The organism is Nonomuraea diastatica, from assembly GCF_004349015.1.
Taxonomy (GTDB): Bacteria; Actinomycetota; Actinomycetes; order Streptosporangiales; family Streptosporangiaceae; genus Nonomuraea; species Nonomuraea diastatica.
This window is the reverse complement of sequence record NZ_SMKP01000047.1, coordinates 1-57,586: the sequence shown is the minus strand read 5'-3', so window position 1 is coordinate 57,586 and position 57,586 is coordinate 1. Positions and strand designations below refer to the sequence as shown.

At 69.7% G+C, this 57,586-nt stretch carries 43 protein-coding genes and 1 pseudogene; 19 read left to right on the top strand and 25 right to left on the bottom strand.

All coding sequences use genetic code 11. The annotated features are described in order from the left end of the window. The 3 genes from E1294_RS18490 to E1294_RS18480 all read right to left on the bottom strand — a co-directional run. The coding region (locus E1294_RS18490) for an ATP-grasp domain-containing protein (protein ID WP_132509755.1) at positions 1-1,090 on the bottom strand (1,090 nt) is incomplete at its 3' end. Next, positions 1,087-2,313, bottom strand: a complete 1,227-nt coding sequence (locus E1294_RS18485; protein WP_220447808.1) for a cytochrome P450 — start codon at positions 2,311-2,313, stop codon at positions 1,087-1,089. The genes E1294_RS18490 and E1294_RS18485, both read right to left, overlap by 4 nt. Positions 2,314-2,315: 2 nt before the next feature. Continuing rightward, positions 2,316-4,055: a non-ribosomal peptide synthetase gene (locus E1294_RS18480; protein WP_132509753.1), complete on the bottom strand. Its 1,740-nt coding sequence runs from the start codon at positions 4,053-4,055 to the stop codon at positions 2,316-2,318. A gap of 150 nt (positions 4,056-4,205) precedes the next feature. Between E1294_RS18480 and E1294_RS18475 the strand changes: the two genes are divergently transcribed. The 13 genes from E1294_RS18475 (at position 4,206) to pdxR (ending at position 29,892) form a co-directional block, all read left to right on the top strand. Beyond that, complete coding sequence (locus E1294_RS18475) at positions 4,206-6,104, top strand: hypothetical protein (protein ID WP_132509752.1); 1,899 nt, start codon at positions 4,206-4,208, stop codon at positions 6,102-6,104. Positions 6,105-6,845: 741 nt separating this feature from the next. Then, positions 6,846-8,114, top strand: a complete 1,269-nt coding sequence (locus E1294_RS18470; protein ID WP_165977353.1) for a helix-turn-helix transcriptional regulator — start codon at positions 6,846-6,848, stop codon at positions 8,112-8,114. Then, complete coding sequence (locus E1294_RS18465) at positions 8,107-9,600, top strand: alpha/beta fold hydrolase (protein ID WP_132509750.1); 1,494 nt, start codon at positions 8,107-8,109, stop codon at positions 9,598-9,600. The genes E1294_RS18470 and E1294_RS18465 overlap by 8 nt, the downstream gene beginning before the upstream one ends. Positions 9,601-9,611: 11 nt before the next feature. Next, complete coding sequence (locus E1294_RS18460; RefSeq protein WP_132509749.1) at positions 9,612-18,935, top strand: non-ribosomal peptide synthetase/type I polyketide synthase; 9,324 nt, start codon at positions 9,612-9,614, stop codon at positions 18,933-18,935. A 290-nt stretch (positions 18,936-19,225) separates the two neighbouring features. Continuing rightward, positions 19,226-19,684, top strand: coding sequence for a hypothetical protein (locus E1294_RS18455; protein ID WP_132509748.1), 459 nt, complete (start codon positions 19,226-19,228; stop codon positions 19,682-19,684). Next, positions 19,674-20,588 carry a hypothetical protein gene (locus E1294_RS18450; RefSeq protein ID WP_132509747.1) on the top strand — a complete coding sequence of 305 codons (915 nt, stop codon included), beginning with the start codon at positions 19,674-19,676 and terminating at the stop codon, positions 20,586-20,588. The genes E1294_RS18455 and E1294_RS18450 overlap by 11 nt, the downstream gene beginning before the upstream one ends. Positions 20,589-20,599: 11 nt before the next feature. Beyond that, on the top strand, positions 20,600-21,640 hold the full coding sequence (locus E1294_RS18445) for an amino acid--tRNA ligase-related protein (protein WP_220447806.1): 1,041 nt from the start codon (positions 20,600-20,602) through the stop codon (positions 21,638-21,640). A gap of 49 nt (positions 21,641-21,689) precedes the next feature. Further along, a complete protein-coding gene (locus E1294_RS18440; RefSeq protein WP_132509746.1) occupies positions 21,690-22,556 on the top strand; it encodes a class I SAM-dependent methyltransferase in 867 nt (288 codons plus the stop codon). An 85-nt stretch (positions 22,557-22,641) separates the two neighbouring features. Further along, complete coding sequence (locus E1294_RS18435; protein ID WP_132509745.1) at positions 22,642-23,931, top strand: ATP-grasp domain-containing protein; 1,290 nt, start codon at positions 22,642-22,644, stop codon at positions 23,929-23,931. Then, positions 23,932-24,975: a phenylalanine--tRNA ligase subunit alpha gene (gene pheS, locus E1294_RS18430; protein WP_132509744.1), complete on the top strand. Its 1,044-nt coding sequence runs from the start codon at positions 23,932-23,934 to the stop codon at positions 24,973-24,975. Further along, positions 24,972-27,062 (top strand): phenylalanine--tRNA ligase subunit beta, encoded by a 2,091-nt coding sequence (locus tag E1294_RS18425; RefSeq protein WP_132509743.1) that lies wholly within the window; start codon positions 24,972-24,974, stop codon positions 27,060-27,062. The genes pheS and E1294_RS18425 overlap by 4 nt, the downstream gene beginning before the upstream one ends. After that, a complete protein-coding gene (locus tag E1294_RS18420; protein ID WP_132509742.1) occupies positions 27,059-28,336 on the top strand; it encodes an alanine--tRNA ligase-related protein in 1,278 nt (425 codons plus the stop codon). The genes E1294_RS18425 and E1294_RS18420 overlap by 4 nt, the downstream gene beginning before the upstream one ends. A 95-nt stretch (positions 28,337-28,431) precedes the next feature. Continuing rightward, positions 28,432-29,892 (top strand): MocR-like pyridoxine biosynthesis transcription factor PdxR, encoded by a 1,461-nt coding sequence (gene pdxR / locus E1294_RS18415; RefSeq protein WP_132509741.1) that lies wholly within the window; start codon positions 28,432-28,434, stop codon positions 29,890-29,892. A 29-nt stretch (positions 29,893-29,921) separates the two neighbouring features. Here the strand turns inward: pdxR and E1294_RS18410 are convergent, their stop codons facing one another. After that, positions 29,922-31,277, bottom strand: coding sequence for an FAD-binding oxidoreductase (locus E1294_RS18410; RefSeq protein WP_132509740.1), 1,356 nt, complete (start codon positions 31,275-31,277; stop codon positions 29,922-29,924). Between the two features lie 242 nt (positions 31,278-31,519). On the opposite strand from E1294_RS18410, the gene E1294_RS18405 reads away from it, so the two are divergent. Continuing rightward, on the top strand, positions 31,520-32,770 hold the full coding sequence (locus tag E1294_RS18405; RefSeq protein ID WP_132509739.1) for a GNAT family N-acetyltransferase: 1,251 nt from the start codon (positions 31,520-31,522) through the stop codon (positions 32,768-32,770). Positions 32,771-32,823: 53 nt separating this feature from the next. On the opposite strand, the gene E1294_RS18400 is transcribed toward E1294_RS18405, so the two are convergent. The 15 genes from E1294_RS18400 to E1294_RS18330 all read right to left on the bottom strand — a co-directional run bounded on the left by E1294_RS18400 (position 32,824) and on the right by E1294_RS18330 (position 47,037). Then, positions 32,824-33,507, bottom strand: coding sequence for a 4'-phosphopantetheinyl transferase family protein (locus E1294_RS18400; RefSeq protein ID WP_132509738.1), 684 nt, complete (start codon positions 33,505-33,507; stop codon positions 32,824-32,826). Positions 33,508-33,559: 52 nt separating this feature from the next. Next, a complete protein-coding gene (locus E1294_RS18395) occupies positions 33,560-34,714 on the bottom strand; it encodes an acyl-CoA dehydrogenase family protein (RefSeq protein WP_132509737.1) in 1,155 nt (384 codons plus the stop codon). Further along, positions 34,711-35,325, bottom strand: coding sequence for a hypothetical protein (locus tag E1294_RS18390; RefSeq protein ID WP_132509736.1), 615 nt, complete (start codon positions 35,323-35,325; stop codon positions 34,711-34,713). Before E1294_RS18390 ends, E1294_RS18395 begins: the two co-directional genes overlap by 4 nt. Beyond that, complete coding sequence (locus tag E1294_RS18385) at positions 35,322-36,125, bottom strand: hypothetical protein (protein WP_132509735.1); 804 nt, start codon at positions 36,123-36,125, stop codon at positions 35,322-35,324. Before E1294_RS18385 ends, E1294_RS18390 begins: the two co-directional genes overlap by 4 nt. A 1-nt stretch (position 36,126) precedes the next feature. Beyond that, positions 36,127-36,390: an acyl carrier protein gene (locus E1294_RS18380; protein ID WP_132509734.1), complete on the bottom strand. Its 264-nt coding sequence runs from the start codon at positions 36,388-36,390 to the stop codon at positions 36,127-36,129. Further along, positions 36,387-37,661: a type III PLP-dependent enzyme gene (locus E1294_RS18375; RefSeq protein ID WP_132509733.1), complete on the bottom strand. Its 1,275-nt coding sequence runs from the start codon at positions 37,659-37,661 to the stop codon at positions 36,387-36,389. The genes E1294_RS18380 and E1294_RS18375 overlap by 4 nt, the downstream gene beginning before the upstream one ends. Beyond that, the gene (locus E1294_RS18370; RefSeq protein WP_132509732.1) at positions 37,658-38,989 is read right to left on the bottom strand and encodes a preATP grasp domain-containing protein; all 1,332 of its coding nucleotides are present in this window, start codon (positions 38,987-38,989) and stop codon (positions 37,658-37,660) included. Before E1294_RS18370 ends, E1294_RS18375 begins: the two co-directional genes overlap by 4 nt. An 11-nt stretch (positions 38,990-39,000) precedes the next feature. Next, the gene (locus E1294_RS18365) at positions 39,001-39,933 is read right to left on the bottom strand and encodes a 3-oxoacyl-[acyl-carrier-protein] synthase III C-terminal domain-containing protein (RefSeq protein WP_132509731.1); all 933 of its coding nucleotides are present in this window, start codon (positions 39,931-39,933) and stop codon (positions 39,001-39,003) included. Continuing rightward, entirely contained in the window at positions 39,930-40,169 is a 240-nt protein-coding gene (locus E1294_RS18360) for an acyl carrier protein (protein ID WP_246083093.1), read from the bottom strand. Before E1294_RS18360 ends, E1294_RS18365 begins: the two co-directional genes overlap by 4 nt. A 76-nt stretch (positions 40,170-40,245) precedes the next feature. Continuing rightward, positions 40,246-42,003 carry a fatty acyl-AMP ligase gene (locus tag E1294_RS18355; RefSeq protein WP_132509729.1) on the bottom strand — a complete coding sequence of 586 codons (1,758 nt, stop codon included), beginning with the start codon at positions 42,001-42,003 and terminating at the stop codon, positions 40,246-40,248. Positions 42,004-42,100: 97 nt separating this feature from the next. Then, complete coding sequence (locus tag E1294_RS18350; RefSeq protein ID WP_132509728.1) at positions 42,101-42,625, bottom strand: hypothetical protein; 525 nt, start codon at positions 42,623-42,625, stop codon at positions 42,101-42,103. Next, entirely contained in the window at positions 42,618-43,580 is a 963-nt protein-coding gene (locus E1294_RS18345; RefSeq protein WP_132509727.1) for a hypothetical protein, read from the bottom strand. The genes E1294_RS18350 and E1294_RS18345 overlap by 8 nt, the downstream gene beginning before the upstream one ends. A gap of 86 nt (positions 43,581-43,666) precedes the next feature. After that, the gene (locus tag E1294_RS18340) at positions 43,667-44,734 is read right to left on the bottom strand and encodes a polysaccharide deacetylase family protein (RefSeq protein WP_132509726.1); all 1,068 of its coding nucleotides are present in this window, start codon (positions 44,732-44,734) and stop codon (positions 43,667-43,669) included. 3 nt (positions 44,735-44,737) lie between these two features. After that, positions 44,738-45,727 (bottom strand): Gfo/Idh/MocA family protein, encoded by a 990-nt coding sequence (locus E1294_RS18335; protein WP_132509725.1) that lies wholly within the window; start codon positions 45,725-45,727, stop codon positions 44,738-44,740. Next, entirely contained in the window at positions 45,724-47,037 is a 1,314-nt protein-coding gene (locus E1294_RS18330) for an aspartate aminotransferase family protein (protein WP_132509724.1), read from the bottom strand. Before E1294_RS18330 ends, E1294_RS18335 begins: the two co-directional genes overlap by 4 nt. A gap of 134 nt (positions 47,038-47,171) precedes the next feature. On the opposite strand from E1294_RS18330, the gene E1294_RS18325 reads away from it, so the two are divergent. Together E1294_RS18325 and E1294_RS18320 are read left to right on the top strand one after the other, a co-directional pair. Further along, a complete protein-coding gene (locus E1294_RS18325) occupies positions 47,172-48,038 on the top strand; it encodes an inositol monophosphatase family protein (protein WP_132509723.1) in 867 nt (288 codons plus the stop codon). Next, positions 48,019-48,639 carry a response regulator transcription factor gene (locus tag E1294_RS18320; protein ID WP_165977352.1) on the top strand — a complete coding sequence of 207 codons (621 nt, stop codon included), beginning with the start codon at positions 48,019-48,021 and terminating at the stop codon, positions 48,637-48,639. The genes E1294_RS18325 and E1294_RS18320 overlap by 20 nt, the downstream gene beginning before the upstream one ends. Here the strand turns inward: E1294_RS18320 and mftF are convergent. Genes mftF through E1294_RS18295 form a run of 5 tightly spaced genes read right to left on the bottom strand, consistent with a single transcriptional unit; the run spans position 48,611 to position 54,275 of the window. Beyond that, complete coding sequence (mftF, locus tag E1294_RS18315; protein WP_132509721.1) at positions 48,611-49,987, bottom strand: mycofactocin biosynthesis glycosyltransferase MftF; 1,377 nt, start codon at positions 49,985-49,987, stop codon at positions 48,611-48,613. The genes E1294_RS18320 and mftF overlap by 29 nt on opposite strands. Next, positions 49,984-51,339, bottom strand: coding sequence for a condensation domain-containing protein (locus E1294_RS18310; RefSeq protein ID WP_132509720.1), 1,356 nt, complete (start codon positions 51,337-51,339; stop codon positions 49,984-49,986). Before E1294_RS18310 ends, mftF begins: the two co-directional genes overlap by 4 nt. Further along, complete coding sequence (locus tag E1294_RS18305; protein WP_132509719.1) at positions 51,336-51,905, bottom strand: hypothetical protein; 570 nt, start codon at positions 51,903-51,905, stop codon at positions 51,336-51,338. The genes E1294_RS18310 and E1294_RS18305 overlap by 4 nt, the downstream gene beginning before the upstream one ends. Then, a complete protein-coding gene (locus E1294_RS18300) occupies positions 51,892-52,938 on the bottom strand; it encodes a hypothetical protein (RefSeq protein ID WP_132509718.1) in 1,047 nt (348 codons plus the stop codon). The genes E1294_RS18305 and E1294_RS18300 overlap by 14 nt, the downstream gene beginning before the upstream one ends. Further along, positions 52,935-54,275: an MATE family efflux transporter gene (locus tag E1294_RS18295; RefSeq protein ID WP_132509717.1), complete on the bottom strand. Its 1,341-nt coding sequence runs from the start codon at positions 54,273-54,275 to the stop codon at positions 52,935-52,937. Before E1294_RS18295 ends, E1294_RS18300 begins: the two co-directional genes overlap by 4 nt. Before the next feature lie 140 nt (positions 54,276-54,415). On the opposite strand from E1294_RS18295, the gene E1294_RS18290 reads away from it, so the two are divergent. From E1294_RS18290 to E1294_RS18280, 3 genes are all read left to right on the top strand, one after another. After that, positions 54,416-55,576, top strand: a complete 1,161-nt coding sequence (locus tag E1294_RS18290; protein WP_132509716.1) for a Gfo/Idh/MocA family protein — start codon at positions 54,416-54,418, stop codon at positions 55,574-55,576. Continuing rightward, positions 55,573-56,508, top strand: a complete 936-nt coding sequence (locus tag E1294_RS18285) for a Gfo/Idh/MocA family protein (RefSeq protein ID WP_132509715.1) — start codon at positions 55,573-55,575, stop codon at positions 56,506-56,508. Before E1294_RS18290 ends, E1294_RS18285 begins: the two co-directional genes overlap by 4 nt. Before the next feature lie 523 nt (positions 56,509-57,031). Further along, entirely contained in the window at positions 57,032-57,325 is a 294-nt protein-coding gene (locus E1294_RS18280; protein WP_165977351.1) for a helix-turn-helix domain-containing protein, read from the top strand. A gap of 134 nt (positions 57,326-57,459) precedes the next feature. Here E1294_RS18280 and E1294_RS55875 read toward each other — a convergent pair. Further along, a pseudogene (locus E1294_RS55875) lies at positions 57,460-57,586 on the bottom strand (inositol-3-phosphate synthase); the annotation flags it as partial.

Genomic DNA, 57,586 nt, shown 5'->3' with positions numbered 1-57,586 from the left:
GCACTCCCCCGTCCACCGCCCAGACCTCCGGATGGGTGCGGAACCATGAGGGCGTGTGCGCCGCCCGTACGGTGACGGGTCTGAGGGGTGGCAACACCCGGTACGCGAGAACGCACCGGTCGAAGACCGGTTCCCTCGGCTTGACGTCCTGGCCCAGGGCGACCTCCAGCGCCAGCCTGAAGGGGTCGAGATCGCTGCCCCTGCGCAGCAGCCGCCCTGTGGTTCCCCCCATCCGCCCGTTGACCTCGATCACCCGCGGCCCTTCCGGGGTGAATTTGACCTCGACGTGGGAGATGCCGGTGGTGATGCCGACCGCGTGGATGGCGGTTTCCGCCGCCTCCAGCACCTGCTCGCGGTAGTCGTCCGGGAGGCTGTCCGGGATCACGAATCCGGTCTCCCTGCAGGGCGCTGTCAGCGGAAGTCTTTCAACGATCGCGAAGTGCCAGCAGCGGCCGTGGCTGACGGCGGTCTCGACCGAGCAGTAGTCGCCGAGCCACGGCGAGGAGGGGTTCCGTCCAGGGGACAACATCTCCTCCACGACCCAGGCTTCTGCCTGCGACGAGGGGTCGATCCCGCGGACGTCCGCCCAGGAGGTGCAGGGATAGACGTCTACGCTGGCCGTGCCGCGAGCGGGCTTGACGATGGCGGGGAGACCGATCTCCCGTACGGCGCCCTCGAAGCTCTCCGGGCCGGGCACGGTCACCTGCCGGAGCGGAGCCGCACCGCTGCCGTTCAGCAGAGACCGTTGGCGCACCTTGTCGGTGAGTGCGTCGACGACCTCCGGCGAGTGGAAGGGCAGGCCGAGACGTTGAGCCAGGCCGGCCGTCTCGGCCAGCACGAACTCGCTGAACGTCGTGATCCCCCGCACCCGGCCGGCGAGCCGGGCGGCGATGCCCTCTTCTGACGACGCGGCGAGGTCGTACGTTTCCGCCATCTCCTCCATGAACGCCAGTACGGACCGGGTGTGCTCCTGACGGCCGTCGGCGACGAAGACCACCTCGCACAGTCCGTCGGCGGCGTCCATGATCTCGGCAGGGCTGGCGGAGCCGAGGGCATAGACGACCAGGACGGTGGGGAGCTCCAGTGTCATGCCGGCTCCACCGCCGTGAACTCGATCGGCATGCCGGTGATGCCCAGGATGAAGTTCGAGCGCAGGCGGGTGATCTCGCCGGCCACCCGGAAGCCGAGATCGCCGGAGAACAACCGCTTGAACAGGACGCTGAGCTCGATCTGGGCCACCATCGCACCGATGCACCGGTGGATTCCCTGTCCATAGGACAGGTGGCGGTTCGGTGTGCGCTGGATGTCGAACCGGTCCGCGGCGGGAAACTGCTTCTCGTCGCGGTTGGCCGAGGCGTTCCACAGCGTCACGTGATCGCCTCGGGAGAAGTCCTTCCCCCTGACGGTGACGTCCTGGGTGACCACGCGCTGGACGTACGCGTTGGTGGAGCTCCAGCGCAACATCTCGTTGATCGCGCTGTCCATGAGCCCCTGGTCGGCGCGCAGGAGCGCCTGCTGAGCGGGATTCTCGATGAACGCGAGCAGTCCTGTGCAGGCGGTGTACGAGGAGGTCTCATCACCGCCTACGGCGACGTTCAGGCAGTTGTAGAGAATGTCCTCCTCCGGCCAGGGCCTGCCGTTGATCTCCGAGCCGAGCAGGATGCTCACCAGGTCGTCCCCCGGTTTCGCGCGGCGCTCGCGGACGAGATCGGCGAAGATGTCGAAGATCTCGCCCTGGATCTCGCCCAGCCTGAGCCGGTCGTCGTCGGTGGTGTCCACCAGGAGCGGGTCCTGGAACCCGATCATCTTCCTGGTCAGGCCGATGAGTTCGTGTGCCTGGGCGTAGGAGACGCCCGTTATCGTCATCAGCGCGGCCGCGGGAAGCTCCGTCGCGATCTGCGTGGCGAAGTCGCAGCCGCCGTCGGCCCGCGCGCGCTCCAAGGCCGCGTCGACCAGTTCGGCGACCTTCGCCCCGATCAGGTGCACGGTCTGTTGCGCGAACGCGCGATGAATCTGCTGGCGCAACATACGGTGTCTGGGCGGATCCGAGGCCACCAGCATGCGGCCGGCGGCCGTGTCGGCCTCGTTGCGGAACGAGCCGCCGAGCATCGCGCCGCCCTGGGAGCTGAAAACAGCGTGGTCGTTGTAGGCGGCGGCCACGTCATCGTAGGTGGTCAGAGCCCAGAAACCGGCGCCGGCACCGGTCTGGTGCCAGTGCACGGGGTCGTTCGCCCGTAGCCAGGCGAACATGTCGTGGTGCCTGCCGCTGACGAACTGGTCGGGGTCCAGCAGGTCGATGGTGAGCGCGTCCATGCTCAGCCCTTCCGTTCGAGGTCGGCGGCGGCCTCATCGATCAGCTTGGCCAGATCCCTCAGCACGGTGTTGTCGAGAATGTCCCGAAATCCGATGGATACGCCCATGTCCTGCTGGAGCGTGCGCCGGACCCGGAAGGCGAGCAGGGAGTTGCCGCCGATCTCGAAGAAGTCGTCGTTGGCTCCGATGTGCTCGACGGACAGCAGGCGCTCCCACAGATCCGTCAGATAACGTTCCGTTCCGTCCGCGGGCGGCACGTAGCTGCGCCAACGGGACTGGTGGTCACGGAGATGCTGCTCCAGCGCCTGCCTGTCGCGCTTGCCGTGATCGTTGGAGGGGATCTCCTGCAGCGGCAGGATAGCGCTCGGGACCATGTAGTCCGGCAGCACTCCGGCCAGGCTCTCGCGTAGGTCCTTCGGCGGCAGGGCGTCGTCCACCACCACAAAGGCCACCAGCCGGACGCCGTCCCCGTCGCCGGCCGGCAGCACGACCACGTCCCTGACCTGGGGATGCCGTCCGATGACGCGCTCCACCTCTCCTGGCTCGACCCGGTAGCCGCGCACCTTCACCTGATCGTCGGCACGGCCGACGAATTCGAGCAGGCCATCCGCGCGTTCGCGGACCAGGTCACCGGTCGCGTACATGCGCCCGCCATCGCCGGCGAACGGGTCGGGCGGGAACCGCTCGTCGGTGAGCTCGGGCTGGTCGAGATAGCCACGGCCGACCCCGGGACCTGCCACGTGGAGCTCACCCATTTCGCCCTGGGGAACCGGCCTTCCGACGGCGTCGAGAACGTAAGTGGTGACCCCATCCAGGGCCCGCCCGATAGGGACGGTGTCCTCGTCCGGGCCCACGTGCTCCACCCGGTACGCCGTGCAGGCGGTCGTCGCCTCCGATGGGCCGTAGAGGTTGACGAACTCCCCGGAGAATTCCCCTGCCAGCAGGTCACGGCAGGTCGAGGGAAGCAGGACGTCTCCTCCCGTGTGCAGGATCCGCAACGGGGAGAAGGCGTTCCTGTCCATTCGCACGATGTGGTTCAGCGCCATCGTCGGCGCCAGCATGACGCTGATCCGCCGCCTGCGCAGCTCACGCTGCAGATCCGAGTTGAGCAGCTCGGTGATCGACGGCACCACCACGATCTCGGCCCCATAGGCGAAGCTGCACCATGTCTCGAAGCTGAAGGCGTCGAAGGAGACATTGGAGATCTGAGCGGTACGGTCGGTGGGCAGCAACGTGGGCAGCCCCTGGTTCCTGGCGAAGGCGACCAGGTTGCGGTGTTCCAGCACGATCGCCTTGGGCTCACCCGAAGAGCCGGAGGTGAACAATATGCAGGCCGCCGCCTCAGGAGGCACCACGCGGCCCGCAGCGGGGACATCCTCGGACGCGCCGCCGCTCTCCCACTCGAGCACGGCCTCGCCGAAGTGCTCCAGCGAACGCCGCCCGCCGGGCTTGACAAGGATCAGCTTCGCACCGCTCCGGCGAATCATGAGATCACGGCGCGCCTCCGGATATCTGAGGTCGACGGCGACATACGCGGCTCCGGCCTTGAGCACGCCGAGGATGGCGACGAAGGTGTCGACCGAGCGCGGCAGGCAGATCGCCACCCGGTCCTCGGCCGTCACGCCGAGCCGCCCGAGCCGCGCGGCCAGCGTGCTGGAGCGGCGGTCCAGTTCCGAATAGCTCAAAACCTGATCGTCATCGCTGACCGCCGGTTTCCCTGGATACGCAGCGACCGTCTCCATGAATAGTTCTACAAGATTACACAAAGCGGCACCCCTTTACTCGGCGACCAGATTTCAGATTTTCATAGAGAATGCCTTGACTGGATCCGCGAAAACAACGCAAACTGCCTGTCAGGCAAATGTTCATGGAGAGAGGTCGGAATGGTGTCTGTGCAGCGCACGAAAATCTACTCTGACATCGAGCTGTTCCGGCGTGCGGCCGAGGAATGGTCTCGTGAGCGGCAATTCCCGCTGCTGGCGGGGCCCGAAACAGCACGTGCCGCGCACTGGCTGACCAGGAATGGCGACGTCGCCGATCTGCCCGCCGTCTCCCCTGAGCCACGTCCCGGTGTCGTCGTCTCGTGCGGGGACGGCGCCGTCGCCGCGATCGCGGGGCTTCTGGCCCGGGCGACCGACCGCTCCCACGAGCACGTCGCGCCGTCCGAGGTGCCCGGCCTGCTGGCGCACCGAACCGGCGAGCTCGTCGCGCTGGTCGGCCTGCCGGACGACATCGAGGCGATCGGCGACTGGCCGGGCCAATGGGCGCCGGCTCTTGGCGTGGTCACCGCTCGAGGTCTTCCCGCGCTGGCCGCGCTCGTCTACCGGTCGCTCATCCTGCCCGATCTGCCGACAGCTCCTGACCGGCGGCTGGTCCATCCGTCCATGCCGGGCTCTCAGGACGCCGATGTCATCAGCTACGGCGAGAAGGACCTGCTCACCGAACGTCCCTCGCGCGTGCTCGCCCTGCGTAGCCACGGCAGGGAATGTTGTGTGCACCTGCCGGACGGGATCATCTGTGGCCGCTCGGACTCGCTCGATACGTACCACGAGGCGCAGCCCGGCCGCCGTCTGCCCTCGTGCATGCTCGGTACCGGCTGCTTCCGCCTCGACCTCGATCCCGAGGACCGGATTCCGGCCCGCAGCCTCACCGCCAGCGTGGTCTATGTGCACGCCTGCGACCCCGTCGCGCCGGGGGTGAACGCGATGCCGCACTCCGTCAACGTGGCGTTGGGTTTTCTCGATGGCACCGCGGTGGCCGTGGTCGGCGCCGTCGGCAGGCAACGAGCCGATCCGGACGCCGAGAAGGTGCTGGTGGACGCGCTGAACGCGGGACTGCGGCTCGGTGAGGCGGTGACCCTGCTCAACGAGCACGGCCAGGGAGCCGGCGGCGAGATGAGCGTCACCGGCCTGCTGGGGGACCCGGCCATCATCGTGCCCGACGCCGCCGTCTCCGATGTCGTCCACCAGGACGCCGGCCGAGCCATGCCCGCCGCCATCGCCGTCGATCCCGCCCACATCGATGAGGCGCGTTACCTGACCGGCAGTGTGCTGCGCCCCCTCGATGTCCTTCGCTGGGCCGACGTACCCGCGGACCGGGCCGAGCTCGCCCGGATCGACGATGCCGCGCTGCTGGTCGCGCAGGCCTGCCTGCAGGCCGGGCATCCGGCCGCCGGCCAGGTGCCCACCCTGCTCAAGGAACTGGCCGACGACCTGGTGTCGGTGCAACACCGCATGCTCGACGGGCTCGCCGGCAATGCCTACGGCACCTGGTGGCAGTTCGGAGGGCCGGCACGGACCGTCTACCGGCAGGACTCCGCCCATGCCGAACGTTGCCCTCACTGCGGGCGTCCGTCCGGCCGGAGGGTCGTCTACCGCCACCACGTCAAAGAGGCGCTGGAGCTGCGGCTGGGGCTGTGCCGGCGCTGCGGGCCGTGGCAATGGCGAATCGGCCGGGAAGAGGCCGTCCGTCATCGGACGGCCATCGACCGGATCGCCTACGTGGGCGAGCCGGGCACGGTCACGATGACACTGGAGAATCCGTTCGAGCGGACCGTCCGCGGAGCGGCGGCGTTCTGCTTCGTCAACGGAGCCTACGAAAGGCACCAGAAGCCCGCGTGCTGGCCGCTCGCCCTCGGCCCCGGCGAGCGACGAGAGGTCACCGCAGCCGTGACCGTCCAGCGTGCGGTGAACCCGGACCTGCATGAGGCGGTCTTCATGACGCTGCTGGACGGCACGCTCACCGTCCTGCCGATCTTCTTCGATGTACGACCCGTGACGAGCGTGCAATGACCCAGGCATCGATGGCCCTCCGCGGAAATGGCTCCCGGACTCGGGCGCGGCCAAGTATTCGCGAGCGGTGAAGCCGCCTGAAGAAAAAGCAGCTCTGCTCGTTGAGATTCTGCAGCCGAGAGCCACCCGAAACCAGATTCCCTGTGGGCCTGCCGGGGCCATGGCGCCGACTCGCCATTCCGCGGCAGGCATCTCACCATCTGGACAATGGCGGGTCACGTCTCCGGGGACGGTCACACCCGAGCCGCCGTCGCTTGCGGCACATGACCATACATTCGCGCTCGGCGGTGAATGTCCGGTAGATGTCCGGCTGCTGTCCTGCTGTTCTCCGTCTGCGCGTGGAAAACTGGGGGTCCACTCAGACCGGCCGGCGACTCCGTTATGCACTCGATCGGGAAAGGCGGATCCATGCGACCTTTGATCAAGGGCCTCCTTCTGGTCGCTACGGCGGGTGTGATGCCGGCAACCTCAGCCGGGTCAAGCAGGTGTGCTGCCGGGCCATCCGCCACGGCACGACCTCCATGTCCTGCATCGCAGCCGTCATCGCCTGCCTGATGCCGTGGCTTTTGATCACTTGTCCTGATCCGGCCCGGCCGGTTGAGGCCAGCTCGGTCCCACGCCGACCCCGCCGACGGGATGGCATGCTCCATCGTGGGCGAGCCGAGCACGAGGACGAAGAGACCGGGGCTGCGTCTTTTCCTTGATGGACGTCCGCGACGTCCCCTCCATCGCGGCGCACAAATGAATGATCGCGCGTTTCATAACTGCACTTTTGTATCGCTCGACCTGCAGGCCAGACTTCCTGACTTGGATTGTCTGCTCGGCACGCCGACGCAAGGGGCGCAACGGTGCGGCGTTTCCGGCCAAGACGGAACTCGCCCCGCCGTCGTCACCGCCGTGGCGTCAGCGATCGTCGAGCAGCGCGGGGGAGGCAATAGCATGAGTCACACGTCTCACATCGCCACGACGGACGACCTGGCGCGCCGGCTCTATCGGATGGCGCGCATCCAGGCGGGCTGGTCGCCCATCGAGTTCGCCGGCGAAGCAGCGGTTTCCGGTCAGGAAATCGAAGAATCACTGGAACGGCTGGAAGAACTCGGGCTGTTGCGTCCGTGCCGGCAATCCCCGTCGGGTTACCGGGCGGTGGATCCACGCCGGGCGCTGGATCGGCTCTTTCACATGGAGTTGGCGCAGATCGATCACTATCGGCGACACGTGTCGAGCACGCATAACGCCATCAGAATGCTCACCGAGGACTTCTCCGGCTTCGACGAGGACCGCCGCCAGGCCGTCAGGGTCGAGGCCATCCGCGACCCGGCGGAGGTGGACGCGTTCCTGCACGACGCGATCGCGCTGCTCCACGGTCACGAATACCTCATGTATCAGGGAGCCACGCCGTCCGTCGAAATCGTCGATGAGATGTTGCTCCGCGACTGTCACGCTCTGGGCCGTGGCATTCAGCTCAAGGCGCTGCACGTACGCCATATCGCCGAAGTGGACTACGTCCGCGACTACCTCCTCGACGTCAGGCACCGAGGCGCGGAAGTCCGCCTGACCGACTGGGTTCCCCTGCACCTGATGGTCCTCGACGACGCACTCGCCCTGATCCCGATCGATCCGCAAGATCCCCTGACCGGTTTCCTCGCGGTCTTCAGCAGGGAGGTCGTCCGTTCCTACCGAGCGATCTTCGATTTCTCGTGGCTCGCAGCGACGCCACTCGACGTGACACACGCCGCCGATGAGACGGTGGGCGTCGGAAAGCTCCAGCTCACCCCGCAGGAGCTCGCCATCGCGCGGATGCTCGCCACAGGCACCACGAACCACGCGATCGCCCGTCATCTGGGAGTTTCCGCTCGGACACTGAGCAGGTTGATCACCGCCTTGCTCGAGCGCCTGCAGGTTCAGACACGTTTCCAGGCCGGCATGAAGATCGCCCAGCTGGATCTGCTGACGACGAACGGGATTCCCCCCGCCGAGGGTGCTGCCGGACGGCGATCTCCCGGTGAGTAGCGTGCAGATGTCCTCGACCATGCCCGTGTTGTTCTGCGTCCCTCACGCGGGCGGCACGGCCAGTTCCTTCGCCGCCTGGCGTGACCTGCTCCACGACTGCGCCGAGGTCCGTCCCATCGAACTCGCCGGCAAGGGCGCCAGGACCCGCGAGCGGCCCTACGCCAGCCTGCACGACGCGGCGACGGACGTGGCCGACATCGTCCAGGAAGGGGCAGCCGGCCGTCCGTGGGCGATCATCGGGCACAGCTTGGGCGCGCTGATCGCTTACGAGGCCGTACGCGTGCTGGCGGACCGCGGCCAACCACCCGCCCAGCGCCTTGTCGTCTCCGGGTGTCCCGCGCCCCGGCATCGACCGGGCGCGCGCTCGAACGACGAGGCGCAGGACGAGGAGGAGGTCACGCGGCTTCTTCAGCGGCTCGACGGCATACCGTCGGAGATCTCCGACGATCCCGAAGCGGTGTCGTACTTCGCCGGCCTCGTCCGGCACGACGGCCGGCTCCTCTCCGAGTACACGCACGTGCCGCCGGCCGCCCCCTTGCCGTGTCCCGTCACCGTGCTGGTGAGCACGGAGGATCCGATCACCAGCGGCAAGGACCCCGCCGATTGGGAGCTGGCGGCGGCCAGGCCGGTACGCATCCGCCAGGTGGCCGAGCCGGGCCACTTCTTCCCGGTGAGCAATCCACGGCAATGCGCGCGGGTGGTGCGCGACGAGTTCGGCTGGCCGCCGGCGCCCGGCGACACGGGCTCCGGGCTGTACCTGGACCTGTTGAAGAGGACGCTGACGAACGTCATCTACGAGGATCCGCCCGTCCCCAGTGAGTGGAGCCATGGCCGCGCCTACGACCGGGTCAACCGGGTCGCCGGACTGGACTGGCCGAGCCGGGCCCACACGATGGTGGGGATGCGCCGCCTGGACAACGTCCAGGCGTGCATCGAACGGGTGCTGCGCGACGAGGTTCCTGGGGATCTCATCGAGACGGGCGTCTGGCGTGGCGGTACCACCATCTTCATGCGAGCGGTGCTGGCGGCCTGGGGGGTCCGGGACCGGATGGTCTGGGTGGCGGACTCCTTCCAGGGCATGCCCGAGCCGAAACCGGGCTCGCATCGGGAGGATGCGCGCTTAAACACACACACGTTCAACGACTTCATCGGCGTGCCGCTGGACACCGTGAAGCGGAACTTCACGGCGTACGGGCTGCTCGATGAGCAGGTCAGGTTTCTGCCGGGGTGGTTCAATGACACGCTCCCCGCCGCACCCGTGGAGCGGCTGGCGGTGTTACGGCTGGACGCCGATCTGTACGACTCCACGATGGACGCGCTCACCCACCTCTACCCGAAGCTCTCCCCCGGCGGCTTCGTCATCATCGACGACTACTTCCTCGCGGTGTGCAGGGACGCGGTGTACGACTTCCGCCGACGGCACGGCATCGACGACGAGATCAGGGATATCGACGGCTACGGCGCGTTCTGGCGTCGTGGGTACTAGGAGAACGTTTCATGCCGAACCGTGCCGAAGTCCACGGCCCCCCGCACGACGCCGGCCGGCACACGGCCTCATTGGCGAACGCCCTGCTGCGCGCAGCCGCACAGGCGCCGGACCACGGCGTCGTGATCGCCGAGCCCGGCGACAGGCCCCGCACCGTGATGACATATCCAGACTTGCTGCTATCAGCACGGTCTGTCCTGGCCGGACTGCGGCGCGCGGGATGCGCCCCCGGCGAGACCGTCATCCTGTACGGACTCGATCTGCCCAGCTATTTCCCCTCCTTGTGGGCCTGCCTGCTCGGTGGGCTGGTGCCGCTCCCCCTGGACGTCGGCGCCGACGTCACCTCGCGCCTGCGTTCGGCCGACCGCCTGACCGGTGTGAGCGACCTCCTCGGTGGCCCGCGCATTCTGAGCCGCGCGCAGGCCATCACCGGTCTCGCCGGTGCGCGATCCCTGCGGCTCCTGGACCTCGATGACTGCCGCGGCCCGGCGGATGACGAGCCGGAGCCCCCGCGCGTCGCGGAGGAGAACGAGGTCGCCCTGCTCATGCTCTCGTCGGGAAGCACGGGGGTGCCCAAGCTCATCCCGCTGACCCACGGAGGGCTGAACGACTTCGCGGCGGGCAACCGGCGGATGCTGGGGTGGGAACGCCAAGAGAGCACGCTCAACTGGCTTCCGCTCGACCTCAGCGCCAGCCTGCTGCTGTATCACCTGCTCCCGGTGTTCTTGCAGATGACGAACGTGCACGTCCGGCCGCAACACGTGCTTGCCCGGCCGGCGGACTGGCTCGACCTCGTCGTACGGCACCGGGCGCACCACACGTGGGCGCCTGCGTTCGGCTTCCAGCTCATGCTCGCGGAGCTCGCGGACGGCGACCGGCGAACGGACTGGGACCTTTCCCATGTGCGCTCGCTCGTGTGCGGCGGCGAGCAGATCACGACTCGCCTGGCCGACGGTGTCGTCGAAGCGCTGGCGCCGTACGGTGTCGCCCCGGACTGCTTCATCCCGGCCTGGGGCATGACCGAGACCTGCACCGGCATCACCTTCGGCCGCTACGGTCAGCCCGGCAGCGTGCACCGTCTGCGGCCTCCCGTCCTGAGCGGCCCGATCCTGCCGGCCGGTCCCGGCGTCCCCGACGAAGAGTGCGTCACCTTCGTCGCGCTCGGCCGGCCCGCGCCAGGCGCCGGTCTCCGCGTGGTCGACGACCGGAACCAGGTGCTCATGGAGGGCGAGGTAGGGCACCTGCAGGTGCGGTCCGCGCGCGTGACGCCCGGCTACCTGCACAACGACGACGCGAACGCCATGGCGTTCGGGGGCGACGGCCATGGTCCTGATCGCTGGCTGCGCACCGGCGACCTGGCCTTCATCGTGGACGACCAGGTCGTCATGGTCGGCCGGCGGCACGACGTCATCGTGCTCAACGGCGAGAAACACTCATGCCTGCGCATCGAGGAGATCGTCGCATCGGTGGCAGGGGTCCTGGAAGGCGCGGTGGCCGCCTGCGCCGTACGCGACGAGGACATCGGCAGCGAACGGCTCGCCGTCTTCTTCGCACCCGTCCCGGGAGACGGGCCCCCGGAGGAGATCGCCGAGGAGGTGGGACGGACCCTCATGCGCCGGCTGGGCCAGATGCCCCGGCATGTCGTTCCCCTCGCGCTCGCCGACTTCCCCAGAACGCCCGGGGGCAAGCTCCGTCGTTCCGAGCTGATCACCCGCCTGCCCACGGATCGGAACGCGCACGCGCCACGGCCACGGCCCGGCCCTTCGACAGACCTGCATCGCCTGCTGCGCGAGGAGATCAGCCGGGCGGGTGGCCAGGTGGACGCTCATGGCGCCGACGACCACCGGCCGTTCTACGCGTTCGGGCTGACCTCCGTCTCCGTCGTACGGCTGCACTCGCGTCTGTGCCGGACGCTCGGCGACCGCTTCCCCGTCCACGTGCTCTTCGAGCATCCCTCGATCGCTGAGCTGGCCGCGCACCTCGGCGGGGAGATCGGCAGGGAGATCGGCAGGGAGAACCGCCTGCCCGGCCATGACCCGCGGCCCGGCCGCGCCGGGCCCGAGACGCCGATCGCCGTCATCGGGGTCGGCCTGCGTTTCCCCGGCGCGACCACTCCCGACGAGTTCTGGGAGAACCTGCGCGCCGGCCGGGACTGCACGACGGGGTTCGGCGATCGCCCCAGGCCGGACGCCTCCCCGGTCGTGGCCGTCGGCGGGGTCCTGGACGACGTCGAGTCCTTCGACCCCGGCTTCTTCGGCATGAGCCCGCAGGAGGCGGCTCTCACGCATCCCGCGCACCGGCTGTTCCTCGAATGCAGCTACCGGGCGTTGGAGTCCGCGGGATACGCCGATCGGCGCGACGGGATCCGCGTCGCGGTCCTCGCCGGTCAGGGCATGACGCTGCTCGACTATCAGTCTCCCGCCCACGGCGGGGACGTCGACCTCGCGGATGCCATGGGAGCCGCGATCGGCCGGCAGGGCGACTTCCTCGCTTCGAGAGTCTCCTACCGGCTGGGACTGTCCGGACCCGCGATCGGCGTGCAGACGGCGTGCTCCACGTCTCTGGTGGCGGTGCATCTCGCGGTCCAGGCCCTGCGCGAGGGCGAGGCGGATCTGGCGCTGGCCGGCGCCGCCGCGATCCACCTGCCCCAGGACGCCGGATATGTCCACCATCCCGAGTCGGTGTTGTCCCCATCCGGCGTCTGCCGGCCGTTCGACGCCGCGGCGGACGGCACCGTGCCCGGCAACGGGGTCGGCGTCGTCCTGCTCAAGCCTCTCGACGCGGCGCTCGCGGACGGGGATGCGATCCTCGCGGTCATCAGCGGCACGGCCGTCAACAACGACGGAGCGCGCAAGGCCGGCTTCACCGCGCCCAGCGTTCAGGGCCAGGTGGACGTGATCCGTACGGCGCTGCGCCGAGCTCGTTCGCGTGCCGAGGACCTCAGCTACGTGGAGGCGCACGGGACCGGTACCCCCGTGGGAGATCCCATCGAGTTCAGCGCACTGCGCCAGGCGTTACGCCCGGATCCCCGGGCGGGGCGGCCATGCGTGGTCGGCTCGGTGAAATCGAGCGTCGGACACCTCGATACCTGCTCCGGCATCGCCGGGCTGATCAAGGTGGTGCTGATGTTGCGGCATCGGCGGCTGGTGCCGACCAGGAACTTGCGACATCCGAATCCGGCGCTTGGCCTGGGCGCTCTCGTTCTGGCGGACGCGGAGTGCGATTCCCCTTGGACCCGGGAGGATGGCGCGCCGCTCCGCGCGGGGGTCAACTCGCTCGGAGTGGGGGGCACCAACGCCTTCGTGGTCGTGGAGGAACCGCCCGCCCGGCAGGCACCCGGCCTCCCGCTGACCGAGCCCCGCCCCTATCCTGTGCCGTTGTCGGGACGCACGGGAAACAGTGTGCGTCAACTGGCGACCGAACTCGCCGGCTGGCTGGCCGAGCATCCCGACACTCCCGTGGCCGACGTGCTGGCCTCGCTGGCCGCTCGTCCCGGCTTCGGCGTCCGGGCGGCCGTCACCGGCTGCTCCGCCACCGAACTGGCGCGGAACCTGCGGGAGAGCGCCGCCGCCGGGATCCGCCCTGAGCCGCGCGATGGATCTCTCGCGTTCGTCTTCTCCGGGCAGGGCGGCGCCCGGTACGGCATGGCGTCCGGCCTCTACGCGACGCTCCCCGAGTTCCAGGCGCTCCTGCGCGAATGCGATCAGGCGTACCAGGAGTGCGCCGGCGGCGGACTGCTGGACGCGCTCCTCGACGACGGCGCGACCAGCCCTCTTCCCCACGCCCTGGCTCAGCCCGCGCTGTTCGCCTTCCAGGCGGCTCTGGCCGGCCAGTGGCGCGCGTGGGGGGTGGAGCCCGCGTACGTGTGCGGTCACAGCCTCGGCGAGATCTCCGCGCTCCACGCGGCCGGCGCCCTCACAGCGGCCCAAGGCGTGCGACTGACCGCGCGGCGCGGCGAGCTCATCGGATCGCAGGTGAGCGCGGGCGGCATGATCGCCGTACGCGGCGACGGCGCAGAGGTCGAACGTGCCGCCCGGGCCGCCGGGCTTGAGATCGGCGCACGCAACGGCGGACGGGACTTCGTGCTCTCGGGGCCGCCGGAGAGACTCCGGCACGCCGGGTCACTGCTGACGGAGGCGGGACTTGACTGGCGGCTCCTGGAGACGGACCGCGCCTTCCACTCCTCCATGCTCGACCCGATGGTGCCCGCGTGGGAGCGGGTCGTCGCCCAAACCGTGTTCGCGCCCCTCGGCACACCGCTCGTCTCGACTGTTGACGGGGCGATCCTGCCCGCCGGCACGCACCTGCCTCCCGGACATCTCGCGCAGCAGGTCAGGCAGGCCGTACGTTTCGACCGCGCCGTCTCGTCCCTGAACGCCTCGGGCTGCGGGATCTTCCTGGAGATCGGCCCCAGAGACGAGTTAAGCGCGCTGGGACGGAGAAACCTGGCTCACTGCGCCTGGATCCCGTCCCTGGAGCGCGGTGCGCCCCCGCTCGGCGGCCTGGCGTCGGCCGCGGCCGAGCTGTACCGCTCGGGCTGTGCCCTGGACTGGGCCCGGTTCGCCCCGGAGGGGAAGCGGATCGCCCTGCCCCCTCATCCGTTCGAGCGCCAGAACATTCGATATCCCGGTTCGCAGGAGACGGTGACGATGCAGAACGACGTTCTCGACGGCATCCGATCGATGACGGCGCACCGGCTCGGCCTCTCGCCCGACGAGGTGGACGCCGACAGGACGTTCGTGGCGCTGGGCGGCGACTCGTTGTCCCTCGTCTCGTTGACCGGTCAGGTCGAGCGAAGATTCGGCGTGCGCGTCGCCCTGCGGGCCCTGTTCGAGGAGGCTGACACGCCGCGCAAACTCGCCCACATGGTGGCCCGTGAAACCCGTGGCACGGATCCCACGCCGTCCTCGCTCGTCCGGGAACGGCCTCGACCCGCGCACGCCCCCGCTCCGCCCGGCGACGGCGACTCCCGCACGTCCGGCGCCGGCGACCTCTACACGGAGCAGCTCAGGCTGGCCGAGAAGATGGTCGACACGGTCACCGGTCTCATGGCACGCCAACTCGACACGCTGGCGGCCGCGCCCGCACCACCGCCACCCGCACCACCGCCACCCGCACCACCGCCACCGGCACCTTCACCGCAGGAGCGCCCGCCGGTCAGCGTCTCCGAAACCTGGCCGTGTGACTTCAGCCTCTACTTCTTCGGCGACTATCCGGACCAGGACTCCGCGGCCAAGTACAGCCATATTCTCGCCGCCGCCGAATTCGCCGATCAGAACGGACTGCACACCATCTGGATCCCGGAGCGTCATTTCCACTCCTTCGGCGGCCTGTTCCCCAGCCCCTCAGTGCTGGCCGCGGCGCTCGCGGCGCGCACGACGCGGGTTCGGCTGCACGCGGGCTCTGTGGTCCTGCCCCTCCACAACCCCATCAGCGTCGCCGAAGAGTGGTCGATGGTCGACAACCTGTCGCAGGGCCGCGCGGGGTTGTGCGTGGCCTCCGGCTGGCACGCCAACGACTTCGCACTGGCGCCGGAGAACTTCGGCGACCATCGTGACCTGATGTACGAACAGCTCGGCACCGTACGCAGGTTGTGGGCGGGAGAGCCGATCCCGGTCACCTCGGGCACGGGTGAGGCCATCGAGATCACGCTGTTTCCTCGCCCTGTCCAGCCCCGGCCGCCCCTGTTCGCCGCCGTGGTGGGCAACCCCGCCAGCTACCGCCGCGCGGCCGAGAACGACCTTGGCATCGTCACCAATCTGATGGCGCAGAGTGTCGGGCAGCTCGCCGCCAACGTCGCTCTGTACCGGCGCACGCGGCGCGAGAGGGGTCTCGATCCCGACGCAGGACGGGTGGTCGTCCTCATGCACACCTATCTCGGGGACGAACTCGACCGGGTCCGGGACGAGGCGGCGGGCCCCTTCAAGGCGTACCTCCGTAGCTCGTTGCACCTGTTGGGGGACCTCGCACGGAGCATCGGGATCGACGGCGACGTCTCAACGGTGAGCGAGGACGACCTGACCTTTCTGCTCGACGAGGCGTATCGCCGCTACTGTGCCGACCGGGCACTGGTCGGCACAGTGGACACGTGCCGGCCCATCGTGGACACGGTCATCGCGGCGGGCGCCGACGAGATCGCCTGCTTCGTGGACTTCGGCCTGTCGGGCGACCAGATGTCGGCGGGGCTGGAGCTGCTGCCGCGGCTGCGCGCCTCAGTGCCGCGGAAGGCCCGGCCAAGCCCCGTGCGGGACAGGTCGGCCCCCGCCTCTCCGACCCAGCGCCGGTTGTGGACCGTCGAACGGATGTATCCGGACCGCCGTGACTACTGGGAGTCCAAGGGTGTGCTCCTTCAGGGAAAGCTGGACGTCGCGGCATTTCAGGGAGCGCTGGACCGGGCCGTCGCCCGCCATCCGCAGCTGAACTCCGTCTTCCGCGAGGCCGACGGCGAGATCAGGCAGGTCTTTCATGCGCCCGCGGCACTCCGGTGCCCGCTCATCGACATGGCGGGCCGCCCGGCGGACGAGGCGTTCGCCGATCTGGCGGGCGAAGTGCGGGCCGCGGCGCCGGACCTCAGCACCGGACCGCTGCTCCTCGCCCGTCTGGCTCATCTCGGCGAGGACCGCCACCTGCTCTTCCTGTCGGCTCACCACATCATCTTCGACTCCTTCTCCACCGGTGTTCTCATCCGAGATCTGGCGGCCTTCTATCGGGCGTGGCCCTCACCGCCGGCTGATCTGCCCCGGCTCCATGAGCAGCCGGATCCGGGCCCCGCACCGCTCGACGCGGAGGCGAGCCTCGCCTTCTGGCGCGAGGAGCTGGCCGGGTGCGAGCGGCTTTCCCTCCCGGCCGACCACGCCGCGCCGGCTCGGTCACGAGGATTTTGCACCACCTGGGAGTTCTCGGATGGGCTGGGAGGGCGCGTCGCCGAGTACGCCGTCGCAGGGGGAGCCACACCGTTCATGGTGTTGCTGAGCGCGCTCGGCGCGGTGCTCGGCCGGATGAGCGGCCAAGCCGATTTCATGCTGGGCACCGCCGTCACCCAACGTCCCGCAGGCACCGAGAACTCTGTCGGCATGTACGTCAACACGGTGGTCCTGCGCATGGACCTGACCGCCGATCCCCGCTTCGACCAGCTCGTACGACGTGTGCGCGAGCACACCGCGAACGCCTACGAACATCAGGACGTGCCCTTCGACGACCTGGTGGCCGCGCTCAATCCCGAGCGGGTGGCAGGCGTCAACCCGCTCTTCGGCGTCATGGTCGAGTACGAGAACGCGACCGGCGTCGACTTCGACCCACCACGTGTGAACGCCGAGGTCCTGGACCTCCCCACGGATCGTGCGCCCTTCGATCTGACCTTCTACCTGACCGGTCATGGCGAAGACCTGCGCTGTGCGGTGGAGTATGACGCCGGCCTGTTCCAGGAGGCCACGGTGCTTCGTATCCTCGACTACACGGAGCAGTTGCTCACACGCGCGCTGGCCGGCCCCCCGGCACGGTTGTCCGAGTTGACCGCGGTGACGGGGTCGGATCGTTCCCTCCTGTCCGCCCGCCATGCTCCCGTCCGGTCCGAACCACCCGCGTGCCTGCATCAACTCGTCGAGGAGCAGGCGCGGCGCACCCCCGGCGCGCCGGCGATCGCGGGCGACGAGGAGGAGATCACTTACCGGGACCTGGACCAGGCTGCCAACGCCATGGCGCATGACCTGGCGGGGCGCGGCATCGGCCGCGGCGACAGGGTGGCCGTGTGCGTGGCGCCGGGTGCGCGACTCGTGATCGCGCTGCTCGCCGTCCTCAAATCCGGCGCCGCGTACGTGCCGCTGGACGTCTCGCTCCCCGCGTCACGGATCGAGCTCTGCCTCGCGGACAGCCGTGCCGTGCTGCTCATCGTGGACGAGGGCACCGCGGTGACGCATGCCGACCTTGCCGGCGATCACCAGCTGTACGTCGCCGGCGTGGCCGACGATGTTCCGATCACCACGGATCCTCCCTCAGCCCTCTGCCGTCCTGAGGACATCGCCTACTGCATCTACACCTCTGGGTCGACCGGGCGGCCCAAGGCGGTTCTGGTCCCGCATCGCGGCCCCGTCAACCTGGTGCGCTGGCAGCTCCGCCACCATCAGCCGCTGCGCACGCTGCAGTGGACCTCGCCGGGATTCGACGTCAGCGTGCAGGAGATCTTCGCGACTCTCGCCTCAGGCGGCACCCTGGTCGTCGTGTCCGAAGGCACACGGCGAGACGCCGAGGCGCTGGGCGCGGCGATGAACCGGCATGGCGTGCAGCGGCTGCATCTGCCGGTCACCCCGCTGAAATACCTGGCGGAATGCGGGCTGGGCGTCCCCACGCTGCGCGAGATCTGGGTCGCGGGCGAGCCCCTCACCATCACGGCCGAGCTGAGGAGGTTCCTGCGGGCGCATCCAGGAGTGCGGCTCCTCAACCAGTACGGCCCGACGGAGGCGTCCGTGATCGTCACGAGTCACGAGGTCACCGATCTCGATGATCCGCGCATCCCGATCGGCGTGCCCATCGACAACGTGGCGCTGCACGTCCTGGACCCCGACGGGCAGGCGGTGCCCTTCGGGACGATCGGCGAGCTCTACATAGGCGGCCTGGCCGTGGCGTCGGGCTATCTCAACGATGCGGACGCCACGGCCGCGTGCTTCCTGTCGCGACCCGGCGCACCGGAGGAACTGCTCTACCGTACGGGTGACTTCGTCCGCTGGCGGGCCGACGGGAGCCTGGAGTTCCACGGCAGAAGGGACGAGCAGGTCAAGATCCGTGGCCACCGGGTCGAGCCCGCCGAGACACGATGGGCGCTCGGGCAGCTCGCCGAAGTGCGCGACAGCGCCGTTGTGGTGCGGACGGACGCCGGAGGCGAGGCGCAGCTGGTGACGTACGTCGTGCTCGAGCCGGGCGCCATGGACGGACCGGCTTGGAGCACGCCTCTGCGGGACCGCCTGCGCGCCATGCTGCCGTCGTATCTGGTGCCCGACAGGTGGATCCGCGTGAACGAGCTCCCCGTGAACGCCAACGGCAAGGTCGTCCTCCCCCGCCTCCCCGAGCCCGAGGCAGGCGGGGACGGGGACGGAGGGCTGCCGGCCACCCCCATGCAGAGGACGCTCCACGCGATGTGGTGTGAGGAACTCCAGGTCTCGTCGATACCGGTGACCAGTTCATTCTTCGATGCCGGCGGAAACTCGCTGAAAGCGCTGCGCGTCATCACCCTCCTGCGCGAGCGGTTCGGCTATCAGTATCCCCTGGCCGACTTTATGGCCGCGCCTGATATCCGTACGGTCGCCGACCGGCTGGATCGGGAAGCGCGAGGCACGGCCTGACGGACGGACGCCCGCCACGCGTCTCACTATCTGGAACAATGCGCCTCCTGACGGATCAGCGACATGGCCACAATGCTTGAGCCGCGGGGGTGGCTACACCGAGACGCGCCACCCCAGAATTACAACCACGACATCATGACAATTCATGTGGCAGGCGGTGAAAGTTGGGGGAACGGGCCAGGAAATCAACCGGTTGGTGGCTCCTCGTCACCGCCACCGCCGCCTACTTGGGGATCCAGCTCTCGCAGACCATAAGGAACCGGAACGCGTGGCCTTTCTGCTCGTACAACATGTTCAACTACTACATCCCCGATCGAGCCACGCAGCTCCGGGTCGTCCTCATGACGGACAAGGGCCGGGTGATCGGCCCCGCCGACCCCTGGCCATTGCTCCCGCTGGAATTCTTCCGAGTGATCTCGTTTATCATCCGGGTCTTCATCAGCTCGCCCGACAAGGTGGTGCGGGATCGGTTCTGCGAGGCTGCGATAAAGGGTTTGAACGAAAGACCGTGGCGCGATTGGGACGAGGTCAGGGCTTCGTTCACGGCGCCGCCTGGAGAACGTTTCGCAGGTATGGAGCTGTATATGGTCGAGGTCGATTTCAGGATGTGCGATCCGGGTGACAGGGCCCACGTGCTGAAAGCGGACCTGATCCACCGGTACGACCCGGGCGGATGGTTCGGCGACGCACCGGAACGGTCCTTCTGGCGAACCGTGGACGGTGCCGGGGAGGAGCGAGATGAATCGTGACGGTCATCCGCGTGGCGGTCCGGCGCGCACCGCGCTCGGCGCGGTCTCCCGCCGGCTCGCCGACATCTGGCTGAACCAGCCCGGGGCCCGCGCTCGCCTGGCGCTGACGAGATACACCACCGGCGCCGCGATCATGCGTCATGTGGCGCACATGCCTCCGGGCAAAGTGCTGCAGGAACAACTCGCCATCCTGGAGGCGGCCGGGCAGCCCCGCGGCTCCCGCCGCTGGGAGCGCACGACCTACGAAGCCCTCCGTGTTCTCACGTTGGCGTCGGCCGCGGCCTGGACCTTGGGCAACGACCATCCGGCGGTCAGGGTCACGGCCAACCTGAGTTTCCTCGCTCTCCAGCGACGACTCGTCGCCGTGCACAAGGACCTGTACAGCTACACCTCGCATCTCAACGTTTTCCTGCTCCTGTTGTCCATCGTCGACTCGCGGGGCACGGCCGCCACCTCGTCCAGGCAGGAAGAGCTCGCCTCGGCGGCGCTGGCCGCCATGCAGCTCTACTACGCGACGATGTATCTGCAGTCGGGGCTGTCCAAGGTCCTGGTCACCGGCCCGAAGTGGATGGACGGACGCACACTCCGCGGCGCCATGGCCGAGCTCGGCACGCCGTTCGGCAAGTCGCTGAGCCGGCGCGACCTGCGCCTTCTGGCGGCGGCCAGCGCCGCGTCCGTCGCCTTCGAGCTGGGATTCCTTCCGGCCATGCTGCTGGGCTGGCCCTACCGGCATCTGCTGGGGTTGTCGTCTGTCGCCTTCCACGGCTCGGTGAAGGCGACCATGAACATCTCGTTCTGGCACCTGTCCTGTTTCGCGATTCCGCTGTTCGTGTTGTCGCCGGACATCGAGCGCCGCGTCAGGCAGACGGCGCGGCTTGTTCGCCGCCATCTGACACATTGCTGAGGAGAACTGTCTTGACCGATCTCGTCACCGAAACGACGTCCACGGTAAGCCCGCCGCGCTCCTGGGCCGACGCCCGCACCCATTACGAGGTGGCGCTCAAACACCCCTGGTACCGCGCGATGGTCGAGCTCAACGACGTTTTCCACACCAGCACCGTGGACTTCTGGCGGGCCCGCGGCGTCAAGTCGGTCTATCTTCCGATCACCACCGGTTCCATCTCCAGTCCGATGGGACGAGGCAGCGACTCGACTCCGGTGCGGGTCACCGTGGAGGGCGTGGAGACGTATCTGGCCGACTCCATGCAGTTCCTGCTGGAGTACGGCTGCCGTCTGTGGGACGGCGGCTGCTACTACGTGATGCCGTCCTTCCGCGGCGAAGCCGCCGACGCCCGCCACCTTTGCCAGTTCTTCCACAGCGAGGCGGAGATCGTCGGTGACCTCGGTGACGTGATGAACGTCGTGCAGGACTATCTGCGCCACCTCGCCGCCGACTTCCTGGAGCGTTCCGGCGATCTCATCGCGAGCGTCGCGGGAGGCACCGGCCACCTGACCGAGTTGTCCCAGGAAGACGTCTTCCGGCAGATGACCTTTCAGGAGGCCGCCACGGCGCTGGGCCACGACCCGGCCTTCGTGCAGGAGATCCAACCAGGGATTCGCACGCTCACCAACGCCGGCGAACGCGAGCTGATGAGCCGTTTCGGGCAGTTCACCTGGGTCACGCACTATGACCACCTGGCGGTCCCGTTCTACCAGGCCTTCGAGTCCGGCGATGAGACCGTGGCCCGCAACGGCGACCTGCTCTTCGGCATCGGCGAGTCGGTGGGATGCGGCGAGCGGCACGCGCACACCTCATCCCTGCGCCGGGCCCTCGAACTGCATGAGGTTCGGGAAGACGACTACGACTGGTATCTGCGGATGCGGGAGATGGTCCCGCTGCGCACGTCCGGGTTCGGCATGGGCGTCGAGAGATTCATGCTCTGGGTCCTGCGACGTGACGATATCCGCGACATCCCCCTGCTGCTCCGGTTCAACGGCCAGCAGATCGATCCCTGACACCCACAACGGCATCGCCCGCGCCCGCCAGCCTCGTCAAGGAGCCAGCATGACGCTCAGCCACACCACTGAAGTGATCGAGTATTTCCGTCGCAAGGCGGACGGATACGACCGTGTCGACGAACAAGTTTACTGGCGCCTTTCCGATGAGCTGCTTTGGGAGGCAATGTCACGTTATGTCATCCCGCACATTCCGGATAAAGCAGTCTTGCTCGACGCCGGCGGCGGCACCGGCCGCTGGACCGACCGGATGTTGCGCCATCGCCCCGACATGAGCGCGCTGCTCTTCGATTTGTCCGAGCACATGACCCGGCACGCCGAGGCGAAGGCTGAACGAGGCGGATACGGCGAGCGCCTTTCCATCGTGAACGGTGACCTGGCCGATCTGGTGGAAAAGGCCGGTGACCGGAAATTCGACATCGCGATCAGCTTCCACAATGTGCTGGGATTCGTGCGCGACGTCCGCTCGGTGCTCCAGCAGATCGCCGCGGTGCTGAACCCCGGCGGGCAGTTGGTGCTGGTGCTGCCCAACCGCTATCACGCGGTGTTCTTCAACTTGCTCACCGGTTCGGTGAGCGAGGCGGAAAGCGCCGCTTTCGACCGGCGGGGACGGTTCACCTCGGACATGCCTGCCATGCATCTTTTCACGCCGGCCGAGCTGGTCGGCGCGCTCAACGAGTCGGGCCTGCCCGTCGCCATCAGCACGGGATTTCCCGTCGCGGTCTACCCCGGCTTCCAGGAAACGCAGATTGCCGGAACGAGCGGGCTGGTCAGCGACGTGTTCGCCGATCAATCTGCTTACGACCGCATCAAAGCGATCGAGTTCAGACTGCTCGGCGAGCCCGGTCTGGCAGAGCGGGGCAATAACCTCTTCGTAGTGGCTCGCAAGCCGCCGGAGTCGCCGGCACGCTCATGAATGCGAACTTGGCGAGCCGCCCGGCCAGGTAGGGTAGCCTATTGCAGGTCGCGACCGGCGGTTCGTCGCCATCACCACCCCTGCCATGCCCGTGACGACGGAGGACGACGTGCAGATTCTCTTCTGCAAATGGGAGGAGGTCTCCCTGCGGGCGTTGTTGAACCGCGGAGCACGGGTGCACCTCGTTCTCGATGCTTTCGATCTCGACCATGCGCGGCCCGATCCCGAATTACTCGGCAAGATGGCCGCGGTTTGGCGAGTGAGTCATGATGACTCCATCGACGAGTTGAGCGCGGTGGCCGCCGATCTCCTCGTCTCCGGAGTCCATATCGACCGCATCGCCAGCTTCACCGAGTTCAGTCAATTCGGCGCCGGCCTGCTGGCGGAATTGCTGGGACTGGACGACACGTCACCACGGCTCGCGCTCAATGCCCGCGACAAGCGGATGATGAAGATCAAGGCCAAGGCGGCGGGTTGGCGGCACGCCCGGTTCATCGACGTATCCCGGCACGATCAGCGGCCCGATCCCGCAACGCTGGCCGAGACGGTCGGATTTCCGATGGTCGCCAAACCCGTGAACGGGATGGGCTCGTTGTCCACCACCCTCGTTCGTGACGCCGGCCGGCTCGAAGCCCTTCTGAAGCAGCCCTCGTTCGCCCCCGAACTGCACTCACACCAGTTGGTGCTGGAGGAACACATCTCCGGCTCCGAATACCACGTGGATGCCGTGTGGCGACGGGGAAAGCCGTGGCAGCTCCACATCAGCCGCTATCTCAGGCCCCGCATCGAGGCCGTCGACCCGGGCCACGACAACGGTTCGCTGATCGTGCCGCGTGATGACGATCCAGAGCTCTACGCCTATGTGGAAGAGCGCCATGTCGCGCTCAACGCCGAACTGGGCTTCGACACCGGCGTCACACATCTGGAGCTGTTCAGGACCGGCGCCGGTGAGATCTATTTCTCTGAGATCGCCACGCGTCTCGCGGGAGCCAACGTTCCCGAGGCGATCGGCGCGTACTGCGGGGTCAACCTGCGCGAGGCGTGGGTGCACGAACTGTGCGGCGGTTCGCCGGAGTCGCTGGAGTACACCGACCCTCCCTTCCGATATGTCGGCTGGATCAACCTTGCACCGGCATGTGACGGCGTCATCTCTGACATGCCGTCGAAAGAGGATCTCGCCGCCGACCCCAACATCCTCGAATGGACATTCCTCCACAAAGTGGGCGATCGGGTCGAACTGGCGCACCCATCGGTGTGGTGCCTGCTCCTGGTGATCGGCGCCGACACGATAGAGGATTTTCACGCAGCAGTGGCCAGGATCGAGCGAGAGCACCCGCTCTCGGTGGCCGGCATCGACACCAACGGCGGTTCCTAGATGACCCAAGAGCACGACATCCACGAGATCGCCGCCGCCTTCGACGAGGCTGTGCAGTCGGCGACCACCTACGCCGAGCTCGACTCCGTCCGGTCGTCCTTTCTCGGCAAGCGCAGCCCCGTCAAGGCCATGTCCCGCCGGCTCGGTTCCCTGCCGGAGGACGAGCGCATCCGGCAAGCCGTGGTGCTGAACGAGATCTCCGCACGCATGCAGGCGGAGCTCGACCGCCTGCTTCCCGAGGCGCAACAACGGGAGCTGGAGGCGCGCTGGCGCAGCGAGGAGATCGACATCACGCTGCCGGGCACGACGCACCGACGTGGCGCCTGGAACCCGCTCAGCCAGGTGGAGCAGCGCAGCCTCGCCGTCCTACGCCGCCTGGGCTTCGAATACCGCGAAGGGCCCGAGGTCGAGGACCCTTACTACAACTTCGACGCGCTCAACATCCCCAAGCATCACCCCGCCCGCGACCTGCAGGACACCTTCTGGCTCGACGGCAACCTGGTCCTGCGCTCGCACACCACCACAGTGCAGGCCCGGGTGCTGGCCGAACGACCGGAGCTTCCGATCAAGGTGGCATCCGCGGGACGCGTCTATCGCAATGAAGCGGTCGACGCCACCCACATGGCGATGTTCCACCAGCTGGAAGGGTTCTGGCTGGCGCCCGGCCTCACGCTGGCGCATCTCAAGGGGGTGCTGGCCTTCGTGGTGCGCGAGCTGTACGGGCCGGAGGTCCGCATCCGTTTCAAGCCCAAGTACTACCCGTACACAGAGCCGTCGATCGGCCTGGACATCTCCTGCACGCGGTGCCGTGGCGCAGGGTGCGACGCCTGTCACTCCGTCGGCTGGGTGACGCTGATGGGCGCCGGCATGATCCATCCCAATGTCCTGCGTGAGTTCGGCTACCACCGCCCGGGAGTGCGGGGGCTCGCGTTCGGCTGGGGCACCACGCGAATGACCGCGCAGTGGCTGGAGCTGAACAAAGTACGCCGCCTGTACGAGACCCAGCAGCGTCACCTGCGTTACCTGACCCGGGGGTTGATGTGAAGTTGTCCTTCGCGGGCCTGCGCGCCCATTGTCCCGCGCTGCCCGACGACCCCGAGGCCGTGCGGCTCCTGCTCGACGACGCGGGCATCGAGGTGAAAGGCGTCTCGCAGTCGGGCGACGACACCGTCATCGCGGTGGAGCTGCTGGCCAACCGGGGAGACCATCGCTGCTACGCGGGCGTGGCGCTGGAGTTGGCGGCGCGTCTCGATGGCCGGGTCGTCCAGCCGCCTGTCGCCGGCGTGACCGTCTCGTCCTCTGACGCCGGCGCGGCGGACCCGCGGGTCGCCGGTGCCGTGACAGGCAGCGGGTGTCTCAGCTACACCCTCACTCCCCTGCGCGTCATCGACGACACGGCAGAGCTGCCGGCCTCCGTCCGCCGGATCCTCGCCCTGGAAGGTGGCCTGACGGGCTCGGCCATCGTCGACGCCTCCAACGCCGTGTCCCTGGAGCTCGGCCAACCCACTCACGCCTTCGACGCCGACCTGGTCAAGGGCGCCGTCCAGGTCCGCCCGAGCCTGCCGGGTGAGGTGGCCTGGCTCCTGGGCGAGGACGAACTCCGCGAGCTGCCGCCGGGCACGTTGGTCATCGCCGATGATGTCAAGGTCCTCGCGATCGCGGGCGTGATCGGCTGCGAAGAATCCAGGGTGACCGGGAGAACCACCCGCGTCCTGCTGGAATCGGCGGTCTTCGACCCGGTCGAGGTGCGGAAGGCCGCCTCCGCTCTCGGCGTGCAGACCAGCGCGTCCCAGCGTTTCGAGCGCGGCGGCGATCCCACGGCCGTCCTGGCCGGCGTGGGCCGTCTGGTCAGGCTCCTGGAGGAGGCGGGTGCGGCAGAAGTGACCGGGCCCAGCACCGTGCTGCGCGAGTGGCCGGGGCCGCTTCCGCGCGTCCAGATCGACTTCGAGGACCTCGACGACTTCCTGGGCGTCCGGCTCGCGCCGCAGGAGGCCGTCGACCGCTTGGCCCGCTACGGCGTGACCCATGTCGGTGACGGGCTCTTCGAGGTGCCGGGACACCGCATCTGGGACCTGGTGGAGGACCAGGACCTCTATGAGGAGGTCGCCCGCGGCATCGGCTATGACGCTCTGCCCACGACCCTTCCCGCCGGGAGCATCGGCGCGGCGCGGCCCGCGGCCGAGGAGGGGGCGTGGCTGGCCGGAGAGGTCCTGGTCGCGCACGGGTTCTATGAGGTCTTCACCGACGGGTTCTACAACCGGGAGCTGCTGCGCCAGCTTGGCGTCGAGCCGGGCTCCGCGCTGGACGAGCACGTCGCGACGGCCAACGCCGCCGACCGCCGTTACGCCCTGCTGAAGAACAACTGTCTCGCGCAGGCGGTCGAAGCCGTCTCCATCAATGTGCGATACCGGACCACCGACGTCCGGTTGTTCGAATTGGCCACCGTCTTCGTCCCCGACGCCGACGCGAAGAACGGCGTGTGCACGGAAAAGGGTGTCCTGTGGGCCATCGCGGCCGGCTCGCTGCTGCCGGACACCTGGAGCGACGATCATCGGCAGCAGGACTTCTTCTCGCTCAAGGGGATCGCCGAGGAGATCGCCCATCAGCTGGGCCGGCACCTCACCGTCACCGTGCTCGACGAGAAGCATCCCCTCAGCCCTTTCCTGCACCCCTACCGCAGCGCGAGCCTGTGCCTCGACGGGCGGCAGGCCGGTGTGCTGGGCGAGGTGCACCCCGCGGTCGTGAAACGGTTCGGCATCAGGGACGTGCGCCCGATCTATCTCGAACTGGCCCGATCCGAGCTGCTCGCCGCGCAGATCAGCCCACGGCCCACGCTGGAAGACTCACCCCCCATCGATCGTATGCTCGACTTCGTGCTCCCGAAGGGGGTGCGCAGCACCGACGTCGAGCAGGTGCTCCGTGCGGCGGCGCCGGCCCGGCTTCGCGGGCTCGACGTGGTGGACGTCTTCACCGACCCGGCGCAGTTCGGTGAAGGGGCCCGGTCCATCACCTACAAGCTGCTCCTGGCCGTCGAGCCCACCCCGACGTCCGAAGAGCTCAACGCGGAGATCAAGGTCATGATCGACGCCGTGGCCGCGAGTCTCGGCGAGCGAGGTGTACGCCTCCGATGAGAGCCGCCGACGTCAGTGAAGCACGGACGCGGAGGGCGCGGCTCGACCGGCTCGCGGACCAGTTCGTTGGGCACTTCCTCGGCGTCGGCGCCGAGCCGCTCACCGCGGAGCCGTGCGTGCCGAGCCAGGACCGGACGATCTTGTTCACCAACTCGGCCGTGGTGTCCTTCAAACCGTTCCTTCGGGGAGAAATCCCGCTCGGCGCCGCCGGGGTCGTCGTCCGGCAGCCATGCGTGCGTGCTCACAACCTGCGCGCCACCTTCGCCGACCAGTTCACGAACGATTTCATTCTGCAGTTCGAAATGCTCGGGGTGCTGGCGCCGGCAGGTTCACGGCAGCGCTTGTCCGGCGGCGTGGCGCGGTATTTCGCACAGGTGCTCGGGCTGGATCAGGTCGATGTCGCGCTCCGCGTGGCAGAGGACGATCTCGATCTCATCGGCATGTGGAGTGCGGCGTGGTCCGGCCCTCTCCTGACGAACACCCATGAGCGCGACTACTACCGCTGGGGCTTCGGCGACCCCGGCCTGACCGGCCGCGGCGCCACCTTCGCCATCGCCCAGGGCGACGGGACGTACCGTGACCTGGGAAACCTCATCGCCTTCGAACGCGACGGCTCCTTGGCCGGATACGGCTTCGGCATCGGCGTGGAGACGCTGGCCGCGTGTCTGGATCGCCACCCGTGGATCCTGCACAGCGTTCCGGCAGGAGCCGTGCCGCCGCCTTCGACCGAGGAGGAGGCGAAGCTGGCCGACCTCGTCGGGCTCCTGGTCCGCCTGTACGCGGAAGGCGTACGCATCCGCTCACGGGCACAAGGGCATGTCCTGCGCAAGGCGGTGGTCAACACGCTGCGGCTGGCGGCACAACTCCATGTGGACGAGGCCCAGGTGCTGCGGAGGATCGATGCGCTTGCCTCGGTCGAAGCCCCGGGCCGGCCGGTGAAAGACCTCGTCAGCGCCGACCTCGCCCGGCTGGCGGCGGAGCGCCCGGCGACGTACTCGCATGATCTTTCCTTCTGGTGCGATCGAGGTGTGGCCCCGGACGAACTGGCCGTCGCGGCCGCTCAGGCGAACCCGGATGGGGTGCTCGGCATCGCCTGCCAGGTGAAGGACGTCTGGAAGGGTGATCGTGACCGTGGTCGCACGTCGGTGACACTGGAGGTCGTCCTGGACCTTCCCGCGAACGCCGGGAAAGACGTGCGTAAGTCCGCGCTGCGGGAGGTCGCCGCTCGGCTGGCCGAAGACTTCAAGGCCGAGTTGCGCGGCGAGCTGCGATAAGCCTTCCGCCGCCTCGACGTCGACGGCCGCCACCGGGGAACCCGGCAGGTCACCCAGCCTGGCAGGAATCGGTACACGCCGATAAGGTCCGATCTGTGGGCCGATTGAAGACCAATTCGGGGCCGGCCGAGGACCTGCTGATCGAGCTGAACCGCGACGCCGGGGTGCCACTGCACCGGCAGATCGAGGTGTCCATCCGCGCAGGCATCCGGGCCGGCCGGCTGCGAGCGGGCGCGTCGCTGCCACCCACCCGCACCCTCGCGGCCGGCCTCGGGGTTTCCCGCGGGGTGGTCGTGGAGGCCTACCAGCAGCTCGTCGCCGAGGGTTACCTCGCCAGCCGATCGGGCGGTTACACGCAGGTCGCCGCGTCGATGCCGCCGGCCACCGCCGGCGCGGGCTCCGCGGCTCCGACGGCTTCGACAGCGCGGCCGGCGGCGCGCAGTACCCACTCCAGCGCCGGTTTCGGGGTCGACTTCGGGTACGGGCGCACCGACGTGTCGCAGTTCCCGCGGGCCGCCTGGCTGCGCTCGGTCCGTACCGTGCTCACCACCACGCCCAACGACCGGTTCGCCTACCTCGACGGGCGTGGCGTGCCGGAACTGCATGGGGCCCTGTGCGACTACCTCAACCGGGTGCGCGGCACAGCGGCCGTCCCGGGCAACGTGGTGATCTGCAACGGCTACGGGCAGGGCATCTCGCTGCTGATCCAGGTGCTCGTCCGGCACGGCGCCAGGCGGATCGCCCTGGAGGACCCGTCGTCCGACGACGACGCCCGGGTGCTGGCCCGCGCCGCCGGTCTGGACGTCGTCGGCATCCCGGTGGGTCCGGACGGCGTTCAGGTCGACGCGCTCCACCGGGCCGACGCCGACGCGGTCGTGCTCACGCCGTCGCACCAGTGGCCCACCGGGGCGGTGTTGTCGGCCGCGGCGAGGGCCGAGGTGATCCGCTGGGCGAAGCACCGCGGCGCGATCGTGGTCGAGGACGACTACGACGCGGAGTACCGCTACGACCGGTCGCCGGTAGGAGCCATGCAGGGCCTGGCGCCCGATCACGTCGTCTACTGCGGCACGGCCAGCAAGACGCTCGCGCCGGGGTTGCGGCTCGGCTGGCTGGTGGTGCCTCCCCGGCTGGTCGCCGACGTCGCCGCGGCGAAGATTCTCGCCGACCGAGGTTCGCCGGTCATCGACCAGTTGACGTTCGCCGACTTCCTCGCGCGCGGCGAGTTCGACCGCCACCTGCGCCGGATGCGCCCGGTGTACCGCCGCCGCCGTGACGCGCTGCTGGACGCCCTGCGCACCCACCTGCCCGATCTGGAACCGGCCGGGGTCGCCGCCGGGCAGCATGTGGTCGCCTGGCTCCCGCCCGGCCTCGATGAGGCGGCGGTGGTGACGGCCGCCGCCCGGCACGGGCTCGGCATCCACGGCATCGGCCCGTACCGGATCGCCGGCACCGGACCGGGCGGCCTCATCTTCGGCTACGCCATCCTCGGCGAGACCGCCATCGCCGAGGGCGTCGCGCTGCTGGCTCGGGCCATCCGGGAGGTACGGGGGTCCTGACCCCGCGCAGGCGGCACAGGATCCGCGCATCAGCGTGCCGGCAGGATGTTCTGGTTGAGGTGGAACACATTGGCCGGGTCGTACGCGGTCTTCACCGCGGTCAGCCGGGCCAGCTTCGCGGCCGAGTACGCCCGCCGTACGCCGCGCCGCCCATCGGCCAGGTCGTCGGCCGTCAACGAGTTGACGTACACCCCACTCGCGTACGGCTCGAGCGAAGCACCGGCGGCGCGGGCGGCACCCATCCTGGCGTCGTCCTCGGCCGGGTCGGTCCAGCGGGAGCCGGCACCCCACTCGAACATCGTGCCGCGGTGGCTGAACGCCGCCTCTGCTTCCGGGACATCGGCGATCGCGCCGCCGTGCGCTTGCAGGCCGACGCCCGGCAGGTGCGGGCTCGCGCTCAGATCGGTGCCGCCGCGCAGCAGGAACGCCTCGATCGCCGCGGTGGGGAACCGCCGCAGGTAGTGCCCCTTGGAATAGCGGCGGTAGGCGTGGCCGCCGGTGGAGTCGTCCCGTTGCTGAAGTTCGAGGTAGGACGGTGCGGTGACGCGCGACGCGACCGGACGCCCGAGCGCCCGCATGGCGGGGAGCAGCCGGCGGCCCTCGGCCGGGTCGCCGACCCACACGAACCCCAGCGTGGCGATCGGGCCGGCGGGACCACTGCCGACACTGGCGGTGAACGTCGCCTGCCGGGGCGCGACGGCGTTCAGGTCGCGCCAGCGCTCGATGACCGGGACGGCGTCCTCGGCGCGGAAGTCGAACTCGGCGACCAGCGTCCGCGTGCCGGTGCGGTGCAACCGGAACTCGAACTCGGTGACGATGCCGAAGTTGCCGCCGCCGCCGCGCAGGCCCCAGAACAGGTCGGGGTTCTCGGTGCGGCTCGCGGTCACCAGGTCCCCCTCGGCGGTGACCATCGTGTAGGAGACGACGTTGTCGCAGGCCAGGCCGTGCTGACGGGCCAGCCAGCCCATGCCGCCGCCGAGCGTGAGCCCGCCGACGCCGGTGTGGGAGACGTTGCCGGCGGTGGTGGCCAGGCCGTACGCCTGGGACGCCCGGTCCAGCGCGCCGAGCAGCGCGCCGCCCTGCACCCGGGCACGGCGACGGGCCGGGTCGATCCGCACGCCGCCCATGGGTGTCAGGTCGATCATGAGCCCATCGTCGGGCACGGCGAAGCCGGCGACGTTGTGGCCGCCGCAGCGCACGCCGATCTCCAGGTCCAGGTCCCGGGCCATCCGCACGGCGGCGACCACGTCGGCGACGCCCGCCACGCGGACGATCATGCGTGGACGCCGGTCGACCATGGCGTTCCAGACGGTACGGGCGGTGTCGTAGCCGGCGTCGCCAGGCGTGAGGAGCCGGCCGTCGAAGCGGGTCGCTGTCGTTGTCATGCCCTCAGACTGGCAGGAATCGGTACACGCGATAAGGGCCGATTCCGTAGGCCGATTGGGGACCAATTTCTGCTCACCGAGTTCCCCTCTGGGCGTGTACGTGCCCTTCCAAGAACTCCTCCTCCGGAGGCGAGCGCGCAGGCGCGACCCCACATCCCGCCCTTCGGTCGATAGCTGAACGGGCGACCTGGCGGCTTCGAAAATCGATCGCGTGCCGGGCCGCCATCCGCTACACAGGCCTGGTGCCTGATCCCTATCTGCTTCGCCCCGTCACCGACGACGAGTTCACGTCCTGGGCGCGTGTCATCGCCAACACCTACGGAAACGACCTGTCCGACGAGGACCTCGCCGACGAACGAACGAGTGTCGAGCTGGATCGCACCATTGCCGCGTTCGACGGGGACCTCCCCGTCGGCGGCACCGCGGCCTACACACGCTCGTTGACGGTTCCTGGAGCCGTCCTTCCGGTGGCGGGAGTGACCTGGGTAGGCGTGGCTCCCACCCATCGCAGGCGTGGCATCCTCACGGCGTTGATGCGAAAGCAGCTCACCGACCTGCACGAGGGTGGTGGTGAGCCGATCGCCGCTCTACGCCCCTGGGAGGCGGGGATCTATGGCCGGTATGGCTATGGCCCGGCCTCTCGCGGGGCGCGGTTGCGAGGTGACAAGCGCTCCATGCACTTCACCCCGGGCACGGGTTTCGGGGAAGGAGACATCCGGCTGCTGAGCCGCGATGAGGCACGTCCTCAGATCGAGAAGGTGTACGAGCAGGTCCGCGTCGGCACGGTCGGCTGGCCCGACCGGGCCGGCCGCTTCTGGGACGTCCGCCTCTTCGACGAGCCGCGGGCACGCGGAGGCGCCACCGCGCTGCGCTACGCCATGCATCAGGAGCCGAGTGGCCGGGCGACCGGATACGCGCTCTACCGGATCAAGGACGAGCGGGACGTCTTCGGTGCCGATGTGAGCGCCGTACAGGTCGTGGAACTGGCAACGGTCACCCATCAGGCGTATGCCGCGCTGTGGCGTTTTCTCGCCGGCATCGACCTGGTGCCGTGGATCGAGTATGAGGGGGCGGTGGACGAGCCCCTCCCGCATCTGCTGACCGACCCACGCGCTGTGCGATCAACCGAGGTGGACCGGCTCTGGGTACGACTCGTCGACCTTGACCGGGCGCTGGCAGGGCGCCGCTACGCGACGCCGCTGGACGTGGTCCTGGATGTCCGGGACGGCTTCTGCTCGTGGAACACCGGCCGCTTCCGGCTGCAGGCCGACGGCGACGCGGTCAGCTGCGATCGCACGAGCGCCGCCCCCGACGTACGCCTCACCGCCGCCGAGTTGGGCGCGGCCTTCCTCGGCGGAACGACGCTGGCCTCGCTCGCAGCCGGTGGACGTGTCGAAGAACTCCGGCCCGGCGCTCTGGCTCACGTGTCAACGGCATTCCGCGGCAGCCGGGAACCGTTCTACCCCGGCGGCGCGGCCTTTCCCGCTCACTGAGCTCGTCCGGGCACGTCCACCCGAGCACGGCGCGGCAGGCGGCCGCCATCAGCTCATCGATCGGCGACGGCGGCGTCGCCGGCCCGGCAGCTGGTGACGGACCGCGCCGGCCACACGCTGATCGCCACTGCCGCCCGGAATCCGCACGGCACCGGTATGTCCAGCACCAGCCAGGTTCCAGGCAAGATCCCGGCCGGGTCCCGGACGAGCACAGGTGACGGCCCGTTGACCGGTAGCCGCAGCCCCTGCGCCAGCCGCCCGCCGGCCGCCTTGACGCAGGCCTCGCGCCGCGCCCAGAGCGACGCGAAGCGCTCCGGCGACCCGTCGACGAACCCGGCATCCTCCACCGGGAAGAACCTGCGGGCGAATGCCGCCCGGTCGAGCTCGGGGCGCAGCCGCTCCACATCGACGCCCACACTGCGCCCATGCGCCACCGCCAGCAAGGCCAGGTCCCCCGAGTGCGACAGGTTCCACCGCACATCGGGCATCGTCGGCAGGTACGGCTTGCCGTACCTGCCGACGGCGATCCGCACGTCACGGGGGCGAACGCCCAGGCGCCTGCCGAGCACATGTCTCACGCCGGCGTGGGAAACGATGAAGCGCCGCCTGGCGGCCACGTCGGTGAAGCACGACGCCCGGGCTTGCTCGTGTTCGTCGAGCCAGCTCGTCAGTCCGTCCAGATCCGCCGGTCGGGCGGTGGGAATCCGCCAGATCTCCAGGTCTCGCCGCAAGGTCACGATGTCCTCCGGCAAGCCGTCCGGCGACGGGCAGGACACCGGGTCGATCGCGTCATTGCCGGACGATTTTGCCTTGGGAGATGCCCTGGAAAACGTTGAGATGGTGGATGTTCCGCGTGCCCTCCATGTACTCGATGCCGCGCGCGTCCCGCACGAACTTGTCGAGCAGCGGATGCTCCTGCCGCGCACCGGCGCCGAAGAAACCGAGGGACTTCAGCGTCACCTCCTCGGCCAGGCCGGCCGCGCGCGACTTCGCCGCGGAGGCGAGAGGGCCCAGACCCGGATCGTCGTTGTCCGACGCGACGGCGGCCCGGAGGACGAGCTGCCGCACGCCTTCGATGCGCAGGCCGATGCCGTCGAGCTCGGCGTGTTCCCACGCGGTGAGCGCACGCCGGTGCGCGCGCACGTAGTCGCAGGCACCGCGGGCGATCCCGACTCCCAGGGCGGCCACGCCAGGCCTCAGCTGGTTCAGCCCGCGAACGGCGCCGAGCAGTCCACGCCTGGATGGAGACAGGTGCGCGCCGAGCAACCGGTCGGCTGGAATCTCGACGGAGGAGAAGCGTACGTCGGTGACCTGGTTGCCACACAGACCCACCGTGGGAATCGGCGTGGCGACGAAGCCCGGGTGGCCGGTGTCGGCGAGCACCGCGGCGACGCCGAGCGGGCCCGGCCTCACCCGGGCGAAGATCACGCCGAGGTCGGCGCGGATGGCGTTGCCGATGAAGCGTTTTGCCCCGTTGAGCAGCAGGCGATCACCCTTCTGGGTGAGCGTGGTCTGCATGGCGCCCGCGTCCGATCCGCGTTCGGGCTCGGTGAGCGCGAAGAAGGTCCAGGTGGGACGCTCGGCGATGCGCCCGAAGAACAGCTCCTGCTGCGCCTTGTCCCCCAGCTGGCTGACGAGCACCCCGGACATCGAGGGGCCCGGTGCGGCCAGCAGCATGCCCGCGTCGGCGGCCCCGAACTCCTCGCAGATCGTGACCCGCTCTACCCCGCCTCCGCGGAAGGGGTGGCCGTCGAGCGTGATCGGTTCGTCGTCGTATTCCTCGGGAATCGGGTTCCTGGCGAGGAATCGTATGCCGGGCAGGTCGAGGAGCTCGTGCACCATGTCGGGTGTGCGCTCCAGGTCGAGCGCCCACTTCGCGAGCTCCTGCGCCCACTCGCGGACATGGGCACGCAGCACCGACTGCCGCTCGTTCAGCTCGATCATTTCGCTGCCCTTCCGGTATAGGCGTCGGCCAGGAGTTCGGAGACGTGGGCACTCTGGCCGGGACCGTCGGCGCGAAAGCCGCTGCCGCCGAGCAGCCTCAGCAGCATGCGGTCCGCCAGCGTGATCCGCTGGTGGAGCACGGTCAGATGGTCGTGGTCGAGATCGCCGGGCCGCGCCCCCTCGATCACCGTGAGGACCTCCAACTGCTCGATCACCGCCTCGGCCAGCTGGGCCTTGACCAGTTGGAGCAGCAGCAGCGGAGACCCGTCGGACGTGCGCCCGCCCAGGTAGGACCGGCAGTGTTCGAGGAGCCCTTCGGACAGGCCGTAGCGCAGCCAGGTCAGCCCCAGCGTCCATGCGGCGTTCGTTCCCGCCATGGCCGGTTCGCGCAAGGCCACCAGCGACCGCCCGTGCAGAGCCACCTCCCCGAGGGAGGTGGCGGTGGTCTCCGCGCTCGCCACCTCGCGCGGGACGAGGGCATGACCGGCCGGACCGTATACGACCCTGCCCGCCGCAGGCCCCGCGTGCAGCAGGAGAACCGCGGCGACCAGCCCTTCGGTCCTGGCGGTGGCGCGGATGGTCGCGTAGGGAAGTTCGTCGTGGGAAGTCATCCTGCCTCGCATGAGGTGTCGAGTGTGCAGATGCTGAGGTTGCGCATCGTGCGGTCGTAGTCGGCGACGGCGACTCGCCGGCCGCGCCACCCGGGCAACGCGGCGGCCAGCGCCACCCAGACCCCGGTGCAGGGCAGTCCCGGCGGCGCGAGCCTGATGTGCTCGAACGCGTTCGGGAGCGTCGCCGCCAGGCCCCGGCCCGCGACCAGCGCCGTATGCCCTCCCAGCTCGGCGGCGAGCAGGCCCGCCACCCGCTCGGGGGGAATCTCGGTGCAGTGACGGACCTCGAAGCCCTCCGCCACTGCGCCGCCGTCGGTGAACACCAGAGCCGCGGCACAGTCCCGAAGCGGCACCATCTCTTCCGTCCCGGCCACGTCATACGGCAGGCTCTGCTGGTCCATCACCATCAGCAGGCAGTTCGACGCCCCGTAGGTGCGAAGGATCTTCAGGGCGGTGAAAGGCGCGACCACGCCCTGATCCGTCACCCCGAGCGGGAAGGGGTCTCCGGGGAGCAGTTCCGCGAGGAGCGAGGCCGGAGACCGGATCAGATCGGCATCGGGCACCGCGCTCGCCAGGGCGAGCACGTCGACCGGCGCCGGCAACGGCCCCAGTTCCGGGACCATGGCCTCCGCCATCTCCGCGTAGCTGTTGCGCCGGGTGGACATGTAGCCGGGACGCAGGGGCAGGCCGTGCAGGTGGGTGACGTCCTCGACGTAGCTGCTCATCAGCTCGTGGGCCCTGCCGGAGAGGAAGGGCCGTCCCTCTCCGAACATCCGGGTCCCGATCCGATGCAACCGCACGCTAGCCCTGCTCGACGACGTAATCGGCGAGCGAGCCGACCGTCTCGAAATGCCGCTGCTCCAGCGTGTCGGTGTCGAACTCGACAGGCAGCTCATCCTCCAGCCGCATCAGCAGCTCCAGCACGCTGGTCGAATCGAGTCCGAGGTCGTCGAACAGGCGGGTCGGCTCGTGGATCTCCGAACTTTCCCTGCCGAGCATGGCGCCGAGGGCGCCCGCGATGGCACCGGTGATCGTGGAACGCTCGATCTCCTGGGTACTGCTCATGAACTGGTCTCCTTACGTGGGATGAGTCGTTGCCTGTCCAGTAGGTCGTTGACGCTGTCCCGGTCGCGGACGAGGTGGGCCGCACCGTCGACGACCAGGACCTCCGCGGGATGCCCGTGGCTGAGGAAGAGCACCGGCGACGCGCTGGGGCCGTACGCGCCGGAGTTGAACACCCCGAGCAGGTCGCCGGGGCGCAGGTCGGGGAGCGACACCGCCTTGCCGATCGTGTCGTTGGGCGTGCACAACGGGCCGGTGACGTTCCAGGGTCCTGCCGGCGCGTCAGCCCGGTTGAGCAGGCGGATCGGGAAGTTGCGTTTGACGAACGACCCGATGCCCACGGCCGCCATGTGGTGGTTGGTGCCTCCGTCGGCGATCGCGAACCGCTCGCCCATCGAGCACTTCACGTACCGCACCCGTACGACGTACACACCAGCCGGCGCGGTGAGGTAGCGGCCCAGCTCCATGATCATCCGGGTTTCCGGGCGCCGCGCGGCGAACTCCTCGATGACCGGGTTGAGCAGGCCGGCCAGGACCTCCACGTCGAGGTCTCGCTCACCGGGGAAGTAGGCCACGCCGAGCCCGCCGCCGACGTCGACGATGTCGAGGGGAAAGTCGAGCTTCGCCGACAGCCGCTCCGCCATGTCGAGGATGAGCGCCGTGTTCTGCGCGACGACGTCTTCGCTGAGAATCCGGGTCCCCATGTACGCCTGGACGCCCACGACCCGCACGTTCGCATGTCTGCCCACCACGTCCGGCGCTCCCAGGAGCTGCTCCTCGTCGATGCCGAACTGGCGGGGCTTTCCCCCCATCGTCAGCTTCGAGCCCTTGACGGAGAAGGCGGGATTGACGCGGAGCACCACGTCCGCGGTCCCGCCTCGTTCGGCGGCGAGGCGGTCGATCAGGTCCAGCTCGCCGAAGGACTCGCACACGATGGCGTGTACCGGCGTGTCGAGACAGGCGCGGAGTTCCGCCTCGCTCTTGCCCGGGCCGAGGAAGACGATGTTCTCGGGCGCGATGTCGGCCCGCACGGCGGTGGTCAGCTCGGCCAGGGAGGACACCTCCGCCCGTGCGCCGTACGAGCCGAGCAGGGCGCAGATGGCCAGGTTCGGGTTCGACTTGAGCGAGAAGAAGATCTCGAGCCGTGAATGCAGGCGGGCGCGCAACCTCTCGTACTGGTCCCGCAAGGTGTCACCGTCATACAGGTAGAGCGGTGTGCCGTACTGCTCGGTCAGCTCACCGATCCCGATCCCCTGCACCTGGTATGCCGTCATGTCAGTCGTCTCACGATCTCGTGGTCGAGGGCGGTCCGGGCTTCGTGGCCGTCGGCGATCAGCAGGCCGTACAACCGCCCGTCGAAGGAGGAGCTCTCTCTTGCGGCCGCGTTCACTGTGGCGAAATTGTTGATGAGCAGGCCGGTGCCGCCCGGGCCCTCCAGCAACAACCCCGCCAGCTTCCCGCGCAGTTCCCGGTACGGCAGGCGCTCGCTGAGCCGCAGCGGATACTGCCTGGCCAGCGCCACCTGCCCAGGCGCCATGAAACGCTCTTGAAGGGGCAGGTGGTAGGTCGACATGTTGTAACGCGCGTTGATCTCGACCACGGGATACAACCCCCCGCCCGGGTCCACCATGGCGTCCACGCCGACCACGCCGTAGAAACCGTCCCGCGCGAGAATCTTCGCCAGCCGGTGGGAGGATTCCTCCAGCTCGGCCGTCTGGGCGGCCGTGATCGTGGCCGGGATGCGGTGCCCCTTGTGCACGCCGTTCTCTGTGACGGCCTCCTTGACGAAGTCGAAGTGCGCGTTCGCGTCCGGGCCCACGGTGAACTGATAGTTGAGGTCGGCGGACTTGGCCACCCACTCCTCGATGACCAGCGCGACCGTGTCGTCGCCCGACCTGTCGGCCCGGCGCCGGATCATCGCATGCAGGCGCTCCAGCTTCTGCCGGTCCTCGATCACCACGATGCCCTTGCCGGAGACGCCGAAGGCATCCTTGATCACCATGCTCCTGCCGCGTTCGAGCAGGGTCAGGGCCTCGTCCAGCGCGGCCTCCAGCTCGGCCATGGTCTCGGCCGTCCACCCGGCGGCCAGGCGCAGACCGGCGTCGTCGGCGGCCCGGCGACTGTAGATCTTGCTGTTCACCAGCTTGCACACGTCGGCCCGTGGTGTGACCAGCGGCAGCCCGGCGGCGGCGGACAGCCGCTCCTCCACCATCGAGGTGCCGTGGGGGGCCAGCCGGACGTTTCCCAGCGCCGAGAGGGTTTCCACAAGGTCGGGGTCGTCGAGCGCGTCGAGCGTCACGGTGCGTCGCGGGTCGTTGCGCGCGACCGTGTGGATCCGCGGCAGGGTGACACCCAGCTCGGCCAGATGGGCCACGTAGTCCTCGTCGGGAGCCTCCTTGAGGATCACGTGGTCGCCGGGGCCTGCCAGGAGCAGGGTGAACTCGTCCATCCGGTTGACGATTTCGGCTCCGGCGGAGAATGCCGGGCGGGGAAGACCCTTCTCTCCCACCGCCCATTGGTCCTCGACCTCGAAATTGCCGACGAAGGCCAGCGGCGTGTCCGGCGAACCCGTCAGCGCCGCCTTGACACGTTTGAGAAACATCGCATGCCTCCTCAGTGTTCGAACACCATGGCGGAGAAGAACCCCCCGATGCCCACGGCGGCCATCACGTACCGATCGCCCGGCTGTAACCGGCCGAGTTCCTGAGCCGTACGGAAATTGATGAAGGAGTCGGCGCAGAAGCAGTGACCGGTCTCCGGGACGTTGTCCAGCAGGACACGTTCCAGCGGGAAGCCGATGAGCCGGCACACCCGCACCCAGGAGACGCGGTTGACGTTGTGCGGCAGCACCAGGGCCACGTCGTCGAGGGAGATCCCGGCCCGGTCGACGGCGGCGATCAGCACCTCGGCCACCGCGTTCGGATAGACCTGCTGGAAGTCGGCGTTCAGTGCGTCGGTGAGCGCGAGCCCGGAGTTGAACCTGCCATACGTGCGCGTGGCGTATCCGAGCACACGATCGTGTCCGCCGCCGGTGCCGACCAGGAGCGCCGCCGCCCCTTCCCCGTTCACCGCCGCGCCGGGCACCGTTCTCACCATGGTGGTGTAGGTCTTCTCGCCCGCCAGGATGAGGGCGAGGGCGTCGGGATCGCCTTCCGCCGCCAGCAGCCGCCCGGCGAGGTCGACCGCGAGCAGCCCCGACGCGCACGCCTGGTGGACTATGGTGAACGCTTCCGCCCGGCCCAGCCCGAGCGCCCGCCGCACCTCATGAACGTCGCTCCTCGGGTAGGCGGTGGCGACCGGGATGCTCCGCGCCTGGATCACATAGCGCACGCGGTCCTCCTGGCCGCGCAGCTCGCTGAGCTTGCCGGCGGCCGCGAGCATGAGGTCGAAGCCGGTGCCGCCAGGCTCGCGACGGATGTGCGAGAGGCCGAAGAACCGTTCGAACGCCCTGAGCTGCGGGTCCGTCAACCCCAGTTCGTCCTGGAGCGAGGCGATCGCCACGCGTCGCGGCGGCAGGTGCACGGCGACTTCTCGCAGGTCGGTCATCGCTGTTCCACCAGCGTGCTCACGTGATCGGCCAGCGCGTCGATGGTCTCGCAGTCCCAGGCCACGGTCGGGTCTATCGACAGATCGAAATGGTCCTCGATGTCGCCGCACACCGCGAACGCGTAGACCGAGTCCAGTCCGTACGCCGCCAGCGACACCGAAGGACTGATCTCCGACGGATCCTTGCCGAGGTAGGACGCGACCCGCTGGGTCAGCCAGCTACGTAGATCGTCCACGGGCGTCTCCTTCCTTCGTGTCACCGGGTGCCGGGAGACGCGGGTTCCGGCACGGACCTCGCGCGGCAGCCGCCGGTCATGCCGGGCTGTCCCGGTAGCGGGCGCGCATGGCGGGCGTGAGGTCCTCGTGCAGGGCCGTGAGCTCGTCCTTGGTGAACAGCTCGCGGGTCAGCCCACGCTGGATCTTCCCGCTGGTGGTCCGTCGCACCTGGGACGGCCGTACGAGGACCACACCGCCGACCGCCACACCGAAGTCACGCCGGATGGCGCTGCGGATCTCCGCGGCGAGGCCGGACGGCGTCATGTCCTCCAGGGCGTGCGCGCGGCACTCCTGCACGATCACGATCTCCTCGTCAGGGGTGGGAACCGTGAAGGCCGCGCCGACCCCGCGGGCGAGCGCGGGGTGCGCCGCGCGCACCGTCGCCTCCAGATCCTGGGGGTACAGGTTCTGGCCGCGGACGATCAGCACTTCCTTGATGCGGCCCGTCACGTAGAGCTGGCCGTCGTGGATCGTCCCGAGGTCGCCGGTGCGCATGTAGCCGCCGCCCCGGTCGCTGGTCGCTCCGAAGACGGCCCTGGTCGCGTCCGGACGGTTCCAGTAGCCGCGCGTCACGTGGGGACCGCGTACCCAGATCTCGCCGATCCGCCCGTCCGGCAGGATCTCGCACTTCACGGGGTCCACGACGACGACCCCGTCGCGGGCCGCCCCGCAGGAGACCACGAGCCGGGTGTGCTCCTCCGTTCCCGCCTCTGGGCGGGCGGGCGCGAAGAGGCCGAGGCCGAGCTGGTAGGCGTCCACGCCGGTGACGACCATGCCGCGCCGACGGTCGGTGCAGCTCACCGCCAGGGTCGCCTCGGCCAGGCCGTACGAGGGGAGCATGGCCGCGGGATCGAGCCCATGAGGCCGGAAACGCTCGATGAAGGCCTGTTGGGTCGCGGCGTGGATCGGCTCCGATCCGTTCAGCACACGGGTGACCGGGGAGAGGTCGATCCCGGCCGCCTGCGCCTCGGTGACGGCTCGCACGCAGAGGTCGAAGGCGAAGTTCGGGGCGGCGGTGAGGTTGACGCGGTGCCGGTCGAGCAGCCGCAGCCAGGCGTACGGCCGTTTGACGAAGGCGAGGGGGGACATCAGCACCGTCGTGGTGCCCAGGCACAGGGGGGTCAGCAGCAGGCCGATCAGCCCGAAGTCATGGAAGGTCGGCAGCCAGCCGCCGAAGCGCGTGGTCGATGTGGCGCCGGTCACCTGGCAGAAGACCTCGGTGTTCGCCCGGACGTTGCCGTGGTCGACCATGACCCCCTTGGGGTCTCCGGTGGAGCCGGACGTGTACTGCAGGAAGACCAGGCTCTCCGCGTTGGTCGTCCCCGGGTCGGCCCACTGCTCGGCCGGCGGGAGCGCTCCATCGACGGCCAGGCAGGCCATCGTGTCCAGGCCGGCGTCGTGGGCCCACTCCTGCACGGCGTCCAGCCCTGCCTGCTCGGACAGCGCCACTTTGACGCCCGCGTCTCTGGCGATGCCCGCCAGGCGGGCCTGGTGGCTGCGGTGACCGCCGGGCGGCGGCGTCGGAACCGCGATCATGCCCGCGTAGACGCAGCCGAAGAAGGCGGCGACGAAGCCGAGGCCGGGCTCGTTGAGCAGCAGGACCCGATCGCCCGGGTCGGCGTGCAGGTGGAGCAGCGCGGCCACGCGGCGCGCGGTCCGATCCAGCTCGGCGTAGGTGAGGCACTGGTCGCCGGCGGCGTCTATCGGGTTCGTCGCGAAAACGACCGCCTCCTGATCGCCGCGGACGACGGCCCAGTCCCGCAGGAGCGCCGTCAAGGTGTCGTGGTCAGGCATGCAACCCTCCCTGATGGGAACATGATGGGATGATCTCGTCCGGTTGTCGGAGGCGACAGCCGCATTCGGGCGGCCCAAGGGCTATGCCTGATCGGCTTCACAACCCCGCCCGGACGGCCGCGTATCGGACCCGTGCATAGAGCGTGTTCAGGTCATCGAGTTCGGGGCTCGGATGGGGCGAGAGGAAGTGCGAGGTCACCTCGTTCGCCACCCGTGTCGAGGCCGGCACCACCGCGCCGGCGCTCGGGCCGCTCCTCCCCGGATCCGCCCAGCTCTCGGCCGTGTCGAGGGCGGTCAGCACATCGCTCACGTTCCCGGACGACCGGTGCCTGGCCACGAAGACCCCTCGGGACATGTAGCGCCCGGGTGCGGCCGCGGCGAGCACCGGGAGCAGGGCCCGGTTGGCGAGCGTCTCGCAGGCCAGGATCGTCACGACCGGCCGGTCATCCGGCTGCTCGCGCGGCGGCTCGGGCTCGACGCCACACCGGGGACAGGTGACGGGACGCAGGCTGACCTGGGGATCGAGCACCCCTGGTGGCGCGGGGATCGAGGGCGGGACGAGCAGCAGCGCCCGCGCCTCACGCCGTGCCATGCGCTCGGTGATGGTCGCTGCCTCACGCACGGACGAGCTCCTCCAGCCTCGGCCGGGCCGCCGCGCGACCGCGTTCGACGGCCTCGACGCCGAGCCCGGTCAGAGCCGCTGACGAGCGCTCGTCCAGGCGGGTGCGGTCGGCGGCGCTGAGTCCCGAGGCGACCCACGAGGCGATCGCCCGGTGGAGGATCCAGTCCGCGCCGGGGCCCGCGCGTTCACCCGCATCCGCCCCGAGGATGTAGGCCGCGGCCCACAACTCCCGTGCGTACGCGGGGAGGTCCCGGCGCGGCAGGGCGGCGAGGATCCGCCGGGGATCCAGCCCGATCAGGGACGACCAGTCCGCCCAGTACCAGCCGAAGGGATGCTCCACGGGCTCGCCCTCACGGAACAGCCGCAGAAAGCACCGGGAGTCGATGAGCTCGACCGCGAAGGTCCCGCGCTCCCGGTCATCGTACGTGCGCCAGTGGCCGGGGCCGAGGCGCCGGCCGCCCGCGTAGACGGTCGCGTGGAAGGAACCGGGATGTCCGGCCAGGCTGGGCGTGTCCTCATGGTCGACCAGGTGCGGCACGGCGGCGACCACGGGCAGCCCCCGATCGGCGCAGAAGAGCGCGACCATCTCGTCGTCGTCGCGGATGTCGTCGCTGATGGGGGCGAGGTACGCGGCCAGTTCCCCGGCCCGCTCGGCGGGGAGCACGAGCCCCTGCGTCGGGGTCCACTCCGCCGGCGACAGCGGCGCCCACGCGGAGCCGGCCGCCGCCGCCCGCCTGACGAGATACGAGTTCTGCGGGCTGTTCCAGTTGGAGTAGAGGGCGACGGCGTGCCGCGGCCGCGCGCGGACGGCATCGGCCAGGTGGGCGGCGAATCCGGCGCACAGCAGCACGTCGTCCTGCAGGACGAGATGGTGGGTGGCCCCGGGCGGCACGGCCGCCCAGGCGCGCTTGGCCGTGCGCAGCGGACTGGGCGTTCCCGAGGGGTCTGGATCCACGATCACCTGCGCCGCGAGCGGGGCGCACGATGTGAGCAACGGGGGAACCCGATCGGCTCGGCGTGGGTGATGCATGATCGCGACGCTTATGCGGATGTCCATGAAGATGCCACGCGCTCTTTCTGCTCGTCGGCGTCGATGAGGTCCTCGACGGGCACGAATCTGCACCCGCTCACCATGAGGGTCTCGAGGATCAGCGGGATCGCCTCGATCGTCTGCGAACGGTCGCCGCCGCCGTCGTGCAGGAGCACGACGGATCCGAAATCCGTGTCGCCGATCACCTGGTGGGCGATCGCCGAAGCGCCGGGAAGCGCCCAGTCGGCGGCCTCGACGTCCCAGAGCACGGTGGTCTGCCCATGCTCGGCCAGCCACGTGAGCACGTCGGCGTTCCGTCCGCCGAAAGGTGGCCGGAACAACGTCGGGACCTCCCCGGTGATCCCGGCCAGCACCTCGGCCGTCCTGTCCACCTGGGCGAGGACCTCCTGCCTGGTGAGGTCGGGCAGGTAGGGGTGTGACCAGGTGTGGTTGCCCACGCTGTGGCCTTCCTCCGCGATCCGCGCCACCACGTGGGGATGGGCCGCGGCGTGCAACCCGAGGCAGAAGAAGGTGGCGGGCACGTGGTAGTGGCGTAGCAGATCGAGCAGGCGCGGCGTGTGGTCGGGGTCGGGGCCGTCGTCGAAGGTGAGCGCCACCTTCGGACGTACGCGGCGGCCGTGCGCCAGACACCTGCCCGAGGCGACCTGCTCGGCCTCGACGAGCGCGGCCGAGTCCAGGTCGTCCTCGATCCGCCGGTCGAGCCCGGTGAGCGTGCCGGAGTCGGGGGCGATCCTGGTCAATGATGACCCGCGGGTACGGCCGCGTTCCGCCAGGACGACCGGATCCAGCGAGCCGAACGCCCGCCGCGGCGGTGCGACGTCGCCGTCGGCGCGGTAGACGTCGAGTCCCGCGGCCGTCAGATGACCGTCGACGACTCCGTTCGTGTTGTCGATGACGCACATCAGCGGTTCCCGTTCGGCCAGCCGGAGGAGGCGGGCCACGACGTCCCTCACGCCCACGGTTTCGAGACGGAGCGGGGCCACGACGTGGGCACCTGCGGGATCGAGGACGGCCAGCTCGTACGCGCCACCATCCCATCCAACGCCCGCGTACCACATGGCTCAGTCCTGCCGGAGCAGGACGGGTTGGCCGTCCTGCCGGGCCGACGTGTACGCCGCCTCGATGACCTCGGCGGTCGAGACGATGTCGTGGAGCGGACCGACCCACGAAGCGGGTCTCTCCAGCCGGGTGGTGAAGTCCGCGAACAGGTCCGCGAACCATTCCTCGTGGGTGGAGCTGTGCGTCGGCGACTCCAGGGAACGTTCCTCGTCACCTCCTGGCCCGGTCAGCACGGCTGTCCCATCCGTGATGGTCACCGAGGAGGTGGGGCCCGCCAGGATGTAGTGGTTCGTACGCCGGTCGCCGACCCAGCTCAGCTCGATGTCGGCGATGCCCGAGGGGAAGTGCAGCCGCACGTCGATGGACTCGTCGAGCCCTTCGCTCTGCCAGCGGGCCACGGCGGAGACCTTGGCGGGTCGTTCCCCGAAGAGGCGGGCGGCCATGTAGACGCAGTGCGAGCCGTGGTCCAGCAGGATGCCCCCGCCGGCGATCTCCGGGTCACGCCGCCAGTCCGGCCGGTAGGCGTCGTTGCCCCTGGCATGCGTCTGCCGCTCGATGTGGAAGCACACCGTTCTCGGTGTCCCGGCGTCGGCCGCGCACTCCTCCAGCAACCGCATCATCGGCGAGAACAGGTAGTTGTGCGCCGGGTAGAGCAGCCGCCCTGCCCGCCTCGACGCTTCGGCCAGGCCGAGCGCGTCGGCCGTGCGGAAGGCGACGGGCTTCTCGCAGATCACGTGGCTGCCGGATGCCAGCGCTGCCAGGGCCAGGTCGCGGTGGTGACCCGGCGGTGCGCAGACGTCCACGACGTCGGGCGCGTGTTCGGCGCTCAGCTCGGCGAGGTCGGCGTACGCGCGGATGCCGGCCTGCCCGGCCGCCTCGCGTCTGGCCGGCGACGGGTCGGCGATCGCGACCACGTCCACGCCGGCCAGGCGGTCGTAGGCCGACAGCCGGGCCGCGCCGGCGACGCCGAAGCCCGCGATCGCCGCCTTCATCGGGAACCTCCTGTCAGCGTCGCGCGGATCACGCCGGCGGATTCGCGGGCGAGGTCGGCGTCGACGTTGAGCGGCGGATAGAGCCGCAATGTGTTGCCGCCCGTCATGACCAGGACCCCCGCCCTCAGCAGCGCGAGGAACGTCTCGCGTAACACCTCGCCGGACACGGGTTCCTTCGTGGCCTTGTCGGCGACCAGCTCGATGCCGATGGCCAGGCCCAGCCCGCGTACGTCTCCCACCAGCGGCGCCTCGTCGGCCAGCGGGCGCAGCAGTTCCAGCAGTTCGGCGCCGAGCTTGCGCGCGTGTTCCGCGAGGTCCTCCTCGACGAGGACGTCCGTGGTGGCGGCCACCGCCCGGCAGGCCATGGGGAACGCGCCGAAGCTGGAGGAGCTGGCGCTCGGGTCGGAGAAGGGCGCGGCGGACATGTGGGCCGCGGTGGAGATCACCCCGGTGACCGGGTACCCGCCGCCCATGCCCTTCCCCACCGTCACGATGTCCGGGGTGACGTCCTCGTGCTGGTAGGCCATCGGCGCCCCGGTCCGGCCGAAGCCGGTCATCATCTCGTCGGCGATGAGCAGGGCGTCGAACTCCTCGGCCACCTCCTTGAGCGCCGCGAGATACCCGTCGGGCGGAACGACGTTGCCCGAGCGGCCCTGCACGGGCTCGACCACGATGGCTGCGAACGCCCCCGTCGATTCGCGTTTGATGACGTCTCTCGCCAGGTCCACGCACGCGAATCCGCAGGAGGGGCTCTTCAGCTTCAGCGGGCAGCGGTAGCAGTTGGCGTACGGCGCGCTGAAGAAGCCGGCGGGCAGCGGGCCCAGCCCGGCCCTGGCTCCTGACGTGAGCGCCAGGCTGCCCATCGTCTTGCCGTGGAAGCCGCCCCAGAAGGACAGGAATTCGTGTTTCCCGGTGACCGACTTGGCCAGTCTCAGGGCCGCCTCCACGGCTTCGGTGCCGCCGCTGTAGAGCTGGATACGGTCGAGGGGTGCGCTGAGCACGCGGCTCAGGGCGTTCACCATGTCGAGTCGGGCGGGCGAGCCGAACGCGCCCGCGGGTGTGGCGGTGAGCTGGGCGGCCAGCGCCGCGACGTATCGGGGGTGGGAGTGTCCGATCGAGTTGACGCCGCCGGCGCCCTGAAAGTCCACGATCTCGTGCCCGTCGGCGTCGGTGAGCATGGCGCCTTCCGCATGCTCGACGCAGAGCTTCGACCACAACATCACGGCTTGCAGGCCGGGCCCGATGACCCGCTGCTCCGCGGCCCAGTGAGCGTCCGACCTGCTGCGCTCGGACGTCAGTCCAATTGCCATCTCCAGGCCCTTCCAGGTGTGTGTGCTCCAGCGTGCCGACTGTCCAGAGGGGGCATAAGCGGCGATCGGCCGGGCGAGAGGGCATACCCGAACGAGCCGGTGCCGCGGGGCGCTCACCCACCTAGGGTGAGCCAATGGATCATGTCGGGCTGGTCGCCCTCGCCGCCACGGCCGCCGTCGAAGCCGGCTCGCTCCTCGTCACCCGCTACGGCCCCGGCGTCAGGACGCGGGCCAAGAGCGGCCTGCATGACGTGGTGACGGAGGCGGACGGGCAGGCCGAGTCGCTGATCCGTACGATGCTGTCGGCCTCCTGTCCCGACAGCGTGATCGTCGGCGAGGAGACGGGCGCGAGCGGAGCGGGCGAGGTCGAGTGGTGCGTCGATCCCATCGACGGCACGCACAACTTCGCGCGCGGCCTCGGGCTGTACGCGGTGTCGATCGGGGTGTCGGTGCGCGGCGAGCCGGTCGGCGGAGCCGTTTACGATCCGACGCGCGGCGAGTTGTTCACCGCGGCGGACGGCGTTCTCCGGATCGACGGACGGCCGCCGCCCCCGCGCGTCACGGAGCCCGATCCGCTGCCCGTCGTGCTGACCGACATTCCGACGCCAGGGGTCCGGGACCCTGCCGAGGCCCGGTTGCACGCTGAGCTGGTGGAGACGGCAGACGTGCGAAGGATCGGGTCCTCGGCGCTGGCGCTCGCCTACGTGGCCGCGGGCCGGGCCGACCTGGCCGTGAACGCGGACGTGTTCGTCTGGGACGTGGCCGCCGGGCGGTCACTGGTCAGGGCGTCGGGAGGGGGGTTCGTGGGAGTGCCAGGGGAGCCGGGGACGGAGCGCCGGTCCGGTTTCGTGGCCTGGGGCCCGCTCTTCGCCGGGCACGGGAGGCGCCTGTCGGACCGCCTCGCGGAATTCGCGGAGCTCGCTGTCCGGAACTCGTCAAATGCCTGGCCCTGCCCAACAACGACCGTATTTGATGCGAGTCATGACGCCGACCTTTCCTGAAGGCACAGAAACCGCACAGATCAACGTCGCGATTCTCGTCGGCAGCGAGTTGCTTCAACGAGGTCTGGAGACCGTTCTGCGGCAGGTCCCCATGGTGAACCTCACGGTCGACGGCGACGCCTGCGATGTCCTCATCACCACCGAAGCGCTGCCCGGCACACGCGACAAGGACGTCAAGACCCTTCTCCTGCTCGACGAGGCCCAGGTGACCGGCCCGGAGTTCACCCTCTCATCGGAATTCGACGGTTATCTCATCCAGGAGGACATCACCGCGAATCATCTGCGCGACGCCATTCACCGGGTGATCGCGGGCGAGCTGGCGATCCCCGACCGGCTGGCGCGGGAGCTGCTCACGCGCGCGTCAGGCCCGTCGGCGGACGCCCCGCAGCGCCGTCCGCCGGTCAGCCTCACCGCACGGGAAAGCGTGACGCTCTCCCTGCTCGCCGACGGCCTCAGCAACAGGCAGATCGCACGTCGCCTGTCGATCTCGGAGCACGGCGCGAAAAGGCTGGTGGCCAGCGTGTTGCTGAAACTCGACTCGCCCAACAGGACCGCGGCGGTCGTCACGGCGATCAAGGCCCGCCTGATCGAATACGCCTGAGGCGCGGCAACAGCGGCCGGAACGTACGCTCGCGCAGCATCCCCTTCCACACCCCGACCGCGCCCACGACGTCGTCCAGCACGTGCGCGGCGACGTACCTGGCCGGGTCGAGCGGCGGGCGGCGCTCCACCCACTCGGCCAGAGCGGGCAACGCCAGCGCTGCGACGAGCGGGAGGCGCAGCCGGGGGACGGCGATCGCGGCGGGGAGGGCCAGCGGCCACCACACCTGCGCCATCGACGCCCCTGCCAGGCGGCCCGCCGTCAGCGTGTCGGCGACGGCCAGCGCGGCCGCCCGCGCGGGCTCGCCGGGCAGTTCCCTGGCCAGGCCGGCTGCATGGGCGGCCACGCAGGAGGCCGCCAGGCCCGCGCGGGCCGCCCGGCCAGGGGCGCACACCGCGGCGGCCCAGGCCAGGACCCCCCACGCGGACGCGTCGAGCGCCGGGATGGCCCCGGGGTGCCTGCGGTCCAGCGCCGCGACCGAGGTGCCGTACTCGACGCGGCGGGCCAGCCAGGTGCCCAGCCGGATCCTGTGACGGTGGGCGACCCTCGCGCCGGGCTCATAGCGGACCTGCCACCCCGAAGCGACCAGCCGCCAGACGAAGTCGACGTCCTCTCCCAGGGCGAGCCGCTCGTCGAAACCGGCTCCCGCCGCCGCTCGCCGGACCACGAGCGCCGCCGTCGGCGCGTACGGCACCAGGCCGTCGGGCCTCACCACCGCGGCGGTGTCCCCCATGTCGAGCGCGGAACGGGCGGCCTCGTAACGCGACAACCACCCGCGGTCCGCGCCGTACGACACGATACGCGGGGCCACCGCCGCGACCTGCTGGGCGGCGAAGTGCGGCAGCAGCCGGTCCAGCCAGCCGGGTTCAAGGACGCAGTCGGAGTCCACGAACGCCACGTAGGGCGTGGTCACCGCGGCCAGCCCGGTGTTCCTGGCGGCGGCCGGGCCGCCTCGCGTGTCCCGGCGCACATAGGTGGCCCCGGCATCGGAGACGACCTTCGACACGGCCCGCTCGTCCGGAGAACCGTCGTCCACCACGATCACCGCGAGCCCGCGCAGCCCGGCAAGGCACGCGGCCAGCTCGCGCACCCGCCCGTGCACGGGAACGACGACGGTCACCTCCGCCTCCGCGGGGCCGCCCGCTTCGGGCTCCGGCCGCAGCACGCCCGCCTCCACCAGCAGACGGGCGAGTGCGCGATGCGAGCCGGAGACCGGCCGCCCGGCCCGCCAGCGGGCGACCTCGTCGGCCTGGGCCCGATCGAGGCGCAGCACCCGGCGGGGATGGCCGCCCACCAGAATACGTCCGTTCGCCAGAACACGGGTGCCGGGGTCCAGCCGCGCGATCATGCGTCCTCCCCGAGCCGCGCCACCTGAACATCCCGGGAGAGCTGGTCGACCAGCAGCCGTTCGACGCCCCACAGGTACCGTTCGATGGCGTCGGGAGGCATGTACGTGGTGTCGGCGCACAACGACAGCAGGACCGAGCCGGGATGCCCGGGTGTGTCCCCCACTTGCGCGAAGAAGGTGACGCCGTCCTCGTCGGTGTCGTCCGCCCAGCGGAGTTCGGAGGCGGCCGGGGCGCCGGGTGTGGTCACCGGTGCGGAGTTCGTCCTGTAGTCGTTGAAGAAGGAGCGCAGCTCCGGATGCCCGCCCCTCTCCTCACCGAGTTCGGCGATGATGTCCCAGGCTTTGTCCGGATCGAACCTGCCGTGGCGGTACGCACGGATGGACGATTTCCAGGTCGCCTGGATCACGTCGGAGAACGCCGGGCCAGCCACCTCGATCAGCGCCGGAACGTCCTGCGTGAGGGTGCCCACGGCATGCCGCAACTCGGCCGGGATCCGGTTGCCCGCCACGAGCAGCAGCGCCACCTCCTGACGGCCGGTGACCGCGCCGAGCATCGTGGCCGCGGCGGCCAGGGCCACGGTCGAGCTGCCGACGCGGTAACGGGCGGCCAGGGTGTCCAGCGCGGCGGCGGCCACGTACGAGCCGAGGCCGGCCTGCCGGTAGCGAGGCGTCTGAGCGGGCCCGGCCGGCCGCGGGAAGTTGGCGCGGGGGAAGGCGCTCAGCGTGGAGCGGACGTGGGCCAGCGCGGCCGACTCCATCCGCCGCCCCGAGGCGGACTGCTCCGCGGCCGCCACGTCGAGCGGCTGGGCCGCCGGCGCGGGCTCGGGCGACGGGCCGCCCTCCGCCCGGCAGCGGAGCATGCGCTCCAGCTCCGCGGCGAGCAGCCGGGTGCTCTGCAGATCCGCCGCCAGATGGGTGACGCACACGACGACCGCGTACGGCACGCCGTCGCGCGCCGCCACGGCTGCGCGGAAGGGCGCGTCGGCGGCGTGGTCGAAGTCCGTGCCGCGGAGCCGCGCCGCCAGCGCGTCCACCTGTTCCTGGCCGGTTTCCGGATCGTCCAGGATGCCGACCAGGATCTCGCCGGAGGCGAGCACCCGCTGCGTGAGCCCGCCCTCATCGGTGAAGACGGTGCGGAGGGACTCGTGCCGCCCGACCAGCTCGGCCGTCGACTCCAGCACGTCGTCCAGGCCGATCCCCTCGGCGACCGCCAGCGGGCAGGCGACGTTGTACGGCGTGCCGTCCGGCATCTGGCGTAGGTCACGCCAGACCTGCCGCTGGCCCCACGTGGCCGGGCCCGTTTCCGCGCGAGTCCCGGTGAAGGGGACCTTGTGCCAGGTCAGATCGTTCATATCCCTTCCTCAGCCATGGCCGTCAGCCGGACTTCCAGGTAGATGTCGTTGAGCTCGGTTTCGGATTCCGGCGTGTGCGGGCCGGTGAACATCGGCCGGAGGTCGCCGTCTCGCGCCCTGGTCACCGCCGGCAACGTCGCCTCACCGGCGTCGCCCGCGGCGCCGTGCCCGTCCGTGAGGGCGTCCGCCCAGCTCTCGCTCCGGTCGACGGCCCGCAGGTCCCGGCCTCCCAGCCGCGCCACGGCCCGCGTCCGGTACGCGAGCGGCCCCGTCCCCTGCTCGATCGCGACGGCCATGGGCAACACCGCCCGCGGAGTCAGCCATTCGCAACCGAGCACGGCGAGGGTGGGCAGAGTGGTCTGCTCGCCGGTCACGCTCCAGTGGTCGAACGGCGGATCAGCGCCGGCGGCACCGCAGACCGGGCACGGCACCACCCGCATCACCACGTCGGGAGCGGGCGGGCGGATGACGCCGGGTGGCTGGTCGGGGGCGATGAGGCGGTTCAGCCGCGCCTCCCTGCGGGCCATCCGCGCCGCCACCGACCTCAGGTCCTCAACCGGCGACATCGGCGGTCCTCCTGACCGAGAAACCTTCCAGGCACGCCTCCGTCAGCGCGGCGCGGCCTTCATGGCCGAGCCGCGCACGGTCGGCGGGCCGCAGGCCGGACTCGACCCAGGTGGCCAGGGCCGGCCGGAGCCAGTCCGTGCGGCCGAACGCGAAGGTGTCCGCCCCGAGCAGGTATCCCGCCGCCCAGACCTCGGCCATCACACCCCGTCCCGGGACCACGCGCGGATCGATGCCGACCAGCGGCGCCCAGTCGTGCCAGTACCAGCCGTACTCGTGTCCCGCCGGCTCCTCGGTGTGCGGGCGGGTGAAGCGCAGGTAACAGCGCGAGCCGCGGAGCTCCACCACGTGCTCCCAGGGATCCGCCCGCTCGAACCTGGCCGCCAGCACCGCGTCCTGTGCGGGATCGCGCGCCCAGTGCGCCGCCGGCGGCGGGGTCCGGCCGGCGAACACGGTCGCGCGATACACGTCCTCGTGCGTGGTGAGGGATTCGACGGCCCCCTTCTCCACGAGGTGAGGGATGGTGGCCAGCATCGGCGACCGCCGCTCACGGCAGAACCGGGCGATCATCTCGTCGTCGTCGATCACCTCGTCGGGAATGGGCTCGAGATAGCGGGCCAGCTCACGCGCCTGGTCGGCGGGCATCAGGAGGGCGACGGCGGGAGCCCAGTCGGTGCGGGAGAGCGGGGCCCACGCGGCGCCCGCCGCCGCGGCCCGGCGTACGAGATAGGCGTTCTGCGGGCTGTTCCAGTCGGAGTAGAAGGCCACCACGTGCTGCGGCCTGGCCTCGACGGCGGCCATGACCTGCGCGGCGAAATCGTCGCAGAGCAGCGCGTCGTCCTGGATGACCAGATGGTGGGTGGCGCCCTCGCCCACGGCGGCCCACGCGCGCTTGGCCGTGCGCAGAGGGCTGCGGATGCCCGACGGGTCGGGATCGGTCACCACCCTGGCGACCAGCGGCAGGCAGGCTCGGACCAGGGAGCCCACCAGATGGGCGCGGGCCGGATGATGCATGATCGCGACGCTGACCTTCATCGTGCCCCCTCGGGGAACCGGCGGCGGACGAATTTGCGCGTGAGCAGTGGCACTACCAGCACACCTGCGGTGTTCAGAACGGCGAGCGTCCAGTAGAAGCCCTGGACGCCGACAGCCCCCGCGAACAGGGCTCCGGCGACGACGCCTCCGAGGAAGTACGGAACGTTCAGCAGGAGCGCGAGGACCCCGCCGCCGATCTGCTCGATGATCACGATGGCGGTGACCGTGATTCCCATGCACCCGTACGTGAGCCCGACGATGCCGAGGAAGAGCTCAGTCTGCGCGGCGACGTCGGGCGTCCCGGCGACCAGCGTGGCGAGCGGAGCGCGGGGCAGCCACACCGCGAGGGCCAGCACCGCGTAGGTCAGCCACGCCAGCCCCATGCCCGCCTTCAAGACCGGCAGCATCAGGTCGGGCCGATCGGCTCCGCGCAACCGGTTCATCGTGATCGCCGTCGCGGAGCCGATGGCGGTGGACGGTACGAGGATGAGTGTCTCCAGGGCCACGGCCACCGAGAACCCGGAAACGACATCGGGACCGAACGGTGCCACCACCCACATCAGGCCGAAGTTGCTCACCGCGATCACCAGGAACGAAATCGTGATCGGCCCGCCGGCACCGGCCAGGTGGGTGAGCACCTCTGGGCGCCAGGTGAACGTTTCCCTCGATCGCCATACGTCGGTCCTGGCCAGCGCGAGGAAGGCGTAGGCGAGCGCGGCGACGGCTCCGGCCGCCATGGCGATCGGCAGCGCGTACGTGCCGAGGCCGGTGCCGAACCCGAGGACGGCTACCGTGGCGATCTCCACACCGGCGCCCACCAGGACCACACCTGCCGCGCTGCGCGCGTGGCCGTACCCCCTGAGACTGGACGAGCACAAGGACACCGGCAACCACAACAGGTTGGCACAGCAAATCCAGCGGACGAAGGAGACGAAGTCCGCCGTGGAACCGACCGGTACTTCGAGCAGCGAGGCGATCCAAGGAGCGCCCGCGATGACGGCCAGAGCGACGACCCCCCACACCGCCCCTCCCACGACGGCCATGCTCGCCGCCGAGGGCAGCACGTCCTGGGGTCGTCCCCGGCCACGACTCAACGCGGCGGCGACCTGGTTGCTGATGTCCAAACCCATCTGCAAGGCGATGAAGAGAAAGGCGAGCGGCATGTAGAGCGATCTGAGGTAAAGCGCCTCCTCGTCCACGCGGCCCATGATGGCCAGGATGATGAGCGGCGTGACGACACCCACGATCTCGCCGTACAGGATCGGAAAAGCCAGGCGGGCGATCTCCGGGCGGCCCGCCCACGGCACGGACTCAGGCGGACGAACGACCTGCGCCACGATTTCCCCTTCCGGGTGAATGCAAAACACGCTGCATTTCGGCAACCATAGCCACGGCGGTGAACGGCGACCAGCTGACTGAACGGCTATGCCCGTTCAGGTCCTATTACCGGAATAGGGAACGGGTTAAGGTGCTGGGCATGCAGGAATCAATGGGCGTCGCGATAGTGGGATGTGGATATGTCGCCGACTACTATGCGACCACTCTCCCCAATCACCCGCAGCTCAAAGCGGTCGGCGCCTATGACCGGGATCCGGCGCGGGCCTCGGATTTCAGCCTCCACCACGGCATTCCCGTTTTCGCGTCCATGGCCGACCTGCTGGCCGACGAATCCGTCCGCATCGTGGTCAATCTCACCAACCCGCGAAGCCATGCCCACGTGACCAGGGCGGCTCTTGAGGCGGGCCGGCACGTCTATTCGGAAAAGCCTCTCGCCCTTTCCCTCCCCGAGGCGCGCGAGCTCGTGGAGCTGGCCGAGTCCCGCGGTCTGACCCTCGGCACCGGCCCGTGCACCCTGCTCGGGGAGACGGCTCAGACGGTGTGGCGCGCGCTACGCGACGGTGCCGTGGGGCGCCCCAGGCTGGTCTACGCCGAACTCGACGACGGGGCCATCCACCAGATGCCGTACTGGACGTGGACCAGTGCGTCCGGCGCGCCGTGGCCCTACCTGGACGAGTTCCGCGTGGGCCCGGCCCTGGAACACGCGGCGTACTACCTGAACTGGCTGACCGCCTTCTTCGGCCCGGTCACGGAGGTCACGTCGTTCTCGGCGCTGGTGGTCCCCGGCAAGGTGCCCGGCATGACCGGCTGTGACTTCGCTCCCGACTTCACGACCGCGGCCCTGCGCTTCACCTCGGGAGTGATCGCCAGGCTGACCTGCTCCACGCTGGCCCCCGAGGACCGTGCACTGCGGATCATCGGAGACGACGGCGTGCTGCACGTCGCCGAGTGCTGGGACTACGGCGCCGGTGTCACCTTGCGGACGCTGGTGCCCGCCGAGCGGCGCGAGTCGTCCGATCACTACCTTGAGCCGCCGGTGTCCTTCCCCCTGGTCCGGCCGGCCGACTACCACCACAGCTACAAGGAGTCGCCCGAGCAGGAGCCGCACGACATGGACTTCGCGCGGGGGGTGGCCGAAGTGGCCGACGCCGTCATCGAGCGCCGCGGGGCGCGCGTGTCAGCCCGGCAGGCCCTGCATGTTCTGGAGATCATCCTGGCGATGACGGAGTGCGGCACGACCACGATCGAGTCCACGTTCGAGCCCGTGACGCCCATGCCGTGGGCGGGCCTTCCGGCATGACGGCGCTCGGCTGGGGCGTGCTGGGGGCGGCTCGCATCGCGCGCTCGGACTTCCTTCCGGCGGTGGCGGCGTCCCCCTCGGCGCGCCTCGCCGCCGTCGGCGCCCGCGATCTCGGCAGGGCCGCGGAGATGGTCGAAGGCCATCCCGGCGCCCGGGCGTACGGCTCCTATGACGAGGTCCTGTCCGATCCGGCCGTCGACGCGATCTATGTGGCGCTGCCCAACTCCCTGCACACCGAGTGGACCGTGCGCGCGCTGGAAGCCGGCAAGCACGTGTTGTGCGAGAAGCCGATGGCGAGATCGTCGGCCGAGGTGCAGGAGATCGCGGCCGCTGCCGGCCCAGGCCGGCCGGTGGTGATGGAGGGGTTCATGTACCGCTTCCACCCCCAGTACGACACGCCCGCCTTCACGGCGCTCCTCGCCGAACTCGGCGAGATCACCACCGCACACGCGCACTTCTCCGTTCCACTCGAAATCCCGGACGACTTCCGCCTCTCCGCCGAGCTGGGCGGCGGAGCGTTCTGGGATCTCGGCTGCTACTGCGTGCACGCTCTGATGTGGCTGCTGGGTGACGTTACCGAGGCCCGCGGGACGTTCACCGGTCATCCGGACGTCGCGGGCTCCGCGTGGCTGCGCTTCGCATCAGGTGCGACGGGCACGGCGTCCTGGGGGTTCACCGGCACGTTCGCCGAACGGCTCCTGCTGGTGGGCACGGCCGGCGTCCTCGATCTGGAGCTCCCCTTCCTGGCGTCCGGCGCGGGCACCATCCGCCTCGCGACCGAGCACGGCGACCGGACGTGGACCCCCGCGGCGGGCAACCAGTTCCGCACGCAGGTGGACCACTTCAGCGCGGTGGTCAGGGGAGATGCGGACCTCCGCATCCCCCTCTCAGAAACCCTGCGCTGGGTGACCGTCGCGGAGAACCTGCGTTAGGGAAACAGCTCTCCGATCTGGCCGATCGCCTGCCTGCGCGAGGCACGTGCGTAGACGATCCTGTTTCCGCAGGTCAAAGGTAAGTGCGTGGAAGGCCGGCGTGTCGCCCGGAGACGCCTCTCGGCCGGCGCGGCCAGGCCCATGGCGCGGCGGTCGACTCGTGCGATCAGCCCGGAACCGGATGACCTGAGCAGCCACGTTACGGCATACCCGCGTTGTACCAAGGACATACCCGGGTTATACCAACGACTGCTAGAAATCATTTACTCCATTCGTTTCCTTGCTCAAGGAGTGGGATCGATGCGGAAACCGGCGATACTGGCTGCCGCTGGTGGCGGGCGCATACGTGTTGACGAGCCCTGCTCCGCGTTCGTGAAACCCGCCGGCTCAAGGACGGGGCGGAATTCCCGAAAGCAGCATGGCAACGGTCGCGGGTGTCGGTCCGCATACCCCAGGCACGCCGGCGACGTGCGTCGTCCGTATTTCTCGCAGCTGTTCGAGGCCTGCATTCGAGGGAAAACACATGTACGTATTGATGGAATGGCTCAACGCCTGCATGCGTGGTGGGCTGATCAGCAGGACGCAGCAGGAGGTCATCCTGCTGCTCGCCGCCGGATGGACCGATGAGGCCGTCGGCAACAAGCTGGACATCTCCTCGCGCACCGTCCAGCGGCACGTCTCCCGCACCATGACCCTCGTGGGTGCGCGCAGCCGGCTCGAACTCGGCATTCTGTTGTCCAGCCGCGCGCAGTCATGGGTGATGCGCAGGGCCCAGTCGAACCGGCAGTCGATCGCTCTGGAACCGGCGACCGGCTGAGGGCCTGCGGACAAGCGGCTCCCAGCACCCCGGGTTCGCAGCATCCTGGTTTCGCGGCATCCCGGGTTCGCGGCCGGGCCACTGCCCGCCGCACCGCCGTGAGGTGCCGCGCAGCTTCCGTGCGGCAGTGGCGATCAGCGCTCGACCTCGCCTCTGATGAACTTCTCGACGTAGTCGCGGGCCTGGTCGTCGGAGTACTGCTCGGGCGGCGACTTCATGAAGTAGGAGGACGCCGACAGGATGGGCCCGGCGATGCCCCGG

Excerpts from the sequence above, each read along its gene's own strand:
- E1294_RS18485 (WP_220447808.1), bottom strand. The coding sequence starts at position 2,313 with ATGGACGCGCTCACCATCGACCTGCTGGACCCCGACCAGTTCGTCAGC.
- E1294_RS18480 (WP_132509753.1), bottom strand. The coding sequence starts at position 4,055 with ATGGAGACGGTCGCTGCGTATCCAGGGAAACCGGCGGTCAGCGATGAC.
- E1294_RS18470 (WP_165977353.1), top strand. The coding sequence starts at position 6,846 with ATGAATGATCGCGCGTTTCATAACTGCACTTTTGTATCGCTCGACCTG.
- E1294_RS18460 (WP_132509749.1), top strand. The coding sequence starts at position 9,612 with ATGCCGAACCGTGCCGAAGTCCACGGCCCCCCGCACGACGCCGGCCGG.
- E1294_RS18455 (WP_132509748.1), top strand. The coding sequence starts at position 19,226 with ATGTTCAACTACTACATCCCCGATCGAGCCACGCAGCTCCGGGTCGTC.
- E1294_RS18450 (WP_132509747.1), top strand. The coding sequence starts at position 19,674 with ATGAATCGTGACGGTCATCCGCGTGGCGGTCCGGCGCGCACCGCGCTC.
- E1294_RS18440 (WP_132509746.1), top strand. The coding sequence starts at position 21,690 with ATGACGCTCAGCCACACCACTGAAGTGATCGAGTATTTCCGTCGCAAG.
- E1294_RS18435 (WP_132509745.1), top strand. The coding sequence starts at position 22,642 with ATGCCCGTGACGACGGAGGACGACGTGCAGATTCTCTTCTGCAAATGG.
- pheS (WP_132509744.1), top strand. The coding sequence starts at position 23,932 with ATGACCCAAGAGCACGACATCCACGAGATCGCCGCCGCCTTCGACGAG.
- E1294_RS18420 (WP_132509742.1), top strand. The coding sequence starts at position 27,059 with ATGAGAGCCGCCGACGTCAGTGAAGCACGGACGCGGAGGGCGCGGCTC.
- E1294_RS18410 (WP_132509740.1), bottom strand. The coding sequence starts at position 31,277 with ATGACAACGACAGCGACCCGCTTCGACGGCCGGCTCCTCACGCCTGGC.
- E1294_RS18395 (WP_132509737.1), bottom strand. The coding sequence starts at position 34,714 with ATGATCGAGCTGAACGAGCGGCAGTCGGTGCTGCGTGCCCATGTCCGC.
- E1294_RS18390 (WP_132509736.1), bottom strand. The coding sequence starts at position 35,325 with ATGACTTCCCACGACGAACTTCCCTACGCGACCATCCGCGCCACCGCC.
- E1294_RS18380 (WP_132509734.1), bottom strand. The coding sequence starts at position 36,390 with ATGAGCAGTACCCAGGAGATCGAGCGTTCCACGATCACCGGTGCCATC.
- E1294_RS18375 (WP_132509733.1), bottom strand. The coding sequence starts at position 37,661 with ATGACGGCATACCAGGTGCAGGGGATCGGGATCGGTGAGCTGACCGAG.
- E1294_RS18370 (WP_132509732.1), bottom strand. The coding sequence starts at position 38,989 with ATGTTTCTCAAACGTGTCAAGGCGGCGCTGACGGGTTCGCCGGACACG.
- E1294_RS18365 (WP_132509731.1), bottom strand. The coding sequence starts at position 39,933 with ATGACCGACCTGCGAGAAGTCGCCGTGCACCTGCCGCCGCGACGCGTG.
- E1294_RS18355 (WP_132509729.1), bottom strand. The coding sequence starts at position 42,003 with ATGCCTGACCACGACACCTTGACGGCGCTCCTGCGGGACTGGGCCGTC.
- E1294_RS18340 (WP_132509726.1), bottom strand. The coding sequence starts at position 44,734 with ATGTGGTACGCGGGCGTTGGATGGGATGGTGGCGCGTACGAGCTGGCC.
- E1294_RS18335 (WP_132509725.1), bottom strand. The coding sequence starts at position 45,727 with ATGAAGGCGGCGATCGCGGGCTTCGGCGTCGCCGGCGCGGCCCGGCTG.
- E1294_RS18330 (WP_132509724.1), bottom strand. The coding sequence starts at position 47,037 with ATGGCAATTGGACTGACGTCCGAGCGCAGCAGGTCGGACGCTCACTGG.
- E1294_RS18325 (WP_132509723.1), top strand. The coding sequence starts at position 47,172 with ATGGATCATGTCGGGCTGGTCGCCCTCGCCGCCACGGCCGCCGTCGAA.
- E1294_RS18320 (WP_165977352.1), top strand. The coding sequence starts at position 48,019 with ATGACGCCGACCTTTCCTGAAGGCACAGAAACCGCACAGATCAACGTC.
- mftF (WP_132509721.1), bottom strand. The coding sequence starts at position 49,987 with ATGATCGCGCGGCTGGACCCCGGCACCCGTGTTCTGGCGAACGGACGT.
- E1294_RS18310 (WP_132509720.1), bottom strand. The coding sequence starts at position 51,339 with ATGAACGATCTGACCTGGCACAAGGTCCCCTTCACCGGGACTCGCGCG.
- E1294_RS18305 (WP_132509719.1), bottom strand. The coding sequence starts at position 51,905 with ATGTCGCCGGTTGAGGACCTGAGGTCGGTGGCGGCGCGGATGGCCCGC.
- E1294_RS18300 (WP_132509718.1), bottom strand. The coding sequence starts at position 52,938 with ATGAAGGTCAGCGTCGCGATCATGCATCATCCGGCCCGCGCCCATCTG.
- E1294_RS18290 (WP_132509716.1), top strand. The coding sequence starts at position 54,416 with ATGCAGGAATCAATGGGCGTCGCGATAGTGGGATGTGGATATGTCGCC.
- E1294_RS18285 (WP_132509715.1), top strand. The coding sequence starts at position 55,573 with ATGACGGCGCTCGGCTGGGGCGTGCTGGGGGCGGCTCGCATCGCGCGC.
- E1294_RS18280 (WP_165977351.1), top strand. The coding sequence starts at position 57,032 with ATGTACGTATTGATGGAATGGCTCAACGCCTGCATGCGTGGTGGGCTG.